At 64.7% G+C, this 56,599-nt stretch carries 53 protein-coding genes (2 of these 53 only partly in view); 18 read left to right on the top strand and 35 right to left on the bottom strand.

Translation table 11 applies throughout. From position 1 onward, the window contains the following. The 3 genes from AC5ZFO_RS19940 to AC5ZFO_RS19930 all read right to left on the bottom strand — a co-directional run. Positions 1-134 carry the beginning of an ABC transporter ATP-binding protein gene (locus tag AC5ZFO_RS19940; RefSeq protein WP_282522792.1) on the bottom strand. Its footprint begins 661 nt before the window's first position, so 134 of the gene's 795 nt are visible here — the first part of the coding sequence; the start codon lies at positions 132-134; its stop codon lies off the left edge, out of view. Positions 135-147: 13 nt separating this feature from the next. Beyond that, on the bottom strand, positions 148-1,047 hold the full coding sequence (gene ntrB, locus AC5ZFO_RS19935) for a nitrate ABC transporter permease (RefSeq protein ID WP_282522791.1): 900 nt from the start codon (positions 1,045-1,047) through the stop codon (positions 148-150). Positions 1,048-1,108: 61 nt separating this feature from the next. Continuing rightward, positions 1,109-2,419: a CmpA/NrtA family ABC transporter substrate-binding protein gene (locus AC5ZFO_RS19930; protein WP_282522790.1), complete on the bottom strand. Its 1,311-nt coding sequence runs from the start codon at positions 2,417-2,419 to the stop codon at positions 1,109-1,111. A 672-nt stretch (positions 2,420-3,091) separates the two neighbouring features. Here AC5ZFO_RS19930 and AC5ZFO_RS19925 point away from each other — a divergent pair. The 3 genes from AC5ZFO_RS19925 (at position 3,092) to AC5ZFO_RS19915 (ending at position 6,254) form a co-directional block, all read left to right on the top strand. Next, the gene (locus AC5ZFO_RS19925) at positions 3,092-3,931 is read left to right on the top strand and encodes a formate/nitrite transporter family protein (RefSeq protein WP_496122412.1); all 840 of its coding nucleotides are present in this window, start codon (positions 3,092-3,094) and stop codon (positions 3,929-3,931) included. A 55-nt stretch (positions 3,932-3,986) separates the two neighbouring features. Beyond that, positions 3,987-5,723, top strand: a complete 1,737-nt coding sequence (locus AC5ZFO_RS19920) for a bifunctional protein-serine/threonine kinase/phosphatase (RefSeq protein ID WP_282522788.1) — start codon at positions 3,987-3,989, stop codon at positions 5,721-5,723. Positions 5,724-5,957: 234 nt separating this feature from the next. Next, entirely contained in the window at positions 5,958-6,254 is a 297-nt protein-coding gene (locus AC5ZFO_RS19915; RefSeq protein WP_282522787.1) for a hypothetical protein, read from the top strand. An 86-nt stretch (positions 6,255-6,340) separates the two neighbouring features. Here AC5ZFO_RS19915 and AC5ZFO_RS19910 read toward each other — a convergent pair whose 3' ends face one another. Continuing rightward, positions 6,341-7,258, bottom strand: a complete 918-nt coding sequence (locus AC5ZFO_RS19910) for an intradiol ring-cleavage dioxygenase (RefSeq protein ID WP_282522786.1) — start codon at positions 7,256-7,258, stop codon at positions 6,341-6,343. Positions 7,259-7,419: 161 nt separating this feature from the next. On the opposite strand from AC5ZFO_RS19910, the gene AC5ZFO_RS19905 reads away from it, so the two are divergent. Further along, positions 7,420-8,694, top strand: coding sequence for a serine hydrolase domain-containing protein (locus tag AC5ZFO_RS19905; protein WP_282522785.1), 1,275 nt, complete (start codon positions 7,420-7,422; stop codon positions 8,692-8,694). A gap of 148 nt (positions 8,695-8,842) precedes the next feature. Here the strand turns inward: AC5ZFO_RS19905 and AC5ZFO_RS19900 are convergent, their stop codons facing one another. Continuing rightward, on the bottom strand, positions 8,843-9,076 hold the full coding sequence (locus AC5ZFO_RS19900; RefSeq protein ID WP_282522784.1) for a hypothetical protein: 234 nt from the start codon (positions 9,074-9,076) through the stop codon (positions 8,843-8,845). 138 nt (positions 9,077-9,214) lie between these two features. Here AC5ZFO_RS19900 and AC5ZFO_RS19895 point away from each other — a divergent pair, with 138 nt between their 5' ends. The 4 genes from AC5ZFO_RS19895 (at position 9,215) to AC5ZFO_RS19880 (ending at position 13,247) form a co-directional block, all read left to right on the top strand. Further along, positions 9,215-9,559 (top strand): DUF1236 domain-containing protein, encoded by a 345-nt coding sequence (locus AC5ZFO_RS19895; RefSeq protein WP_282522783.1) that lies wholly within the window; start codon positions 9,215-9,217, stop codon positions 9,557-9,559. A 345-nt stretch (positions 9,560-9,904) separates the two neighbouring features. After that, on the top strand, positions 9,905-11,362 hold the full coding sequence (locus AC5ZFO_RS19890; RefSeq protein WP_282522839.1) for a sensor histidine kinase: 1,458 nt from the start codon (positions 9,905-9,907) through the stop codon (positions 11,360-11,362). A 22-nt stretch (positions 11,363-11,384) separates the two neighbouring features. Then, positions 11,385-12,527, top strand: a complete 1,143-nt coding sequence (locus AC5ZFO_RS19885) for a mandelate racemase/muconate lactonizing enzyme family protein (protein ID WP_496122411.1) — start codon at positions 11,385-11,387, stop codon at positions 12,525-12,527. A gap of 69 nt (positions 12,528-12,596) precedes the next feature. After that, on the top strand, positions 12,597-13,247 hold the full coding sequence (locus tag AC5ZFO_RS19880; RefSeq protein WP_282522781.1) for an HAD family hydrolase: 651 nt from the start codon (positions 12,597-12,599) through the stop codon (positions 13,245-13,247). A 35-nt stretch (positions 13,248-13,282) separates the two neighbouring features. Here AC5ZFO_RS19880 and AC5ZFO_RS19875 read toward each other — a convergent pair whose 3' ends face one another. Both AC5ZFO_RS19875 and AC5ZFO_RS19870 read right to left on the bottom strand, forming a co-directional pair. Continuing rightward, on the bottom strand, positions 13,283-14,014 hold the full coding sequence (locus AC5ZFO_RS19875; protein ID WP_282522780.1) for a cytochrome c biogenesis CcdA family protein: 732 nt from the start codon (positions 14,012-14,014) through the stop codon (positions 13,283-13,285). Positions 14,015-14,221: 207 nt separating this feature from the next. Next, complete coding sequence (locus tag AC5ZFO_RS19870; RefSeq protein WP_282522779.1) at positions 14,222-14,488, bottom strand: hypothetical protein; 267 nt, start codon at positions 14,486-14,488, stop codon at positions 14,222-14,224. Positions 14,489-14,971: 483 nt separating this feature from the next. On the opposite strand from AC5ZFO_RS19870, the gene AC5ZFO_RS19865 reads away from it, so the two are divergent. Both AC5ZFO_RS19865 and AC5ZFO_RS19860 read left to right on the top strand, forming a co-directional pair. Beyond that, positions 14,972-16,021 (top strand): LysR family transcriptional regulator, encoded by a 1,050-nt coding sequence (locus tag AC5ZFO_RS19865; RefSeq protein WP_282522778.1) that lies wholly within the window; start codon positions 14,972-14,974, stop codon positions 16,019-16,021. A gap of 25 nt (positions 16,022-16,046) precedes the next feature. Continuing rightward, a complete protein-coding gene (locus tag AC5ZFO_RS19860) occupies positions 16,047-16,418 on the top strand; it encodes a helix-turn-helix domain-containing protein (protein WP_014497036.1) in 372 nt (123 codons plus the stop codon). 45 nt (positions 16,419-16,463) lie between these two features. On the opposite strand, the gene AC5ZFO_RS19855 is transcribed toward AC5ZFO_RS19860, so the two are convergent. Then, positions 16,464-16,592: a hypothetical protein gene (locus AC5ZFO_RS19855; RefSeq protein WP_282522777.1), complete on the bottom strand. Its 129-nt coding sequence runs from the start codon at positions 16,590-16,592 to the stop codon at positions 16,464-16,466. Positions 16,593-16,811: 219 nt separating this feature from the next. Here AC5ZFO_RS19855 and AC5ZFO_RS19850 point away from each other — a divergent pair, with 219 nt between their 5' ends. Beyond that, positions 16,812-18,161, top strand: coding sequence for a L,D-transpeptidase family protein (locus AC5ZFO_RS19850; protein ID WP_496122410.1), 1,350 nt, complete (start codon positions 16,812-16,814; stop codon positions 18,159-18,161). 198 nt (positions 18,162-18,359) lie between these two features. Continuing rightward, on the top strand, positions 18,360-19,181 hold the full coding sequence (locus tag AC5ZFO_RS19845) for an enoyl-CoA hydratase (protein ID WP_282522775.1): 822 nt from the start codon (positions 18,360-18,362) through the stop codon (positions 19,179-19,181). 119 nt (positions 19,182-19,300) lie between these two features. On the opposite strand, the gene AC5ZFO_RS19840 is transcribed toward AC5ZFO_RS19845, so the two are convergent. The 8 genes from AC5ZFO_RS19840 to AC5ZFO_RS19805 form a co-directional block, all read right to left on the bottom strand. Next, positions 19,301-20,380: an isocitrate/isopropylmalate dehydrogenase family protein gene (locus AC5ZFO_RS19840; RefSeq protein ID WP_282522774.1), complete on the bottom strand. Its 1,080-nt coding sequence runs from the start codon at positions 20,378-20,380 to the stop codon at positions 19,301-19,303. A gap of 166 nt (positions 20,381-20,546) precedes the next feature. Next, a complete protein-coding gene (locus AC5ZFO_RS19835) occupies positions 20,547-21,614 on the bottom strand; it encodes an alcohol dehydrogenase (RefSeq protein WP_282522773.1) in 1,068 nt (355 codons plus the stop codon). A 77-nt stretch (positions 21,615-21,691) separates the two neighbouring features. Further along, positions 21,692-22,663, bottom strand: coding sequence for an ABC transporter ATP-binding protein (locus tag AC5ZFO_RS19830; protein WP_282522772.1), 972 nt, complete (start codon positions 22,661-22,663; stop codon positions 21,692-21,694). Further along, the gene (locus tag AC5ZFO_RS19825; protein WP_282522771.1) at positions 22,660-23,652 is read right to left on the bottom strand and encodes an ABC transporter ATP-binding protein; all 993 of its coding nucleotides are present in this window, start codon (positions 23,650-23,652) and stop codon (positions 22,660-22,662) included. Before AC5ZFO_RS19825 ends, AC5ZFO_RS19830 begins: the two co-directional genes overlap by 4 nt. Next, on the bottom strand, positions 23,649-24,518 hold the full coding sequence (locus AC5ZFO_RS19820) for an ABC transporter permease (protein ID WP_282522770.1): 870 nt from the start codon (positions 24,516-24,518) through the stop codon (positions 23,649-23,651). Before AC5ZFO_RS19820 ends, AC5ZFO_RS19825 begins: the two co-directional genes overlap by 4 nt. Next, positions 24,505-25,455, bottom strand: coding sequence for an ABC transporter permease (locus AC5ZFO_RS19815; RefSeq protein ID WP_282522769.1), 951 nt, complete (start codon positions 25,453-25,455; stop codon positions 24,505-24,507). The genes AC5ZFO_RS19820 and AC5ZFO_RS19815 overlap by 14 nt, the downstream gene beginning before the upstream one ends. A 7-nt stretch (positions 25,456-25,462) precedes the next feature. Continuing rightward, positions 25,463-27,007: an ABC transporter substrate-binding protein gene (locus AC5ZFO_RS19810; protein ID WP_282522768.1), complete on the bottom strand. Its 1,545-nt coding sequence runs from the start codon at positions 27,005-27,007 to the stop codon at positions 25,463-25,465. Positions 27,008-27,138: 131 nt separating this feature from the next. After that, the gene (locus tag AC5ZFO_RS19805; protein WP_282522767.1) at positions 27,139-28,335 is read right to left on the bottom strand and encodes a CaiB/BaiF CoA transferase family protein; all 1,197 of its coding nucleotides are present in this window, start codon (positions 28,333-28,335) and stop codon (positions 27,139-27,141) included. A 193-nt stretch (positions 28,336-28,528) separates the two neighbouring features. Between AC5ZFO_RS19805 and glgA the strand changes: the two genes are divergently transcribed. After that, complete coding sequence (glgA, locus tag AC5ZFO_RS19800) at positions 28,529-29,944, top strand: glycogen synthase GlgA (protein WP_282522766.1); 1,416 nt, start codon at positions 28,529-28,531, stop codon at positions 29,942-29,944. Positions 29,945-30,079: 135 nt separating this feature from the next. On the opposite strand, the gene AC5ZFO_RS19795 is transcribed toward glgA, so the two are convergent. The 12 genes from AC5ZFO_RS19795 to AC5ZFO_RS19740 form a co-directional block, all read right to left on the bottom strand. Further along, positions 30,080-31,030, bottom strand: coding sequence for an oxygenase MpaB family protein (locus tag AC5ZFO_RS19795; RefSeq protein ID WP_282522838.1), 951 nt, complete (start codon positions 31,028-31,030; stop codon positions 30,080-30,082). Between the two features lie 77 nt (positions 31,031-31,107). Next, on the bottom strand, positions 31,108-32,250 hold the full coding sequence (locus AC5ZFO_RS19790) for a patatin-like phospholipase family protein (RefSeq protein WP_282522765.1): 1,143 nt from the start codon (positions 32,248-32,250) through the stop codon (positions 31,108-31,110). A 132-nt stretch (positions 32,251-32,382) separates the two neighbouring features. Beyond that, positions 32,383-32,550, bottom strand: a complete 168-nt coding sequence (ccoS, locus tag AC5ZFO_RS19785; RefSeq protein ID WP_282522764.1) for a cbb3-type cytochrome oxidase assembly protein CcoS — start codon at positions 32,548-32,550, stop codon at positions 32,383-32,385. Beyond that, positions 32,550-34,739 (bottom strand): cation-translocating P-type ATPase, encoded by a 2,190-nt coding sequence (locus AC5ZFO_RS19780; RefSeq protein ID WP_282522763.1) that lies wholly within the window; start codon positions 34,737-34,739, stop codon positions 32,550-32,552. Before AC5ZFO_RS19780 ends, ccoS begins: the two co-directional genes overlap by 1 nt. 11 nt (positions 34,740-34,750) lie before the next feature. Further along, positions 34,751-35,236: a FixH family protein gene (locus tag AC5ZFO_RS19775; RefSeq protein ID WP_282522762.1), complete on the bottom strand. Its 486-nt coding sequence runs from the start codon at positions 35,234-35,236 to the stop codon at positions 34,751-34,753. 15 nt (positions 35,237-35,251) lie between these two features. Next, positions 35,252-36,715 (bottom strand): cytochrome c oxidase accessory protein CcoG, encoded by a 1,464-nt coding sequence (gene ccoG / locus AC5ZFO_RS19770; protein ID WP_282522761.1) that lies wholly within the window; start codon positions 36,713-36,715, stop codon positions 35,252-35,254. Between the two features lie 113 nt (positions 36,716-36,828). Further along, positions 36,829-37,704: a cytochrome-c oxidase, cbb3-type subunit III gene (ccoP, locus tag AC5ZFO_RS19765; RefSeq protein WP_282522760.1), complete on the bottom strand. Its 876-nt coding sequence runs from the start codon at positions 37,702-37,704 to the stop codon at positions 36,829-36,831. A 6-nt stretch (positions 37,705-37,710) separates the two neighbouring features. Continuing rightward, positions 37,711-37,875 carry a CcoQ/FixQ family Cbb3-type cytochrome c oxidase assembly chaperone gene (locus AC5ZFO_RS19760; RefSeq protein ID WP_014497064.1) on the bottom strand — a complete coding sequence of 55 codons (165 nt, stop codon included), beginning with the start codon at positions 37,873-37,875 and terminating at the stop codon, positions 37,711-37,713. A 13-nt stretch (positions 37,876-37,888) separates the two neighbouring features. After that, positions 37,889-38,623, bottom strand: coding sequence for a cytochrome-c oxidase, cbb3-type subunit II (ccoO, locus tag AC5ZFO_RS19755; protein ID WP_282522759.1), 735 nt, complete (start codon positions 38,621-38,623; stop codon positions 37,889-37,891). Positions 38,624-38,633: 10 nt separating this feature from the next. Beyond that, on the bottom strand, positions 38,634-40,283 hold the full coding sequence (gene ccoN / locus AC5ZFO_RS19750) for a cytochrome-c oxidase, cbb3-type subunit I (protein WP_282522758.1): 1,650 nt from the start codon (positions 40,281-40,283) through the stop codon (positions 38,634-38,636). A gap of 336 nt (positions 40,284-40,619) precedes the next feature. Then, positions 40,620-41,045, bottom strand: coding sequence for a CBS domain-containing protein (locus AC5ZFO_RS19745; RefSeq protein WP_282522757.1), 426 nt, complete (start codon positions 41,043-41,045; stop codon positions 40,620-40,622). A gap of 37 nt (positions 41,046-41,082) precedes the next feature. Then, the gene (locus AC5ZFO_RS19740) at positions 41,083-41,916 is read right to left on the bottom strand and encodes a universal stress protein (protein WP_282522756.1); all 834 of its coding nucleotides are present in this window, start codon (positions 41,914-41,916) and stop codon (positions 41,083-41,085) included. Between the two features lie 208 nt (positions 41,917-42,124). Between AC5ZFO_RS19740 and fixL the strand changes: the two genes are divergently transcribed. The 4 genes from fixL to AC5ZFO_RS19720 all read left to right on the top strand — a co-directional run bounded on the left by fixL (position 42,125) and on the right by AC5ZFO_RS19720 (position 45,647). Then, entirely contained in the window at positions 42,125-43,642 is a 1,518-nt protein-coding gene (fixL, locus tag AC5ZFO_RS19735) for a sensor protein FixL (RefSeq protein ID WP_282522755.1), read from the top strand. A gap of 3 nt (positions 43,643-43,645) precedes the next feature. Then, positions 43,646-44,263, top strand: coding sequence for a response regulator FixJ (fixJ, locus tag AC5ZFO_RS19730; protein ID WP_028150099.1), 618 nt, complete (start codon positions 43,646-43,648; stop codon positions 44,261-44,263). Positions 44,264-44,321: 58 nt separating this feature from the next. Then, positions 44,322-44,744: a response regulator gene (locus AC5ZFO_RS19725; protein WP_282522754.1), complete on the top strand. Its 423-nt coding sequence runs from the start codon at positions 44,322-44,324 to the stop codon at positions 44,742-44,744. 204 nt (positions 44,745-44,948) lie between these two features. After that, positions 44,949-45,647 (top strand): helix-turn-helix domain-containing protein, encoded by a 699-nt coding sequence (locus AC5ZFO_RS19720; RefSeq protein ID WP_282522753.1) that lies wholly within the window; start codon positions 44,949-44,951, stop codon positions 45,645-45,647. Positions 45,648-45,681: 34 nt separating this feature from the next. Here the strand turns inward: AC5ZFO_RS19720 and AC5ZFO_RS19715 are convergent, their stop codons facing one another. Genes AC5ZFO_RS19715 through AC5ZFO_RS19700 form a run of 4 tightly spaced genes read right to left on the bottom strand, consistent with a single transcriptional unit; the run spans position 45,682 to position 51,602 of the window. Next, positions 45,682-46,995: an MFS transporter gene (locus AC5ZFO_RS19715; RefSeq protein ID WP_282522752.1), complete on the bottom strand. Its 1,314-nt coding sequence runs from the start codon at positions 46,993-46,995 to the stop codon at positions 45,682-45,684. Between the two features lie 23 nt (positions 46,996-47,018). Then, positions 47,019-47,552: a PRC-barrel domain-containing protein gene (locus AC5ZFO_RS19710; RefSeq protein WP_282522751.1), complete on the bottom strand. Its 534-nt coding sequence runs from the start codon at positions 47,550-47,552 to the stop codon at positions 47,019-47,021. A 22-nt stretch (positions 47,553-47,574) separates the two neighbouring features. Next, a complete protein-coding gene (locus AC5ZFO_RS19705; protein ID WP_282522750.1) occupies positions 47,575-49,779 on the bottom strand; it encodes an amylo-alpha-1,6-glucosidase in 2,205 nt (734 codons plus the stop codon). 59 nt (positions 49,780-49,838) lie between these two features. Continuing rightward, positions 49,839-51,602, bottom strand: a complete 1,764-nt coding sequence (locus tag AC5ZFO_RS19700) for an ABC transporter ATP-binding protein (RefSeq protein WP_496122409.1) — start codon at positions 51,600-51,602, stop codon at positions 49,839-49,841. A gap of 271 nt (positions 51,603-51,873) precedes the next feature. Here AC5ZFO_RS19700 and AC5ZFO_RS19695 point away from each other — a divergent pair, with 271 nt between their 5' ends. After that, positions 51,874-52,944, top strand: coding sequence for a glycosyltransferase family 4 protein (locus AC5ZFO_RS19695; protein WP_282522748.1), 1,071 nt, complete (start codon positions 51,874-51,876; stop codon positions 52,942-52,944). A 177-nt stretch (positions 52,945-53,121) separates the two neighbouring features. On the opposite strand, the gene AC5ZFO_RS19690 is transcribed toward AC5ZFO_RS19695, so the two are convergent. From AC5ZFO_RS19690 to AC5ZFO_RS19680, 3 genes are all read right to left on the bottom strand, one after another. Then, positions 53,122-55,050: an alkyl/aryl-sulfatase gene (locus tag AC5ZFO_RS19690; RefSeq protein WP_282522747.1), complete on the bottom strand. Its 1,929-nt coding sequence runs from the start codon at positions 55,048-55,050 to the stop codon at positions 53,122-53,124. Positions 55,051-55,240: 190 nt separating this feature from the next. Further along, positions 55,241-56,389, bottom strand: a complete 1,149-nt coding sequence (locus AC5ZFO_RS19685; RefSeq protein WP_496122408.1) for a diguanylate cyclase domain-containing protein — start codon at positions 56,387-56,389, stop codon at positions 55,241-55,243. Between the two features lie 117 nt (positions 56,390-56,506). Then, positions 56,507-56,599 carry the 3' end of a TRAP transporter large permease gene (locus AC5ZFO_RS19680; RefSeq protein WP_306664507.1) on the bottom strand. The gene runs 1,191 nt beyond the window's last position, so only the last 93 of its 1,284 coding nucleotides appear in the window; the start codon falls outside the window, past its right edge — the gene reads right to left on this strand; its stop codon occupies positions 56,507-56,509.

The following is a 56,599-nucleotide window of genomic DNA, read 5'->3' as shown; positions in this document are numbered from 1 at the left end:
CAGCCGGAATGGCCGATGATCGAGACGTATTCGCCCTTCTCGATCGTCAGGTTGATGTCCTTCAGCACCTCCGTGGTGGCGGCGCCGCGGGTAAAGACCTTGTCGATATGGTCGAGCTTCAGATAGGCGGTCATGTACCCTTCTCCCTCAGTTCTGCGCCGTGCCGCGGGTGACGATCTTGCCGACGCCCGCGATCAGGCGGTCGAGCACGAAGCCGACGATGCCGACATAGAACAGCGCCAGGATGATCTCGCTGATATGCGAGGAATTCCAGGCGTCCCAGATGAAGAAGCCGATGCCGACGCCGCCGATCAGCATTTCAGCTGCGATGATGGCGAGCCAGGACAGGCCGATGCCGATGCGCAGGCCGGTGAAGATGTAGGGCGCCGCCGCCGGGATCATGATCTTGCCGAAGAACTCGAGCGGGTTGAGCTGCACCACCGCGGCGACGTTGCGGTAGTCCTGCGGGATGTTGCGGATACCGACCGCGGTGTTGATGATGATCGGCCAGATCGAAGTGATGAAGATGACGAAGATCGCCGATGGCTGGCCGTCTCGGAACGCCGCGAGCGACAGCGGCAGCCAGGCCAGCGGCGGGATGGTGCGCAGCACCTGGAACAGCGGATCGAGCCCGCGCATCGCCCAGACCGACTGCCCGACCAGCACGCCGAGCGCGATGCCGGCGATGGCAGAGAGCGAGTAGCCGAGCGCGACGCGCTGGAGGCTTGCGGAGAGATGCCAGAACAGGCCCTTGTCGATGCCACCATGATCGAAAAACGGATCGAAGATCAGCTCCTTGGTGTCCTTGAACACCTTTGACGGCGGCGGTAGCGCCGAGCCGGCGCGGCGGCACACCAGCTCCCACACCAGCGTCAGCAGCGCGATCACGACCAGCGGCGGAATCACGCGCACGGCGGTCTCCCTGGCGATGCGGGCGTAAGTCTCGGCGCGCGGCGGACGCTTGAGCGTCATCGCGACGACCGGCGCGGCAGCGATTGCTGCAGGCGTCGCGGTCTCAACCTCAATCTTCGTGGCAGGCATGTTCATTGAAAATCCCTCTCCGGCTTCAAAGGACGACGCGGCCGCCTGCCGGCGGCCGCGGGCTCCATCAGACTTCGACGCGCTTGATCGCGAGCGACTTCAGATAGGCAGCCGGATTTTCGGGATCGAACACCTTGCCGTCGAAGAAGGTCTCCTTGCCGCGCGAGGTCGAGGCCGGGATATCGGCGGCCGCGACGCCCAGCGTCTTGGCCGCATCCTTCCAGAGGTCCTCGCGGTTCACCTTGGCAATCAGCGCCTTGGTGTCGAAGCCGGCTTCGTACTTGCCCCAGCGGATGTCCTCGGTGAGGAACCAGAGGTCGTGGCTTTGGAACGGATAGGACGCCTGGTCCTTCCAGAAGCGCATCTGCTGCGGCGAGTTGTCGACGACACGGCCGGTGCCGTAATCGAACTTGCCCTTCATGCGGTCGGTGATGTCCTCGACCGGGCAGTTGATCCACTGCCGCTTGGCGCAGATCACCGCGGCCTCTTCGCGGTTCTCGATCTTCTCCGCCCATTGCTGGGCTTCCATCACCGCCATCAGCAGCGCCTTCGCCGCCTTCGGATATTTGTCGACCCAGGCCGCGCGCATGCCGAACGACTTTTCGGGATGCTTGTCCCAGAGCTCGCCGGTGGTGATTGCGGTGTAGCCGATCTCCTGATGGATGAGCTGCAGGTTCCAGGGCTCGCAGACGCAGAAGCAATCCATGGTGCCAACCTTCATGTTGGCGACCATCTGCGGCGGCGGGACCACGATGGTCTCGATGTCCTTGTCGGGATCGATGCCGCCGGCGGCAAGCCAGTAACGGATCCAGAGATCATGCGTGCCGCCCGGGAAGGTCATCGCGGCCTTCACGGCCTTGCCGCCGGCCTTCTTCTTCTCCAGCGCCGTCTTGAAGGGCGCGGTGTCGATTCCGACCTTGAGGTCGGCATATTCCTTGGCGACCGAGATGCACTGACCGTTCAGGTTCAGGCGCGCCAGAATGTACATCGGCGTCGGCTGGTTGTTCTGCGTCACCTTGCCGGAGGAGATCAGGTACGGCATCGGGGTGAGGATATGCGCGCCGTCGATGCCGTTGCCTTCAGAGCCGAGCACGAGGTTGTCGCGCGTGGTGCCCCAGGAGGCCTGCTTCTGCACCTCGACGTCGGGCATGCCGTATTTGGCGAAGATGCCCTTCTCCTTGGCGACGAACAGCGGGGTTGCGTCGGTGAGCGCGATGAAGCCGAGCTTGGCGCCCTTGACCTCGGGGCCTGCATCCTGCGCGAAGGCGCCGGCGGGAAAATTCAGTTTGGCGGCGGCGAGAAGAGCAGCGGTGCTGCCGGCGGCCTTCAACAATTGACGGCGGCTCAGGCCCGAGGGCTGGCGGGTGCGCTTGGTCATAGGCAGTGTCGTCCTTTGCATCGTTGCAGAATTGATGGCGTCAGTGCGCGCGAGCGGCCCGTCCGTCCGTGACGCCAGAAAGAGGCGCGTGCGAACGCATGGCGGGGGAGACCCCCGTCTGGTGGCGTCGGCAAATCGGATGAGAAGTCTCGCGGGACGGCTTCAATGGCGTCGGCTTGAATGATTCAAGCTTCATGCCAAGCCCGCCACTCCGAAAAGCATCGAAAAATGAATGGGTTATTGATACCGCGCCAGACTGTCGCAGGCCTGCTGCGCACGCGGAACTTGCGGTTTGCTCGTTCCTTGTGCGCCGCACAAATCTTGTGCAGCCGCCCAAGCAAAAGGCCGGGCGCTCGCAAAAGTCGGATCAACGCCGCAGCATCCGTTTGATATCGCTTACCTTTTCCAACCCTCCCACACGGCACGCAACTTGCATTTTCATTGACGTCAACGAAGACTGCGGCTTGCCGCATTGGTGCAGCCTCTGGCGGCTGCATCCCGGAAGCTCAACTGCTTCGCGGCCCTCCCGGCTCAGTCCTCGTGACGCGATTCCCAAGGCTTCCAGACCTTCCATAGCCCTCGTGCGCGGCAGAGCTGCCCGCACGGCCAATGATGTTCAGCTGCGCTCTCTCGGGCGTGTCGATCTCACTTACGAAGCAAAAGGAACCATTGATGTCGTATCTCGCGCCTTCGGAATTCGTCACCAAGATGGTGGATGCGGGCGAGTCCAAGATCTTCATGTCCACCCGGGATACTGCCATCCGCGCCTTCATGGCCGGCGCCATCCTCGCACTCGGCGCATGGTTCGCCATCACCATCAACGTGAACACGGGCCAGCCGCTGATTGGCGCGCTCCTGTTTCCGGTCGGCTTCATCATGCTGTACCTGCTCGGCTTCGATCTGCTTACCGGCGTGTTCGTGCTCTCGCCGCTCGCCCTGATCGACAAGCGTCCCGGCGTCACGCTTGGCGGCGTGCTGCGCAACTGGGGCCTGGTCTTCGTCGGCAATTTCGCCGGTGCCTTCACCGTCGCCTTCATGATGGCCTTCGTAACGACGTTCGGCTTCACGCAAGACCCCGACAAGGTCGGAGCGGCCATTGGAAACATCGGCGAAGGCCGTACGCTCGGCTATGCCGCGCACGGCGCGGCCGGCATGGCGACGCTGTTCATGCGCGGCATGCTGTGCAACTGGATGGTCTCGACCGGCGTCGTCGGCGCCATGATCTCGACCTCGGTCCCCGGCAAGGTCATCGCGATGTGGATGCCCATCATGTTGTTCTTCTACATGGTGTTCGAGCATTCCGTCGTGAACATGTTCCTGTTCCCGTCGGGCCTGATGCTCCATGCCAAATTCTCGATCATGGACTATCTGATCTGGAACGAGATCCCGACCGTACTCGGCAACCTCGTCGGCGGCCTCGCCTTCACCGGCATGACCCTCTACGCCACCCACGTCATGACCAAGCCGAAGCGCCAGGCCGGCAAGGCTGCGCCGACCCGCGTCGCGGCCTGATACGTCTCGACAGAGGAGCCTCGCCCGACCAGGGTGAGGCTCCCTTCGCCTGGTGATGACGATGACCCGCGGACTCCTGATTTCGATCGGCCAGCACTCCGACAAGGGGCGCAAGCCCGTCAACCAGGATTTTCACGGCGTCCTGATTCCGGAAGAGCCGCTGCTCAGCCTGAAGGGCATCGCGGCCGTTCTCGCCGACGGCATTTCCAGCAGCACAGTGAGCCAGATCGCCAGCGAGTCGGCGGTCAAGAGCTTCCTGATGGACTATTACTGCACGTCGGAATCCTGGACGGTGAAGACCTCCGCCCGGCGCGTGCTGGACGCGACCAATTCCTGGCTGCACGCGCAGACGCGCAAGAGCCAATATGCCTATGACCGCGACAAGGGCTATGTCTGCACCCTGACCGCCATGGTCATCAAGGCGACCACCGCGCACATCTTCCACGTCGGCGACTGTCGCGTCTACCGCGTCGCCGGGAAGGCGCTCGAGCAGCTGACCGACGATCACCGCATCATCGTGTCGTCGGAGCAGACCTATCTCGGCCGTGCGCTCGGCATCAATCCTCAGCTCGAGATCGACTACCAGGCGTTCGAGATCGAGGCCGGCGACACCTTTATCCTCGCAACCGACGGTGCCTATGAATTCGTCGATCAGCGTTTCATCACCAGCGCACTCGGCGAGCACGCAGCCGAGCTCGACGGCGCGGCAAAGGCGATCGTCGAGGAAGCCTACCGGCGCGGCAGCGACGACAACATCACCGTCCAGATCCTGCGCATCGACGCGGTGCCGCAGCGCGAGCCGGCCGGTATCTTCAATCAGACGTCACAGCTGCCGCTTCCGCCGCTGCCGGAGCCGCGAGCGGTCTTCGACGGCTACAGGATTATCCGGGAAATCCACGGCAGCAGCCGCAGTCATATCTATCTCGCCGTCGATATGGAGACCGAGGCGCCGGTCGCGCTCAAGCTGCCGTCGATCGATTTGCGCGACAACGCCGCCTATCTCAAGCGCTTCCTGATGGAGGAGTGGATCGCGCGCAGGATCGACAGCCCGCACGTGCTGAAGCCGCTGTCACAGTCGCGACGGCGCAGCTACCTCTACGTCGCGACCGAATTCGTCGAAGGGCAGACGTTGAAGCAGTGGATGACCGACAATCCGCGCCCGGATCTCGAAACCGTCCGTCGGCTGGTCGAGCAGATCGCCGCGGGGCTGCGCGCCTTCCACCGCATGGAAATGCTGCATCAGGACCTCAGGCCCGATAACATCATGATCGACAAGACCGGCACCGCGAAGATCATCGACTTCGGGTCGGTCAGGGTCGCGGGCGTCGCGGAGGCGGCGCCGCGAGACGAGGCCGACGACATCCTGGGAACGGTCCAGTACACGGCGCCGGAGTATTTTCTTGGGCAAGGCGGCTCGCCGCGCTCCGACATGTTTTCGCTGGCCGTGATCTGCTACCAGATGCTGACGGGAAAGCTTCCCTATGGCACCCAGATCGCCAGGATCCGGCGCAAGGCGGACGCGCGGAGACTTCAGTATCGTCCGGCCGACGACGACCGCAACGTGCCGGCCTGGGTCGACGGCGCGCTCAGGCGCGCGCTCCATCCCGATCCCTACAATCGGCACGAGGATCTGTCCGAATTCGTCTTCGAGCTTCGCACGCCTAATTCGGCCTATCTCGACACACGGATCACGCCGCTCCTGGAGCGCAGCCCGCTGATGTTCTGGAAGCTGACCACGGCAGCGCTTGCTTGCGCGGTTGTCGTGCTGCTGGCGCTGCTGCACGGGCGATAGGGCGCAGAAGGGCGCAGACGTCCACTTCTAGCGGCCAAGTGGAACCATTATCGTTCGTCAGAGCATTGCCGCTGGTGACCCATATGCGACATCGGCCAAATAGCCCAAACATCGCGCGACTAGCTGGGTTTAAAGGTTGATTGCGGCTAGACGTTTTTGCGCTCGACTATGCCGTCGCGACGGCGTTGAATCCGCGACGCGGGCCCTTTTGTTTCAAGGAGGGAGGACCGAAAAGTGAAGACAACGATCATCGCACTTTGTGCCGCCGCTCTCATCGCCGCCGCACCAGCAGCGCTTGCGCAGGGTGTACCAGGCAAAGCACTTGGTCTGCAGCATAAGATCTCCAAGAGACATCACCCGGGCGTCTCCGGCTACGCTCCGCTGCATGAGCCGCAAACAATGGGATCGAAGAAGGGCTATCCGGGAGCTTTCGGTTACGCGCCTAATGAACCCAGTCGTTTGGACAGAAATCTCGAAGCGTCCAGACAAGCTGGTGGTGGCGGCGGCGGTGGCGGAGGGAGTGGCATGTGAACCCACGCGCTGCACGGACAGGCGGTATCCGTCCTGCTTGATCGGGACGCTCCGGGGGCGTTAAGGCCGGCTCGCCTCGCGTCTCCTCACGCCGGCTCCTCCGCCTTCACCCCCAGCGGCTTCGGCGCCATGCCGCCGCCGGGCTTGAGGTGGAATTCGTAGGTCATCAAATGCCACTGCCCGTTCGCCTTGAGGCCATCAGGCATCGCGGGATCGTTGCGCGGCTCGACCTTGGCGACGAGGTCGTCCTTGACCCCGAACACCACGTCGGAATCGAGATATTTGTCGCCGTCCATGAAGACGTGGGTGATCAGCGGCTCGTAGCCCTTGGCATTGACCAGGAAGTGCACATGCGCGGGGCGCATCGGATGGCGCTTGGTCTGCATGATCATCTCGCCGACAGGGCCATCGGTCGGAATAGGATAGCTGCACGGCAAAATGGTGCGGAAGAAGAAGCGGCCGTCGCTGTCGGTGATGAAGCGCGCCCGCGCCGAGGCGCCGACCTCGTCGTAGTTCGGTTTCTGTGAATCGTAGAAGCCGTCATCGTCGGCATGCCAGACGTCGACGGGAACGCCCGCGAGCGGCTTGCCCTTGAGGTCGGTGACGCGGCTCTGCACGAACATCCGCTCGCCGGTCTGATTGTTCGGCGAGATGTCGGTACCGTGCGCCGTCACCTTGTGCTCGCCGACATAGAACGGGCCGAGCACCGTGGTCTGGGTGGCGCCCTCGCGATCCCTGTGGTTGACCGCGTCGACCAGCATGGAGACCCCGAGCACGTCGGAGAGCAGGATGAACTCCTGCCTTGTGTCGGTGCATTTGTGGCCGGTGCGGGTCAGGAAATCGATGGCGTATTCCCATTCCTCGAAGGTGAGACCGGTCTTGCTCACGTAATCGTGCAGCGACTTCACCAATTCCTGGAGCAGGAATTTTGCCCGCGGATCAGGCGTATTGTCGAAGCTCTTGACGACGGCTTCGGTGAGTTCGGTCTCGTTGAACTGGGTCATGGTGCGTTTGCCCTGAGTTTTCTCGTTGGCCCGGATGGGCTCCTTGGAGGCGTTCCAGGGTGCAGCCTACACCAGCAGGCCCGGCCGCGTTAAGCGCAACCGGCTTGGAATGGGGCCTGCATTTCGCTATCAACTTTCCGACAAAACGCCCGGAGGAACTGATGCTCGCCCCTACCCCCGCCTCGCCCGAATCCGTCGGCATGTCGAAGGCTGCGCTCGACCGCGTCGATGCGCATCTGAAGAGCCGCTACATCGATGCCGGCCGCTTCCCGGGCACGCACCTGCTGGTCTACCGCCGCGGCAAGGTCGCCCACAGCTCGGTGCAGGGCTTTGCCGACGTCGAGCGCAAGGTGCCGGTCAAGGACGACACCATCTACCGCATCTATTCCATGACCAAGCCGCTCACCAGCGTCGCCTTCATGATGCTGGTCGAGCAAGGCCTCGTCGCGATCGACGAGCCCGTCGCCAAATACATTCCGGAATGGAAGGATCTCGGCGTGTTCGTCGCCGGCACCGCGCCGGCCTTCCTGACCCGGCCGCCGTCCCGGCCGATGCTGATCGTCGACCTGCTGCGGCACACCGCCGGCCTCACCTACGGCTTCCAGCAGCGTTCCAACGTCGATGCCGCCTATCGCACCGAAAAGATCGGCGAGGTCGAGAAAGCCGGCACGCTGCAGAGCATGATCGAGGCGCTGGCGAAAATTCCGCTGGAGTTCTCGCCGGGCGAATCCTGGAACTACTCGGTCGCGACCGACGTGATCGGCTATCTCGTCGGCAAGATCTCCGGGATTCCCTTCGAGCAGTTCCTTAAAACGCGCATCCTCGATCCGCTCGGCATGACCGACACTGATTTTCACGTGCCGGCCTCCAAGGCGCATCGCTTCGCCGCCTGCTATTCCGCCGATCCCGGTGGCGGCATGACCTTCCATGCCGGCCAGCGCCGCGAGGGCCTGACGCTCCAGGACGACCCGACCAAGAGCTCGTTCTTGTCCCCGCCCTCGTTCATCTCGGGCGGCGGCGGACTCTGCTCGACGGTCGCCGACTATCTCACCTTCTGCCGTGCGCTGCTCAATGGCGGCGAGCTGGGCGGCGTCCGCCTGCTCGGGCCGAAAACGCTGGCGCTGATGACGAGCAACCACATTCCGGGCGGACGCGCGCTGCCGGAAGTGTCGCGTTCGCTGTTCTCGGAAGCCACCTATAACGGCATCGGCTTCGGCCTCGGCTTCGCCGTGACCATGCGGCCGGCGGAGACGCTGATCGCCGGCAGCCCGGGTGAATATAATTGGGGCGGCGCGGCCACGACCTCGTTCTGGATCGACCCGGCCGAGGAGCTGATCGCCATCTTCATGACGCAGGTGCTGCCGTCGAGCGCCTATCCGCTCCGGCGCGAACTGCGCAGCATGGTCTATGCCGCGATCACCGAGAGCAATCTCTGATCTGCGTCTCAACGAAAACGGGCCCTCGCGATCGATCGCGAGGGCCCGTCATTGCTAGTGCATATGGCCGATCAGATAAATGCCGCCGCTGATCACCAGAACGGCGGGCACGGCCCACAAAATCAGAACGGGCATCGCGTCATTCTCCTCAGTTGGACGTGCAGACCTTGACGGTCTTCATGCCGCTTTCGGCCTCGGTGCGCGACTTGTAGATCGTGCCCGACGGGCTGACGACGGTCATGGATGTCTCGGTCGGCTTCTTGTCGACAACCGTGCACTTCTTCGTCTTGACGTCCTGCACGACATAGAACTCGTCGGCCGCGAACGCCGGCAGGGAAAATGCAGCAATCATCAAGGCTGCAGTCGCAAGCTTCATCTTCATTATCTTCTCCTCCAGTTGCCGGGCATTTCAGTCCGGTCGATCCGCTAACGGGAAAAAGTAGCAATTTGTTCCTGACGTCGGGGAACGGCGCCCGCGGCGGGATGTTGGTGCAGCGCTTATTCCTGTGAGGAGAACAAGATGAAGAAGCTGTTCCTGCTATCCGCCGCGGCCGTCCTGATTTCGACCGGCGCTTTCGCGCAATCCACCGTGGTGACCACCACCGGAACCGGTCACGCGGCAACGGTTCAGATCGAGCCGCAATACCGGACCAGGATCAGATCCTACGTCACCGAGCACCGCGTCCGTCCGGTCACGACGCAGGAAAAGATCATCGTCGGCGCGACGGTGCCGAGCGACGTCGAGCTAGAGGCCGTCCCGGCGGACTGGGGTCCGTCACTAACGAAGTATCGCTACGTCTACTCCGGCGAACGCGTGATGCTGGTGGATCCCGGCTCGCGCACAGTCGTTCAGGAAATCGATTGATCAGGATTGACCAGCGCGGCCGCCTTCCAAGGCGGTCGCTTCCCCTGGAGCTCACGATGACATCTCACCGAGAGGCCGGATCGCCGGGCTCAGTCTGGCAGCGGTCTATGCCATGTGTCTGCTGCTGACCGCGATCGGCATGACTTGACGCGCGGACGCCCGCGACCGCGCTGCAAAATCCCTCTCTCACGTGCCCGCCGGACGCGAAAATCGTGGCGCGGTGGAAGTCTCACCCGTATGGTCTCCCCAAAATCATAATCCGGCGCCGCTGCGCTGGAACCGGGACGCCCGCGCTTGTCAAAGCTCACTCTGCCGGTCCGGCTCGCTCTTCTGGTCACGGGAACGATGTTGCCGCTGATCGTCTTTGCGGTCGGTATTGCCTATTCCAACTACCGCCAGGACCGCAGCGACGCGACACGACGCGTGCTGGAGACGGTGCGAAGCATGCGCCTCGTGCTCGATTCCGAAGTGCAGCGAATGACCGGCGGCTTGCAGGTGCTGGCGCTCAGCAACGCCCTGCAAAGCGGCGACTTCGACGACTTCCGCCGGCTGGCAACCGGGTTCATCAGCCAATATGGCGAGGACAGCGTCCTGCTGGTGGCGGATGGGAGCGGGCACCAGCTGTTTTCGACCGTCACGCGTGAAACGACAAACCTGCCGCCCCGCAACAATCGCGAGATCGTCGAGCGGGTATTTGCGAGCAAGTCGCCGCAATATTCCGACCTGTTCACCGGCTCGACCAAGAACCGGCCGATCGTGACCGTCGAGGTTCCCGTGCTGCGCAACGATGAGGTCGTCTACGCGCTCTCCTTCAGCCCGCCGATCGCGACATTCCAGAAACTGGTCGAGCAGCAGCGGCCGAACGATCAGTGGACGGTGTCGCTGCTGGACACCAAGGGTCGCGTGTTCGCGCGCGCGCCCAATCCGGCCGAGACGTTCGGCAAGCAGGCCTCCGGCGCACTGAACGATGCGATGGCCCGAGCGCCGGAGGCGACCCTCTCCAGCGTTTCTCTCGACGGCGTCGCGCTGTCCTCGGCCTATACGAGGTCGCGGCTGACCGGCTGGACGGTCGTGGCCGGTGTCGCCGAGAGCTCGCTGATCGCCCCGCTCTGGCGCGACATCGCGATCACCAGCCTGATCGGCGGCATCCTGCTGCTGACCGGCCTGACCTTCGCGGTGCGGATGGCGACCACGATCGCGCGCGGCGAGATGCTGCACAATCTGCTGATCGAGGAGCTCAACCATCGCGTCAAGAACACGCTGGCCTTGATGCAGGCGATCGCGGTGCAGACCTTCCGAAGTTCAAGCCGGGACGAGCGGACCAAGTTCGAGGGACGGCTCGGTGCGCTCGCCGAGGCGCATAATCTCCTGAGCCAGGAGAAATGGGCAGGATCGGAGCTGAGGGATGTGATCGCGCGCGTGCTCCAGCCGTTCCTGCTGAGCAATCCCGATCGCATCCGCATGGCCGGCCCCGCCGTACCGCTGTCGCCGCGGCTCGCCGTGGTGCTGTCGATGATCGTGCACGAGATCGCCACCAACGCCGCGAAATACGGCGCGCTGTCGAACGAGACCGGCCGGGTCACGCTGGACTGGGAGGTCATCGCCGACACGCCGAAGTCGCGGCTGCGGCTGATCTGGAGCGAGATCGGCGGACCGCCGGTGACGGAGCCGGTGCAGCGCGGTTTCGGCTCGCGCCTGATCGAGCGCAGCGCGCGCGACCAGCTCGGCGGCGAGGCAACCGTCGACTTCCTGCCGCACGGCGTCGTCTGCACGGTGATGTGCGTGCTGGACGAGGCGCGGTGAACGGATTGAAGGAACATCGGCGATGAAGATCACCAAGGTGCGCACGCACATCCTCGAAGCAAAGCTCTCGCAGCCCTTCGCCTATTCGCGCGCCTGGTACGACACGCGCACCGCGATGCTGGTCGAGATCGAGACGGATGACGGCCTGACCGGCTGGGGCGAATGCTACGGGCCGGCGCGGATGACGGCGGCGGTGGTGCAGAGCATCGCGCCCTGGCTGATCGGCGAGGATCCACTGCGCACCGACGTGCTGTGGCAAATGGTCTACGCCCGCTTGCGCGATCACGGCCAGAAGGGCGTCGTGATCCAGGGCCTGAGCGGCATCGACATCGCGTTGTGGGACATCAGGGGCAAGCATTTCGGCGTGCCCGCGCATCAGCTTCTCGGCGGTGCGGCGCGCAAGGACATTGCGGCCTATGCGACCGGGCTGTACCGGCGCAAATCAGGCGATCCGCTCAAATACCTGCCGGAGGAAGCGGCCGGTTATGCCGCGGAGGGTTTCCGCGCAGTGAAGCTGAAGGTCGGCTTCGGCATTGCCGAGGATGCCGCGGTCACGCGCGCGGTGCGCGAGGCGATCGGCCCTGATGTCGCGCTGATGGTCGATGCGAACCACGCCTTTGACGCAGTGGCGGCGATCCGGCTCGGCCGCATGATCGAACGCTACGACATCGGCTGGTTCGAGGAGCCGGTGCCGCCGGAGGACGTCGCGGGATATCGTGCGGTGCGCTCCGCGCTGACGATTCCCATCGCCGGCGGCGAGTGCGAGTTCACGCGCTTCGGCTTCCGCGACCTGTTCGCATCGCATGCGCTGGACATCGCCCAGCCCGACACCTGCGCGGCAGGTGGCCTCTCCGAATGCAAGAAGATCGCCGACATGAGCGAGGCGTTCGGCATCCGCTACAATCCGCATGTCTGGGGCACCGGGATTGCGATCGCGGCCTCGCTGCAACTTCTCGCCGTGCTGCCTTTGCACACGCCGACCTCGCTTGCGCCGATCGAGCCGATGCTGGAATTCGACCGCACCGAACATCCGATCCGGCAGACGATCCTGAAGGAGCCGATCGAGCACACGAAGGGTGTCGTGCGCGTTCCCGACGGACCGGGACTGGGCATCGAGATTGATCGTGAGGCGCTCGCGCGCTTCGCGGTGAGTCAAGGCGTGTAGTCAAAAATCGCCGTGGTCCCGGATATAGCGAGAGGTCCCGATGAATGATGTGTCTGGAGCATCGCAAGGATGACAAGTCCCGAGCTCGTTATTTTCGATTCGGACGGCGTTCTGGTCGATAGTGAAATCATTGCGCTGACCGTCTTGGTCCGAACGGCATCTGAGGAGGGCATCGCGATCAGCCTGGAAGACGCCATACGTTCTTTCCGAGGGGTAAAGATGGCGGATTGCGTGCGCGAAATCGAGCACCGGTTAGGCCGCAGCGTCCGAGACACATTCATCGCCGACATTCGACGAGCCACCGCACTGGCGTTTGACGCCGAACTGAAGCCTGTCGAAGGAATCCATGCGGCGTTGGCTGAGATTGCCGTTCCGGTTTGCGTGGCGTCTAACGGACCCATGTCGAAGCTCACGCATGCACTCGGATTGACGAAACTGCTGGAGCGCTTCGAAGGACGCATCTTTAGCGCGTACGAGGTGGGTTCGTGGAAGCCGGACCCCGGCCTGTTTCTGCATGCGGCGCAAACGCTGGGCGCTCACCCCTCACGCTGCGTCGTCGTTGAGGACTCGTTGTCCGGAATTCGCGCAGCAAAGGCCGCGGGCATGAGAGTCCTCGGTTTTACCGGGGGTGATTCCGGAGTTGAGCGAGAGCTGGCAGCCGTCTGCGACGAGGTCTTTCATCGTATGAGCGAGCTTCCGGTGTTGTTGCGGATGGAATGATCCGCTCTGTTCCGGGCCTCGCCGTTCCGCTCACCCTACCCGATTGTCTGCAGCGCCGGAAACGTCTCCAGCAGCCAGATGCTGACATTCGAGACCGCACCGGTGAGGAAGCCGATGCCGGTGATCACCATCAGGACGCCCATGGCGCGCTCGACATTGACGAGCTGGCCCTTCATGCGCGCGAACAGTTTCGAGAACTGCTCGATCATCAGGGCGGCGATCAGGAAGGGAATGCCGAGGCCGGCCGAATAGACTGCGAGCAGGCCCGCCCCCTTCGTCATCGTCGCCTCCGCCGCGGCGATCGAGAGGATCGCGGCAAGGATCGGGCCGATGCACGGCGTCCAGCCGAAGGCAAAAGCGAGGCCCATCACATAGGCGCCCCAGAGACCGACGGGCTTAGGCGCGGTCAGGCGCCCCTCGCGCATCAACAGGCCGATCCGGGTCAGTCCCAGGAAATGCAGGCCCATGATGATGATGACGATGCCGGCGAGGATCGACAGCTCGGCCGACCAGGCACGGATCAGCCCGCCGATCAGCGAGGCGCTGGCGCCGAGCGCCACGAACACCGTGGAGAAACCGAGCACGAACAAGAGCGCCGACATCATGATGGCGCGCTTGGACGCCGAGGCCGGCTCCTCGTTCTCGACATGCTCGATCGTGGCGCCCGTGAGATAGATCAGATAGGGCGGAACCAGGGGCAGAACGCAGGGAGAGAGGAAGCTGACGAGGCCGGCAATCAGGGCCGCCGGGATCGAGACATTTTGCATGATGCAGTCGGAGCCATCTCAGGCTCTTTGGCCGCGCGCCGGGAATGCGCGCGGGCGGGAGCCGAACCGGCTCTGGTGTAGCCGATGCCGGGGAATGCGCACAACAGAGGCGCACGAAACCAGGCTCCTCCCGATGCCGTCTGCGATCACAGATGCGGCATCGGGACGCGCACAAACCTCGCCAAAAAGCGAGACTCGGCGGCGCGGCTACTTCACCACGCGGAGCAGCGGACGCCGGGGCTGGTCCTGCGTCTGCTTGGAGGGGGGCTGCGGTTCGCTTCCAGCGCTCCGCAGCATTTCGTCGCACAGCGCCTTGAGATCGGCACTGTCAATTCCTTTGAGCTTCATCCGCACGTCGAGGATGACGATAGACAGCAGCTCGGCCGACTCGCGGTTATTGCTCTCGTTGAGAACCTTGCGGCACCCCTCAAGCGTTTCCAGCACCGACTGCAACTGTTCGTCTGAATGCGACACCGGCGTTCTTTCCGTTAGTTCGGCCTGCGAGACGTGTTTGTGGAAATCCCCTCGGCCCCCATGGGATACCGAGAATAACACGAGGCGCCGACGCCTCCGAACATGATTTCAGTATGATTTTGCCTGGAAACCGTGGTTCCAGCGAACATCAACCCGCTGCGCGGGACGCCATTATCGTGGTGGCCGGGAGTCGAACGTGCGGCGCTGTATGATCGATCCATTCCGCACGGCGACAGCTCGCGCGCGAGGACTTCCGTGACGGAAAGCGCCGACAATCCTGCAGCCATTTCAGGGCTCGCAACGGAACTCACGCCACACCCCTCATTCGAACGGTGGTCCGTCCGATTCGATTTTCAGCCTTGGTAGCACTCGGATACCACCCGCGAGGCGGTAACGATGGCGTTCAAAAGTCGCCGTACCCCAACCCGCAGTGGTTGTGGTTTGCGCCCAATTCTGCCAGTTTAGCAACCCGAAGGGACTTGTATGCACTCCTTGGCGGAAAGGGGCGTTCCACTGGAGGAACGCCCAAAGATCAACATCAGCGGCCTCTCCGATTGGGATGCGGCCCGCATATTCTTGGAAGTCGTTCGATGCGGCAGTTTTCGCTCGGCGTCTGAACGTCTGTCGCTGTCGATCAACGCCGTTCGCCGCCGGATTGATGATTTCGAGCGCCAGACCGGCACCACCCTGTTCACCCGCGACGTCCACGGCACGCATCTGACCGATGAAGGTGCACTGGTGGTCTCCGCCGTCGAGCGCATGGAGGCGGCGGCCTTCGACGTGCTGCGCACCAGCGATTCGACGGCCAACGCCCTGTCCGGAGAAGTTCGCGTGGCCGTCACCGAGGGTCTCGGGACATTCTGGCTCGCCCCGCGGCTGGTCGAATTCCAGCAGGCCTATCCGAAGATCCTGGTCGACCTGCATTGCGCGATGCGCTCGGCCGACGTCTCGCGTCACGAGGCCGACGTCGCCATCCATCTGTCGCGTCCCTCCGCGCTCGACGTCAAGCTGGTGCGGCTCGGCCGCATGCACCTGATGTTCTGGGCTTCGGAAAAATACCTTGAGAAACACGGCACGCCGCGCTCGGCGCTCGAATTGATCAAGCACCGCCTGGTGTTGCAATTCGCCGACCAGCTTGCCGCCAAGGAGACCTTCGAGAGCTTCTTCCCAGGCGTTCCGGAACGTGACCTTCTGGTCATGAAGACCAACGTCTCGAGCGCCAATTATTGGGCGGTCGCGAATGGCGCCGGCATCGGCGTATTCCCGAGCTACGCCATTGCGCTTGGCGGGAAGTTGATTCCACTGGAGGTCGAGCTGAACAGGCCGCTGGATATCTGGTTGTCTTACCACCCTGGTAGCGGCCGGATTCCACGCGTTCGGCACATGATTGACTGGCTGATCGAAGCTTTCAATCCGGCGCGATTCCCGTGGTTTAAGGAAGAGTTCGTGCATCCGCATGAATTCAAGGACGTGTATATGGGCGAACCCCTGACCCAGCTCTTCGGGGGATTTTCAACCGAAGAACAAAGGTGAGAGTATGAAAACAGCGGCGAAAAGGATGAAGCAGCGCAGTGCCGGCAAGCCGGACATTGAGCTTGGCAAGCGGATCCGTCTGCGGCGCGTCGAGATGAAGATCTCGCAGGCCGAACTCGGTGAGAAGCTCGGCGTGAGCTTCCAGCAGGTCCAGAAATACGAGAAGGGCGTCAATCGCGTCGGCGCGGCTCGGCTTCAGCAGATCGCCACCGCCCTCGATGTGCCCGTGACCTTCTTCTATGACGGCGACAACAAGGCGCGCGAAGTCGAGAGCCTGCTGTTCCTCGATTCGGCCTTCAGCCTCCGCCTGCTGCGCGCCTACAGCAAGATCAAGGACCAGACGGTCCAGCGTCAGCTCGTCTCGCTGATGGAATCGATCGCAGCGAACGAGGCCTGAGCCGACCGGGCTCTGGCCTTTACGGCCGATGTTCAATCCGCCGCGTCACGGGGGCGCGGCCGGATTGAACGAGACCCAGTCCGCGCGCTCGCGCGCGGCTCTCTTTTCGGGGCGGCCAAGCCGCCCTTTTTTTGCGGATTTCTTGCTGCGGGTTTCCTGCAATTTGCCCGCCATTCGTCGCGGATTTCGCGAACCCATCCCGCCCCTGGCGCGACCCAATCGAGACGCCCCGCCTCAAGCGCGCGGGCTTTCGACAGCCGTGCTTAATGGGACCTCAACTCCGGGGCTCTAGCTTCCCGCCGATTTTTGCGAATCGGCGCACGCGGCGCGGTGAGCAGGAATGGCCAATGCGAGCGCCCGTCCGGGCCTCGTCCTCGTGGGGAAATGGGACACATGTCGAAACGCCATGCGATGATCGTTGCCGTCGGCGTGCTCGCGAGCGCTTCCGCGCTGGCGCAAACCGAAACCACGGGACAGGCAGGCCCCAGGCCGGCAGCGGCGGCCGGTACGGTGCCGGCAGCGGCGAACCCGGCCCATGCCGCCGCGCCGAAGGCTGCCGCGCCCGCTTCGACGGCGGAGAGCCGCTCCGCCGCGGCGCTCGCGCTGACGCACGAGCCAACTTATGACGAGGGCTCGGCCCAGCGCATCAAGGATGCCGCGCTCAGCTACTCCGATCTTGCCGTGCGCGGCGGCTGGCCGACGATCCCGGCGGATGCCAAATTCGGGGCCGGCGTCCAGGGCGCCAATGACGATCTCTTGCGCAAGCGACTAATCCTCTCCGGCGATCTCGCTGCCGACAAGACGAGCGGCGCCTTCGACCAGGATCTCGCCGACGCCGTGAAACGCTTCCAGGCCCGTCATGGCTTGGCGCCGACCGGCACCATGACGCCGCGCACGATCGCAGCGATGAACGTCTCCGTGCAGAAGCGCATCCGGCAGCTGGAGGCTTCGCTGCAGCGGCTCGAGAACATGAATTTCGACTTCGGCCAGCGCTATGTCGTGGTCAACATTCCCGCCGCCTTTGCCGAAGCGGTCGAGAACGATGTGGTGGTGCGGCGCTATCGCGTCATCGTCGGCAAGACCGAAAAGCCCTCGCCGACGCTGACGGCCCAGATCACCAGCGTCGTGCTCAATCCGACCTGGACGGTGCCGTCCTCGATCGCCAAGACCGAGATCTCGGCGCATATGCGCAAGGATCCGACCTATCTGTCGCGCATGCACATGGAGGTGCTCGACGCCCACGACAATCCAATTGATCCGCACGCGGTCGACTGGTCGGGCACGCACACGCCGAACTTCACCGTGCGCCAGCACAACGGCACCTTCAACGCGCTCGGCGCGGTAAAGATCGACATGCCGAACGCCTATTCGGTCTATATGCACGACACCAACCAGCGCAACCTGTTCAGCGACGACTACCGCTTCGATTCCCACGGCTGCTCGCGCGTCGACAATGTGCGCGATCTCGCCGCCTGGCTGCTAAAGGACCAGCCGAAATGGAGCCGCGCCGCGATCGATGCGGAGATTGCGAGCGGTCAGCACCTCGAGGTCGCCATGGCGAAGAAGGTGCCGGTGGCCTGGATCTACCTCACGGCATGGATGACCAAGGACCAGACCGTCCAGTTCCGCAACGACGTCTATAATCAGGACGAGCAGTTGCTGGAGGCCACCGCCGAAGAGGCGGCGTTCTTCAGCAATGCCGGCAGCCATCCCCTGACCGCGCACATGCACGTAATGCAGTAGAGCATGATCCGGACCCGGAGGGCCGCGTCAGCGCAAAGCGTGCAGCGGTTTTCCGAAAAGCTCATGCTCAAGGAATAACCGCTTCTCGCGCCATGCAATCGCGGCACAGGCGGATGCAAACCCGCGTCCCTCGTCGCGGTTGACCCGGGCCGCGCCCCGGCCGCACATTGCGCCCGGCCTACGACAAGCGAGCGCGCAATGCCTGACATGTCCAGCACGACCGAAACACCCCTTGCCGACGGCAGGATCCTCAAGCAGGTCGTCGACGGCGTCGGCGTGATCACCTTCAACAATCCCGACAAGCGCAACGCGATGTCGCTGGAGATGTGGGAGGGATTTGGCGAGGCGCTGACGAGCCTGCGCGATGACGAGACGGTGCGCGTCGTGATCCTGCGCGGCGCCGGCGGCAAGGCATTCGTCTCCGGTGCCGACATCAGCCAGTTCGAGAAGTCCCGCCACAACGCGGCGGCGTCCGAGGAATATGCCAAGCGCAGCGCCGCCCAGCGCGCGCTGCTCGCCGACTATCCCAAGCCGACCATCGCCTGCATCGAGGGCTTTTGCCTCGGCGGCGGCATGCAGGTCGCGATGCTCGCCGACATCCGCCTCGCCGCGCATGGCAGTCAGTTCGGCATTCCCGCGGCAAAACTCGGCATCGCCTACGGCTATGACGGCTTGAAGCATCTGGTGTCGCTGGTCGGTCCGTCCTGGGCACGGCTTCTGATGTACACGGGCATGCGGATCGATTCCGCCGAGGCGCTGCGCATTGGCCTCGTCGAGCGCTTGTTCCCGATCGACGAGTTGTGGGGAGAGACGATGACGATCGCGCAGACCATCTCAGAGAACGCCCCGCTCGCGATCAAGGCCGCCAAGATCACCATCGCGCAGGTGTTGAAGGACGAGAACCAGCGCGACCTGGAGGCGATCAAGGCGATCGGTCACGCCTGCATGGACAGCGCGGATTTTCGCGAGGGCCGGCAAGCCTTCATGGAAAAGCGCAAGCCGCAGTTCCAGGGGAAGTAGTCTCCGTCATTGCGACGAGCCCTTGCGACGAAGCAATCCAGAATCTCTCCGCGGAGGGACCCTGGATTGCTTCGTTGCGCTCGCAATGACGAAGCGGAGAGAAGCAAGGAACGCAGCGCCTACAGCGCCGCCAGCACCGCCTTGGTGATGTCAGCCGTGCCGTTGCTGCCACCGAACTCCATCGGGTTGATGCCGCCGGCGTAGATCTGATCGACCGCACGCTCGATCTGCTCGCCGGCCTCCGCCGCGCTCTCGACGCCGTGCTTGTCGGCGAGCCAGTCCAGCATCATCGCCGCCGACAGGATCATGCCGGTGGGATTGGCCTTGCCCTGCCCCATGATATCGGGTGCGGTGCCGTGGCACGGCTGGAACACGGCGTATTTATCGCCGATGTCGGCCGATGGCGCCATGCCGAGGCCACCGATCAGGCTCGCGGTGATGTCGGAGACGATGTCGCCGAACATGTTCTCCATCACCATCACATCGAAATCCCAAGGACGCTTCACCAGCATCGCCGAGCAGGCATCGACATAGAGCCGGTCGGTCTTCACGTTCGGATGCTTCTTTTCGATCTCGTCGAAGATACCGCGGAAGAACGCAAAGGCCTTGAACACGTTCGCCTTGTCGACGCAAGTCAGCATCCCCGGCTTGCCGCGCGCCTTGCGGCGCTCGGCGAGGCGAAACGAGAACTCGAACAGGCGTTCGGAAGTCTTGCGCGTGATCACCATGGTCTCGCGGGCATCCTCATGGGTGACAACGCCCTTGCCCATCGAGGCGAACAAGCCTTCGGTGGATTCGCGGATCACGACGAGATCGATGCCGCGCTGGTCGGCGCCGACGATCGGGCTGGGCACGCCCGGAATGAGCCGCGCCGGGCGCACGCCGGCATAGAGATCGAAGATGAACCGCAGCTCGATCTGTGGCGCGATCTCGGTGTTGTCAGGGTAGCGCACCGACGGCAGGCCACAGGCGCCGAGCAGGATCGCGTCGGCCTCCTCGCAGAGCTTGATGGTGGTATCCGGCATCGACTTGCCGGTCGCGAGATAGTTGTTGGCGCCGGCGGGCGCCTCGGTGAAGCGGAAGCTCAGGCCGGACTTCGCCTCGATCTTGCGCAGGACTTCGATGGCCGGCGCCATGACTTCGGGACCGATGCCGTCACCGGCGAGCACGGCTATGTGGAAGGCGTTGTTTGCGGACATGGGGCTTCTCTGCGTGAAGAAAGGTGTGGCTCGTCATTGCGAGGAACGAAGCGACGAAGCAATCCAGACTGTGTCCGCGGAGGGATTTCTGGATTGCTTCGCTTCCGCCTTCGCTCTTCGAGCTACGGCGGACAAGTCGCTCGCAATGACGACGGAGAGAGTGAGACTACGGCGTCAGCACCGTGCGCCCGACCACGGCGCCCTGCTGCAATTGCACCAGTGCGTCATTGGCCTTGTTGAGCGGCTGGCGCGTCACCGGGATCGGAGGTACGTTTCTCGCGCGGACGAGATCGAGCAGCTCCTGCGTCTCGCGCAGATTGCCGACATAGCTGCCCTGGATCGTCACCGCCTTGATCGGGATCAGCGGCAGCGCCCAGGTCGCGCCGCCGCCGAACAGGCCGACGATGACGAGCTTGCCGCCCTTGGTCAGGCAGTCGAAACCGAGTTGCGTCGTCGCGGCATTGCCGACGAGATCAATCACAGCGCGGATCGGCCCGCCCGCCTTTTTGGCAAGCTGCTCCAGCGCATCCGGCGCCTTGGGATCGACGGTCGCGAGCGCGCCGGCCTTTTCCGCGGCCTCGCGCTTCCTGGCGTCGATGTCGACCATGATCGCGCCCTTGCCGCCCATTGCCTTCAGCAGCGACAGCGCCATCAGGCCGAGACCGCCGGCGCCGAACATCACGATCGGCGTGTCAAAATGCTGCTCGACCTTCTTCAGCGCGCTGTAGGTGGTGACGCCAGAGCAGGCATAGGGCGCTGCCGAGGCGGGATCGAGCCCCTTCAGGTTGAGCAGATAGCGGGGATGAGGCACCAGCATGTGGTCGGAGTAGCCGCCGTCGCAATAGACGCCGAGCGAGCGCGGCGTCAGGCACATGTTCTCGTCACCGGCCAGGCACGTGGCGCACTTGCCGCAGCCGATCCAGGGATAGACGAGGCCGACATCGCCGAGCCTGAGATCGCCCTGGTCGGTCGGCTTCACGTCGGGGCCGAAGGCTGCGATTTCGCCGACCGTCTCATGGCCCATGGTCAGCGGCAGATTGATGCCGCGATCCTTCAGCGACAGCGGCTTGCGACCGTGGCCGAGATCGTAGCCGCCTTCCCAGATGTGGAGGTCGCTGTGGCAGACGCCGGCGGCCTTCACCTTGATCAGCACCTGCGTGCCCGACGGCTGCGGCGTGGCCTCGTCGAACTCCTGCAGCGGCGCCTTGAAATCGGCAACCTTGAAACTCTTCATTGGAATCCTCCCGGCATGCTTGTCGTTCTCGGCCTCACCATGCCATGGCCGGCGACGCCAGACAAACCGGTCTTAGTTCAGGCCAGCGGATGGTGGCAAGCGGCGAACTGGCCGGGTGCGACTTCGCGCAACTCCGGTATCTCCGCGCTGCATCGCTGATCGGCCCGCGGGCAGCGGGTGCGGAAGCGGCAGCCGGACGGCGGCGCAATCGGCGATGGCGGCTCGCCGGTCGCCACACTCTCGACGGGACGCACGTCCGGATCGGGCACCGGGATCGCCTGCAACAGCAGGTCCGTGTAGGGATGTGCGGGCTTCGCGAACAATTGCTCCGACGGCCCGACCTCGCAGAGGCGGCCGAGATACATCACCGCGACGCGGTCGCTGACCGCTTTCACCACCGCGAGATCATGCGCGATGAACAGCAGCGTCAGGCCGAAGCGTGTTTTCATCTCCTCCAGCAGATTGAGGATCTGCGCGCGGATGGAGACATCCAGCGCCGAAACCGGCTCGTCGCAGACGATGAATTCGGGGTTGAGCACCAGCGATCGCGCGATGCAGATGCGCTGGCACTGGCCGCCGGAGAATTCATGCGGCAGACGGCCCGCCACGATATCGGGGTCGAGCCCGACCGCGGACAGCACCTCGTGAACGCGCCGCTTGCGCTCGGCGGCATCCTTGACGCCGGCGATGATGAGCGGCTCGGCGACGATGTCGCCGATGCGACGGCGTGGGTTGAGCGAGGCGATCGGATCCTGGAAGATGAGCTGCACACGGCGGCGCATCTTGCGCAGCGCCTCGCCTTCCATCGCGGTGAGGTCCTCGCCGTCGAACAGCACGCGGCCGGACTTGGCGCGACGCAATTGCAGCACCGCGCGCCCCAGCGTCGACTTGCCGCAGCCGGATTCGCCGACCAGCCCCAGCGTCTCGCCGCGCGCGACCTGGAGGCTGACGCCGGAGACCGCGTGCACCGTCTTGTTGCCGAGACCATATTCGACGACGAGATTGTCGACGTTCAGGAGCGGCTCAGCGGGCATGGCAAGCTGCATCATGCGCCAATCCCCTCCGTCATCTGGATCGGATGGAAGCAGGCATAGAGATGATCAGGCATCTCGGCGCCCTTCAATTCGGGCTTGGCCTCGTGACAGCGCCCTGCGGCATAGCGGCAGCGCGGCGCGAAGGAGCATCCTTTCAGTGGCCGCGTGGGATCGGGCGGACGGCCGGAGATGGCGGGCAGCGGCGTATGCGGCGCGGTGTCCAGCTTCGGGATCGCCGCCAGCAGCGCCTCGGTGTAGGGCATGTGCATGCGCTTGAACAATTCCTGCGTCGGCGCGCGCTCGACCACCCTGCCCGCATACATTACGGCGACCTCGTCGGCGCGGCCGGCGACGACGCCGAGGTCGTGGGTGATGATGATCATCGCCATGTGGCGGCGGCGCTGCTCGCGCGCCAGCAGATCGAGGATCTGCGCCTGGATCGTGACGTCGAGCGCCGTGGTCGGCTCGTCCGCAATCAGGAGCTTCGGCTCGCAGGACAGCGCGATCGCAATCGCGATGCGTTGGCGCATGCCGCCAGAACATTGATGCGGATATTGCGTGAGCCGCTGCTCCGGCGCCGGAATGCCGACGGCGGCGAGCAGCTCGATGCTGCGCTTCCGCGCCGCCGGCGCGTCGAGCTCGAGATGCTCCTGGATCGTCTCCATCAGCTGGGTGCCGATGGTCAGCACCGGGTTGAGCGAGGTCATCGGGTCCTGGAACACGACCGCGAGGTCACGCCCGCGCAGGCTCCGCAGACGCTCCGAGTCGAGCCGCACCAGGTCCTGGCCGTCGAACATCACGCGCCCGGTCAGCTTCGCCTTCTTCGGCAAGAGCTGAAGCACCGCGCGCGACAGCATGGTCTTGCCGCAGCCGGATTCGCCGACGATGCCGAGCGTGCGGCCCGCCTCCAGCGACAAATCGACATGATCCACGGCGCGCAAATTGCCGCGCGGGGTCGGCAGTTCGACCGCCACGTCCTCGATGGTCAGAAGCGGCGCGCTCACAGCGCCCCCTGACGCGGGTCGGTCAGGGCCCGCAAGGTGTCGCCGACCAGGTTGAAGGCCAGCACGGTCAAGAACAGCGCGGTTGCCGGCAGGAAGGCCAGCCGCGGCGCGACGTCGAGGCTGTCGCGCCCCTCGCCGATCATGCTGCCCCAGCTCGCCATCGGCGGCGGCACGCCGAGCCCGAGGAAGGACAGCGCGCCCTCGACCACGATGGTGACGGCAACGCCGAGCAGGAAGAAGGCCAGCAGCGGCAGGATCACGTTCGGCAGCAGCTCGCGCAGCAGGATGCGCGCATGGCTGGCGCCGAGCGCCTCGGCCGCGATCACGAACTCGCGCCGCGCCAGCGTCAACGTGGCCGCGCGCGCCACCCGCATGAAGGCGGGAATGCCGAGCACGCCGAGGATCAGGGTGAGATTGGGAATGGACTGGCCGAGATAGGCGGTCACCGCGAGCGCGAAGATCAGCGGCGGAAACGCCAGCAGCACGTCCATGCTGCCGACCACCAGCGTCTCGAACCGGCCGCGGAAATAGCCGGCGAGGAGACCAAGCGCGCCACCGAGCGCAAGGCCGATCATCGGCGCGATCAGCCCCACCGTCAGCGAGACGCGCGCGCCAAAGATCAAGCGGGCGAATTCGTCGCGGCCGAGCCCGTCGGTGCCGAGCCAGTGTTCCCCGGAGAACGCGGCACGGCGCTCCAGCATGTCCATGTCTACAGGGTTCTGCAGCGGCAGCACCGGCGCGAGGATCGCGAGCGTCAGGACAATCGCGAGCCAGGCGCTCGCGAACCAGAACAACAGGCCGAGCCTGCGGCCGCGGCGGACGGGCGCGGACGCCTCGTCCTGGATGGAGAGCTCAAGCGTGGCCATGGCGGATCCTGGGATCGAGCACGGCATAGAGCATGTCGACGATGAAATTCACGATGACGAAACCCGAGGCGACCAGCAGCACCACGCCCTGGAGGATGACGAGGTCGCGGGTGTAGATCGCGCCAACCAGCAGGCGGCCGATGCCCGGCAGCGCGAAGATCGATTCCACGATCAGCGTGCCGCCGAGCAGGCGGCCGATGTTGATGCCCGTGACCGTCACCAGGGTCAGCGACGATGGCTTGAGCGCATGCACGAACAGGATGCGCGCGGGCTTGAGGCCTTTTGCTTTCGCGAGCGCAATGTAGTCCTCCTGCAGGGTCGCGATCATGTCGGAGCGCAGCACCCGCATGATTCCAGGCCATTCCGCCAGCGCCAGCGTCAGCGCCGGCAGCACGAAGAAGCGTAAATTGGCCAGCGGCTCCTCGGTGAACGGCACATAGCCGGTCGCCGGCAGCCAGCGCAGCTCGACCGCGAACAGATAGATCAGCAGGATCGCCATCAGGAAGGACGGCATCGACAGCATGGCGAACGCACTGCCGGTCATGAAGCGGTCGAAGGCGCCACCGGCGCGCGCGGCGCAGGCGATCGCGAGCGGCACGCCGATCAGGAGCCCGATGAATTCGGCCATCAGCATCAGCTCGAGCGAGACCGGAATGCGCTCGGCCACCGCCTGCAACACCGTCTGCCCGGTGCGGAAGGAGCGGCCGAGATCGCCCTGCAGGACGTGACCGAGCCAGCTCAGGTAACGCCACCACAGCGGCTGGTCGAGCCCCATGTCACGGCGCAACGCCGCGACATTCTCCGGCGTCGCCTGATCGCCGAGGATGACATAGGCGAGGTCGCCCGGCAGCAGCGAGGCGATCAGGAAGGTGAGCAGCGAGACGGCGAGCAGCACCGGCAGGATGGCAAGGAGCCGCCGCGCGACGAAGTTCAGCATCGCGTGGTCATTCCAGCCAGGTGGTCGAGACGTCGATCACGCCGTTGTACATTTTCGGAAAGCCCTTCAGCTTGGCGCTCGACAGCGCGTAATAGGTGTTCTGGAAGGTCCAGAACCAAACGGCCTCCTTGTTGATCAGGCGGCTGATCGCGCAATAGTCCTCGATACGCGCGGCGGGATCGGCGGTGACGCGGGAGTGGTCGAGCAACCGGTCGAGCTCCGGATCGGCGAAGTTGGCCAGCGCCAGCGGGCTGCCGCTGCGGAAGTTCGCATACATCTGCGGATCCGGATCGGCGAGGTCGACGATGCGCCAGGGTATGAGCTGGAACTGACGCATGAAGGCGCGCGGCGGAATGGTGGCCTGGTCGACCTGCTCGATCTCCATGTTGGCGCCGGCGCGCTTCCAGAATTGCTGGAGCACCTGGCCGATCATGCGGCCGCGAGGCGTCGCGGTCACCAGCGTCTTGAACTCGACCGGCTTGCCATAGTCCTTGATCAGTGCCTTGGCCTTCTCGACGTCGAACGGCAGCGCGCCGTCGTCCTTGCACTTGACCCAGGAGCCGTCGCCGTAGGGATTGGTCGCGGGCCGGCTCAGGCCGTTGCTAATTGCCTGCGACATCTTCGGACGGTCGATCGCCATCACCAGGGCCTGCCGCACGCGGACGTCGTCGAACGGCGCCACCTTGGTGTTGAAGGCATAGACCGCGGCGCCCGAGCCCTTGTAGGTGTGCACGGTGAGCTTGGAGTCCTTCTGCGCCTTCATGATGTTGTCGGCGTCGTTCTCGTCGTCCCAGATGATGTCGGCCTCGCCCGATTGCAGCGAGGCGAAACGCGACTGCGCGTCGGGCAGCGGCTTCAGAATGATACGGTCTAGATAGGGACGGCCCTTGTTCCAGTAGTCCGGATTCTTCTCCAGAACCATGCGGTCGCCGGCGGTCCATGATTTCAGGATGTAGGGACCGGTGCCGACGGGATTGCGATTGTAGTCGTCGCCCTTGGTCTTCCAGGCCGTCGGCGAATGCACCGCATTGTTCTGGCTCTGGATGGTGATCACCGACGGCAGATTCACCGAAGGGTCGGTGAGCTTGTAGACGACGGTGTATTCGTCGGGCGCCAGCACTTCCTTGACGTTGGTGATGTAGAAGGCGCAGCGGCACTTGTTGGCCGGGTCCTTCTGCCGGTCGAAATTCTCCTTGAACGCCTGTGCATTGAATGGCGTGCCGTCGTGGAATTTCACGCCCTCGCGCAGCTTGAAGGTCCAGCTCATGTAGTCGTCGGAATGGGTCCAGGATACTGCCAGCTTTGGCGCGGCCTCGCCCTTCTCGTCGAGCGTGGTGAGCGTATCGAAGATCGCAGCCGCGGCGGTGAAGGTCGAGGTGTCGTAGACCCCGACCTTGAGCGGATCGAAGCCGGGAATATCCAGCTCCTGACCGACGGTGATGCTGCCGCCCGCCTTCTGCGCCTGCGCCGGCCCAGCCGGCGGAAGGAGAGTAAATGCCGCAACAAGGAAAATCGGCGCATGCTTGCGCGCCGCGGCAGCAAGGTTCGTCATGGTTCCTCCCGGGATCCCTCGTCCGATGTTTCGGATCGTTGAATGACTCGGCGGCGAGCTTGGCGATAAATGCTCGCCACGGCAAGAGGAACACGCGAGAGATCAAACGCTGTAGTGGTGCTGCGATGCGCTCAGTTTGTCGCAGCCGTTTTGCCTGACGGAATTGGAGCATCGTCGGCGAGGCCGATCTCCTCGCGCAATTCGTCCGTGTGCTCGCCAAGCACGGCCATGGTCTTGGCAGGCGCCGTATCGGCGCCCGACATCCGGAACGGCAGATTGAGCACCTGGAACGAGCCACCCTCGTCCTCCACGGACGAGAGCGCCAGCCGGTGCGCGAGTTGCGGATCGGCCAGCGCCTCGGACACCGTGCGATAGGCCGAGGCCGGCACACCGGCCGCGCCAAGCGCGACAAGGCACGCGTCGGTCGTGAGCGGCCGCGACCAGGCCTCGACGCCGTCCATCATGTCGACCCAGTTCTCGCGCCGCGCGGCGTAGGCGGAGAAGCGCGGATCGGAAATCCATTCCGGGCGGCCGATCACACCCATCAGGCACTGAAACGTCTTCTCGCTCGCGACCGTGATCATGACATAGCCATTGGCCGTCTCGGTCGGCCCGAACATCGGGCGCGGCGGCGGCTTCACCGCGAATTGCGAGCTCTGCAGCTCGATCACCGTCAAGGTCAGCATCGATTCCAACATCGAGACGTCGATGTGCTGGCCCTGCCCGGTCATGGTGCGCTGATAGAGCGCCGATGCAATCGCGCCAAAACCGTAGGTGCCGGTGACGACGTCGGCATGGTAGATGCCGCAATAATCCGGCCGGCTGCGGCCGGGCTGGTAGGCGAGATGCGCCATGTCGTAGCCGGAGGCCGCATGGATCACCGGCGCATAGGCCGGCAGCTCGGCCGAGGGGCCGGTCTGGCCGTAGCCGGAGATCGAGCAATAGATCAGCTTGGGATTGACCGGACGCAGGCTGTCGTAGTCGAGCCGCAGCCGGTGCATCACACCCGGGCGAAAGTTCTCGACCAGGATATCGGCGGTCGCGGCCAGCCGGCGCACCGCCTCCTTACCCTCCTCGGACTTGAGATCGAGCACGACGCTTTTCTTGCCGACGTTGAGCTGGCCGAATACGGTGCTGCACCCCTTGCGCAGCGGCGGCCGGGTGCGCATCGTCTCGCCCCCGTCGGTCTCGATCTTGATGACCTCGGCGCCCATGTCGGCAAGCATCCGCGCACAATGGGGACCGGCGATGGTGGTCGAAAAATCCAGGACCCTGAGGCCCGCGAAGGCCTTTGTCGTCGTCCGCTCATGCTTATCTGCTAACGGCATGCCTGCTTACGCCCCCTCGGTCTCTTAGGAACTATCGAAGTTCTTTCTTGTTGGTGCGCCGACCCTAGAGGGCGGCGGGTGAGTAGGAAAGTCTTTACCGAACGGACGCGTCTCGCGGGCGGCTTGGGAATTCCAGGACAACTGGACCCGTTCTTGCATAGCAGCAAGCGGGATCGGATGAGGGCAGCTGTTCTTGAGGGTCTTGTTCGTCACAACCGAGATGGACGATTTCGTCCGCGTTGGCGGACTCGGCGCCGTTTCCGCTGCACTTCCCAGGGCGCTTCGCCCTCTTGCCGATATCCGGGTCATGTTGCCCGGCTACCGCGACATCATCGAACAACTCACGCATATTCAGATCGTTGGCCGCTGCCCGGCGTTTGCGGAGATGCCGGCCTGCTCGCTCGGCCGTGCTGCGACCAAGGACGGGCTGCCGGTCTATGTGCTGTTGTGCTCACAACTCTACGACCGGCCCGGCAATCCCTATGGCGACGAGTCCGGGCACGACTGGCCGGACAACGACATCCGCTTTGCGCGCTTTGCCTCGGCAGCTGCTGAGCTGGCCATGGGCAAGCTGGACAAGAATTGGGCAGCAGACCTGATCCATGCCAACGACTGGCAGGCCTCGCTCGTGCCGGCCTACCTCGCCTGGCGCGGCGCCAAGCTGCCGTCGATCCTGACCATCCACAACCTCGCCTATCAGGGCCTCTTCCCGAAGGACTCGCTGCGGCGGATCGGCGTCCCCGAGAGCTCCTTCCATATCGACGGCGTCGAGTTCTACGACCAGCTCTCCTTCCTCAAGGCCGGGCTGGTCTATGCCTCGCACCTCACCACCGTCAGCGGCACCTATGCACGCGAGATCACGACGGAGGAATTCGGCTGCGGCCTCGAAGGCCTGCTTCGCGTCCGCTCCGACGCGGCCGAGCTCACCGGCATCCTCAACGGCATCGACGAGAGCTGGGACCCGCGCTCCTGCTCCCAGCTCGCCCAGCAATTCGGCGCCGGCGACTGGGTCGGCAAGAAGGCCAATGCGGATTACGTGCGCAAGCAATTCGGGCTCGCGGTGTCGCGCGGCCCGATGTTCGCGATCGTGGCACGCCTCGTGCACCAGAAGGGTATCGACCTCGTGCTGTCGGCCGCCGACGAGATCATCGATGCCGGCGGGCAGATCGTGGTCACCGGCTCCGGCGAGCCGGCGCTCGAGCAGGCGCTGATCGACGCGCATCGCCGCCGTCCCGACGCGATCGGGGTTACGATCGGCTTCAACGAGGCCCAGGCGCGGCGCATCTTCGCGGGCAGCGATTTCACATTGATGCCGTCGCGCTTCGAACCTTGCGGCCTCAGCCAGATGTACGCCCAGCGCTTCGGCTCGCTGCCGATCGGTCACCAGACCGGCGGCCTCGCCGAGACCATCACCGACGGCGAGACCGGCTTTCTGTTCTCGCAGCCCTCGCGCGCGTCCTTCCTCGGCGGCGTCCGCCGCGCCTTCTCGACCTTCATGGCGCAAGACCAGCTCGACTCCATGCGTCGCAGCGCGATGGGACGATCGTTCTCCTGGAGCATCTCGGCCGGCAGCTACAGCGCGCTGTATCGGAGGCTGGCCTCGGTGTGAGGCTGGAGCGCTTCCTCACACTCCGTCATTGCGAGCGCAGCGAAGCAATCCAGACTGCCTCCGCGGCGGCAGCCTGGATTGCTTCGTCGCAAGGGCTCCTCGCAATGACGGCGGTTGTGGCAGCAGCTGGGAACCTCATCCCTTCCCGCGCACGTCCATTTGCGGCCGACCGATCCAGGCGCGATTGAGACACCGGGTCATCCAGTCGGGCTTCGGCTCGCCCCGCAGCCGCGCCTGCGCTTCCTGGTAGGGACCGACATAGCGCAGCCGGTCCGGCAATCTCGGATAGACGCGGCCGATCCACTTCAGCGCGTTGTCGGCTGCCCTCTTGTCGCGCTCGTCGAGTACAAACCCGAAGCCCGCTCGCAGGCGCTCCGGCAACATCCTCGCGGTGAGCGCGCGATACCATCGCGGTGGCCGCAGCCACGGACGAGCGCCGCCAAGGATCTGCGCGGCGATCTCGCGCGCCGCCGGGCTGACGGTCAGCGTCTCCGACTGCGCCATCGCCGCGGTGTAGGCCGCAAAGCCGGACCAGTCCGCGGGCAAATCGTCCGCCGTCAATCCGAACAAGGCGCCGAACATCCGGCTCTCGCTCCAGTAGCGCTCGCGCTCCTCCGCCGAGAGCGGCGGCAGGACCAGGTCATGCGCCATCACCGCGGTCTCGACCAGCGTCGCATGAACCCAGCGCAGCGACGGAATGTCGTTGGCGCAGTAGCGCGAGCCTGCCGCGAACGGACCGACAGTCTCGGGCATCTCGCCGACGATCATGCTGTGGCGCCGATGCAATTGCCGGGACGACAACTGCGCCCGGTCGAGCGAGCCGAACACCATCGCAAAGACGATATCGAAGGTGCGATGGAAGCGGCCGATCGGATCGGCGAGGGTCCGCGAATGCTCCGCGATAGCGGCAGCGACCCAGGGATGCGCCAGTTGCAACAACAGCGCACGGCCGGCGCCGAGAAAGATGACGGCCTCCCGGTCGATCCGCCATGTCACCGTGTCAGGACCGAACACGCCGGCAACCGGTCCCGCCGCGTCAGCGCGGACCTGATCGAGGGCCAATTCCAGATCGTTCCCGGATACCAACTGCAAGGCCTCTCAAAGGCGGGCGACAACCGACAATCCGCAGGGCCTGTGGCAATTCGATGAAAGCGGACGCGGCCCTACTCCGCCGCCATCGGCATCTCGTCCATATGCTCGTGCAGCACCACGCCGGCGAGCGGATCGAATTCACCGATCCACGGCTTTCGCGCTAGCACCGATTTCGTGTGAGCATAGCCAGCATGCCAGCGCCGCGTAATGCCTGACGGACTGAAGTCGATATCCTTGGTATGGGTCTCGCGCTCGAGCTGCGGCGCCAGCAGCCGCACCACATGCATGCGGGTCGGACAGCCGTAGCTCATCAATTCCCTCACCGCGGCATCGTTGCGCTCGCTCTCGGGCAATCGCGCGGCAAGCTGGTTGATGACGTGGCGCAGGCGATGGGCCTGCTGCTGTCGCACGATCTGGCTCGCGATGCGGCTGGAGTACTGCACGTCCTTATGGCGGTTCAAGACCTCCGCCATCGTGGTCGGCTCGGCGCCGACGGGATTCCACAGATGCACGGAGAAGATCAGCGAATCCCTGCGTGGATTGTCGTCGAATACGGCCTCCGTCGGCGTGTTCGACAGGATGCCGCCGTCCCAATAGAGCTCGCCATCGATGCGCACCGCCGGGAAGGCCGGCGGCAGCGCGCCCGAAGCCATCACATGCTTCACCGTCAGTTCGCCGTCGCGGCTGTCGAAATAGCGCATTTCGCTGGTGCCGACATGAGCCGCACCGACCGTCAGTCGCGGCGCGCAGCGATTGGCCAGATCGAAATCGACCAGCTCGCTCAGCGTCTTCTCCAGCGGCGCGGTCGAATAGAAGCCGGCGTGATCGGCGCCGAGCGGATAGGAATCCCCGGCATGGGCCAGCGCATTGGGGCGGAAGAAACCTGGAATGCCGTGGGTCACGGTCGACCAATAGGCCAGCTTCTCGTTGAAGTCGGGAAACGCGCCACCGAGAGCCCAGACCTGATTCTGCTCCATCCGCTTCCAGAACTCCTTCAGGCGCGCGAGCCTGTTCTCCGGTGCGTTGCCGGCGATCAGGCTCCCGTTGATCGCGCCGATCGAGGTGCCGATGACCCAGTCCGGCTCGATCCCGGCCTCGTGCAGGGCCTGGTAGACGCCCGCCTGATAGGAGCCGAGCGCACCGCCGCCTTGCAGCACCAGCACGACCTGTCCCGGCAGATCGTCAGGCCCGCACACTCCGACATTTTTCTGCATGCTCGTCACACTCCTGCTCCGGAGAGCCTGCCCCGTCGCTTCTACGCAAAATCCTCCGGCATTGTTACGCCCGGCGACCGCCGGCCGTCCAGCGACCATGTCCGGAAAGGGCAGCGCGGAACCAATGGAGCGTTAACGCTTGGCCGGGGCGTCCTGCGGCGGCTCGTCGTCGGCGATGGCGCGCCAAGCCGCGCCGTCGAGATCGTCATACTGGCCGCTCCGCAGCGACCAGAGGAAGGCGAAGAGGCCGGCAAGACCGAGCATCAGTGCCAACGGGACCAGGATCACCAGGATTTCCATCACACGATCTCCCGTGACGCATTGCGCGCCCGCAGCGAATTCAGCATGACCAGGATCGACGACCCGCTCATGGCCGCCGCCGCAATCAGGGGCGTCACGATGCCGCTGATCGCCACCGGCACGGCGAGGACGTTATAGCCGATCGCCAGCCAGAGGTTCTGCCGCATCAGGTGCAGCGCCTTGCGCGCGGAGTCGATCGCGGCGACGACAGGTGCCAGCGGCCGGCCGAGGAAGACCAGATCGGCGGTCGCCTGGCTGAGATGCGCGGCCGAGATCGGCGACATCGAGACATGGGCCGCCGCCAGCGAGGGCGCGTCATTCATGCCGTCGCCGACCATCAGCACTTTGGCGCCGCGCTGCTTCAGTTCCTCGATCCGTGCGATCTTGTCGGCCGGCGTGACGCCGGCGCGCCACTCGGCGATGCCCAGCGCATGCGCCGCCGCGATCACCGCGGGCTCACGGTCGCCGGAGAGGATCTCGATGCCGACATTGCGCGCCTTCAGCGCCGCGATCACGGCCTGCGCGTCCGGCCGCAGGCCCTGACGAACCGAGAGGATGACTTTTTCAGTCCCTTTACTGAAAGCTACGATGGAGGCTTCGGGATCGAGCGTGGCCCCGCCGACCAGCGCTTCGGCGCCGCAGAAGGACGGACGGCCAAGACGGATCTCGACGCCGTCCACCACAGCCCGCACGCCCTGCCCGGCCTCCTCGACCGCACCAACGATCGGCGACCTTGCGCCGGCGGCCTGCGCGACTGCGGCGGCGACCGGGTGATGGCTCGACAGCGCGAGACGGCCGGCGAGTTCGAAGACGTTGGGGGGGATGTCGGCCGCATTCATCACTTCGAGATCGGGCAGCGTCAGTGTGCCGGTCTTGTCGAAGATGACGTGGTCGGCCTCGGCCAGCCGCTCGATGGCGTCGCCTGAATTAAGCAGCACGCCAGCTTTGAACATGGCACCCGAGGCCACCGTCTGCACGGTCGGGATCGCGAGCCCGAGCGCGCAGGGACAGGTGATGATCAGCACGGCCACGCCAGTCACGACCGCATCGTGCCAGCCCGCACCCGCGATGACCCAGCCCAAAATGGTGATCAGCGCGGTCGCATGCACCACCGGCGCGTAGAGCCGCGAGGCGCGATCTGCGAGCCGCATGTAGCGCGAGCGCGCCTGCAGCGCGTTGTCGAGGAGCCGCGTGATCTCGGCGAGCAGCGTCGCCTCCGACGCAGCCGAGACCCGCACCCGCAGCGTGCCGGAGATGTTCATGGAGCCCGCATAGACCGCCGTGCCCCGCTCCGCCGTGACATAGAGCGTCTCGCCGGTGATCAGGCTCTGATCGATCTCGGAACGCCCCTCGATCACCGTGCCGTCGACGGCGCAACGCTCGCCGGGCCGGAGCAGCACGATGTCGCCGGGATGGATCGCCGCGACCGGGACCTGCGAAATCTCGTCGGGACCGACGAATTTTGCGGCCGTCTCTGCTTTCAAGGCGGCGAGATTGCCGGCGACCGCGCGGGTCCGCCGCCGCATGTTCTGGTCGAGGACGCGACCGACCAGGAGAAACGTGAGCAGCATGATCGCCGCGTCGAAATAGGCGTGCTCGGCGTGATGGATGGTCTCGACCACGGACATGCCGAGCGCAAGGCACACCCCGATCGAGATCGGCACGTCCATGTTGGTGGTCTTGGCCGACAGCGCGCGCCAGGCCGAGCGGAAGAACGGCTGGCCGGCATAGGCCGCCGCCGGTAGCGCGATCAGCGCCGACAGCCAATGAAAGAAGTCGCGCTGCTCCGGCAGCATGTCCGAGACGTTGCCCGACCAGACCGGGATCGACAGCATCATCACGTTCATGGTGGCGAACGCGGCGACGCCGAGACAGCGCAGCAGGAAGCGCGATTCCGCCACTTCCGTCGCTTCCGCGCTCTCGGTCTCGTAAGGATAGGCCTTGTAGCCGAGTTCCGCGAGCCGATCGATGAAGCTGATAGGGTCGAGCGTGCCCTGCTTCCATTCCAACGCGACGCGGCGGTCGGTGAGATTCACACGCGCCAGCGTGACGTCGGGGATGGCGGAGAGGCCGCGCTCGATCTTGGCCATGCAGCCGGCGCAGTGAACCCCCTCGACCGCGAGATCGATGTGCTTGATACCCTCGCCCGCGATCCGGACGTAATGCGAAAAATCCCGCGTGACATGCATGACGGATTCCCTCAGTTCAGGATCACGCGGTTGCGCGACATGAACACGCGTGTTCCGCGCGCCTCGCCTTCGATCACGAGATCCCACTGCCCCGGCGCGACCGAGGTGGCATTGCCGCGATAGATGCCGATGCCGGCCTCCGAGAGTGTGACCTGGAGATCGGCGCGCTTGTCGGTCGGCCGCTCCAGGCGGCCGCCGAATTTCAACCCGCTCATCGGCTGGCCCTTCGCATCGCGGGCGTCGACCTGGAGCGTGGCGGCGCCATCGGCGCGGCGCTCGATATGGGCGCTGACCTGCCATTTGCGCGCAGCCTGGTCCTGCGCTGCCGAGATCTCGCGGTCATAGGTGAGGCCTGCGGCATAGGGGCTGTCGACGTCGGTGCCGGGCAGCGTCGCGATCGCGAGCTTCATCATGGTCACGTTGACACCGATCACGAGCCCGAAGAAGGCGACCAGCATCAGGAACACTTTTGTTCCGGTCAGCGGCTTGGTGGCCATGGCGGTCTCCTGATCCTAGGGCGAGACGAAATTGTCGGTGGCGGTGGCGACCTCGCCGAGCCCGATGTCGGTGACGTGGAAACGAACGGGAACCGACTTCTCCGGATTGCTCTCCGCCGGTGCGGTGACCAGCAGGCGCAGCTCGCTGGTGGAGTCACGCGGGATCACGATCATCGGCCGGTCGGGCGTCACGGAATCGATGCCGACGACATGCGTGGTCAGGTTGGCCGGACCGTTGGCGTCGATCGCGATGACGCGGTCGTAGCCGCTCTTGTTCAGCAGCCGAACCGTATAGGCATTGCGGATCGAGCCGTCGCTGAGCTTGACCGCGACGGGATTACGGTCGTGCAACACGTTGACGTCGAGCAGGCTGCGGGTCGCGAGCGTGTAGATCATGATGCCGCCGACCGCCGCGATGATCGCGCTGTAGGCGACGGTGCGGGCCCGGACGATGCGGTAGACCGGCGCCTTGCCTTCCTGGCGGCGCTGGATGTTGATGTCGTTGTCGTAGCCGATCAGCCGCTTCGGCCGGCCGATCTTGGTCATGACGTTGTCGCAGGCATCGATGCAGAGCCCGCACTGGATGCATTCGAGCTGCGGCCCGTTGCGGATGTCGATGCCGGTCGGGCAGACCGCGACGCATTGATAGCAGTCGACGCAGTCGCCGACATGCTCGCCAAGCGCGCGCAGCTCGATCGCCTTCTTCACCGAGGTGCGCTTCTCGCCGCGGTCGTAGCGGTAGGTGACGTTGAGCGCCCATTCGTCGGTGAGCGCGGCCTGGATGCGCGGCCACGGGCACATATAGGTGCAGACCTGCTCGCGCATGTAGCCGGCGAGCACATAGGTCGTCGCCGTCAGGATGCCGATCCAGATATAGGCGATCATCGGCGCCTGGAAGGTGAGGAGCTCCTTCACCAGCGTCGGCGCGTCGTTGAAATAGAGCACCCAGGCGCCGCCGGTCCACCAGGCGATCAGAAGCCAGATCGAATGCTTGAGTGCGATCTCGGAGACGCGCTTCAGCGTCAGGCCGGACGACTTGTCTTTCTTCATCCGCTCGCGGCGATCGCCTTCGACGAACCTCTCGACGGCGTAGAACAGATCGGTCCACACCGTCTGCGGGCAGAGATAGCCGCACCAGATTCGGCCGCCGACCGAGTTCATCAGGAACAGCGCCACCGCGGCGACGATCAGCAGTCCGGTGAAGTAGTAGACCTCCTGCGGCCACAGCTCGATGAAGAAGAAGTAGAAGCGGCTGTTGGGAAGATCGATCAGCACCGCCTGGCTGGGAGCGCCGAGGCCGCGGTTCCAGCGCACGAACGGCAGGAAGTAGTAGACGCCGAGGCAGAACGCCATCAGGCCCCATTTGATCCGGCGGAACGTGCCGGAGACGCTCTGGGGATACACCTTCTTCTGGGCTACGTAGAGCGGCCCGTCGTCATCGTTCGATGTGAGGTCGTTCGGGTTCGCGGTCTTGTTCATCGCCAGGAAGCTTCTCGAAAAGGTGCGATTAAACCTAGACCCGACGCGAGCGCGTCAGTTGATCCAGCGCAAGCGGGGGCACTTTATGTTCGCCCCCACATGTCGCGAGCAGGCTATTTTCCGCCGCCCAGCGAGTGGACGTAGACCGCCATCGCCTTGATGGTGGCGGGGTCGAGCCGTCCTTCCCAGGCCGGCATCACGCCGGCGCGGCCCTGGCTGATGGTGTCGATCAGGCTCGCTTCGTCCGAGCCGTAGAGCCAGATCTTGTCGGTCAGGTTCGGGGCGCCCATCTCCGGGTTGCCCTTGCCGCCGTCCCCGTGGCAGGCGACGCAATTCTCCGCAAAAATCTTCTCGCCCTTGGCGGCATCAAAGCCGTTGCGGGTCGAGAGGCCCGACAGCGACCGCACGTAATTGGCGACCGTGACGATCTCGTCGCCCTTCAGCACGCCGTCCTTGCCGAAGGCGAGCATCTGCCCTTCATGCGCCTTGGCATGGCCGGAGCGCGCGCCGAACCGGATGGTCTGCATGATCTGGTCGAGCGTGCCGCCCCACAGCCAGTCGTCGTCGTTCAGGTTCGGAAAGCCCTTGGCGCCGGCGCCGCCCGAGCCGTGGCACGGCGCGCAATTGTCGCCGAACACGGTCTTGCCCTTGGCCCGCGCCAGCGCCAGCAAGGCCGGGTCCTTCTCGATGTCGGCGAGCGAAGCCGCGCCCAACGCCGCCATCTTGTCACCCCGGATCTTCTCGAGGTTGGCGAGCTCGACCGCGACGTCGGCGCGCGATGAATAGCCGAACAGGCCGGTGGTATTGCTGGAGATCAGCGGCCAGGCCGGATAGACGATCCAGTAGCCGATCGCCCAGACGATGGTGAGGTAGAATGAGATCACCCACCAGCGCGGCAGCGGCGTGTTGAGCTCCTTGATGCCGTCCCACTCATGTCCGGTCGTGGACTTGCCGGTGACGGAATCGATGTCGCCATGATGATCGGTCATGATCTCTTACTCCTCCCGCAACGGCAGGCGTGCCGCTTCGTCGAAAGCGGCCTTGTTGCGGGGCCATAATGCGTAGGCGATGATCGCGAGAAAGATCGCGACGAAGACCGGCGTCCAGATCGTGGTCACGAGACCAGACGCGAGATTGTCGAGTGTCAGGATGGCTTTCATCGTTGATGCCTTCTCAGCGAAGATTGGCTTTCTCGTTGTAGAGCTTGAAGTCGACCAGCGTGCCCAGCATCTGCAGATACGCGATCAGCGCATCCATCTCGGTCGGCGTGCCGGCCTTGCCGTCGAAATTGCGCACGACGGCCTTGGCGTAACGCTTGGTGAAGGCATCGCTTCCGGCATTGTCCGGATCGGCCTGGGCTTTCAGATCGGCGCCCGCGTTGGCGATCTGGTCGTCGGTGTAGGGCGTGCCGACGGCCTTGAGCGTCTTCATGTGGTCGGCGATCGTATCGGGATCGACCTCGGTCTGGCTCAGGAACGGATAGCCCGGCATCACCGACTGCGGCACGATCGCGCGCGGGTTGGTCAGATGGGTGACGTGCCAGTCGTCGGAATATTTGGCGCCGACGCGGGCGAGATCGGGACCGGTGCGCTTCGAGCCCCACTGGAACGGGTGGTCGTACATGCTCTCGGCGGCGAGCGAGAAGTGGCCGTAGCGCTCGACCTCGTCGCGCAAGGGGCGGATCATCTGCGAATGGCAGAGATAGCAGCCTTCGCGGACATAGACGTTGCGGCCCGCGAGCTCCAGCGGCGTGTAGGGCCTGACGCCGTCGACCGCCTCGATCGTGCTCTTGAGGTAGAACAGCGGCGTGATCTCGACGAGACCACCGATCGCGATCACCAGCAGAATGCCGACGATCAGGACGATCGAGTTCTTTTCGAAGATTTGGTGGCGTGTCCAGAACGACATGGAAGGCTCCTCATTCCGCCGGCTGAAGCGCGACGGGCATCTGGACTTCCTGTTCGCCGACGCGAACGGTCATCCAGAGATTGTAGGCCATGATCAGCGCGCCGATCAGGAACAGCCCACCGCCGGCGGCGCGGATGATGTAGAACGGATGCATCGCCTCGACGCTCTCGATGAAGGAATATTCGAGGAAGCCGAGCGAGGTGTAGGCGCGCCACATCAGGCCCTGCAGGATGCCGGACACCCACATCGCCGAGATGTAGAGAACGATCCCCAGCGTCGCGATCCAGAAGTGCCAGTTGACGAGCTTCAGGCTGTAGAGGCCCTTGCGATTCCACACCCACGGCACCATGCAGTAGAGCGCGCCGAAGGAGACGAAGCCGACCCAGCCGAGCGCGCCGGAATGCACGTGGCCGATGGTCCAGTCGGTGTAGTGGCTGAGCGAGTTCACCACCTTGATCGACATCATCGGGCCTTCGAAGGTCGACATGCCGTAGAAGGCGACGGAGACCACGAGCATGCGCAGCACGGGATCGGTGCGGAGCTTGTCCCAGGCGCCGGACAGCGTCATCAGGCCGTTGATCATGCCGCCCCAGGAGGGCATCCACAGCATGATCGAGAAGGTCATGCCGAGCGTCTGCGTCCAGTCGGGCAGCGCCGTGTAGTGCAGATGGTGCGGGCCGGCCCAGATGTAGAGGAAGATCAGCGCCCAGAAGTGGATGATCGACAGCCGGTAGGAATAGATCGGCCGCTCCGCGCGCTTCGGGATGAAGTAGTACATGATGGCGAGGAAGCCGGCGGTCAGGAAGAAGCCGACCGCGTTGTGGCCGTACCACCACTGGAACATGGCGTCCTGGATGCCACCCCAGGCGACGTAGGATTTTGAGCCGAACACCGAGACCGGCAGCGCGGGATTGTTGCCGAGATGCAGGACCGCGATCGTCACGATGAAGGCGAGATAGAACCAGTTCGCGACGAAGATGTGCGGCTCCTTGCGCTTGATGATCGTGGCAAGGAACACCAGCAGATAGGCGACCCAGACGATGGTGAGCCAGAGGTCGGCATACCATTCCGGCTCGGCATATTCCTTCGACTGGGTGACACCGAGCAGATAGCCGGTGCCGGCGATCAGGATGAAGAAGTTGTAGCCGATCACGACGAACCAGGGCGCGAGATCGCCCGCAAGGCGCACGCGGCAGGACTTCTGCACGACATAGAGCGACGTGCCGATCAGCACGTTGCCGCCGAAGGCGAAGATCACCGCGGAGGTGTGCAGCGGACGCAGCCGGCCGAAGCTGGTCCAGGGCAGATCGAAGTTCAGCGCGGGCCACGCCAGCTGCGAGGCGATGATGAGGCCGACGAGGAAGCCGGCAATGCCCCAGAACATCGCCATGACCGCGGTGAACTTGACCGGGCCCATGTTGTAGTTGGGGCGGCCGTTGATCTCCGCGGGCGGCAACTCCGCCGGGCGGTCGAAGTAGCGGTTGACGATGCCAAAGACCACAGCCACGCTCGCCGCCGCGCTGAGCGCGGCGTGGAAAGCGAACGGCGCGTCGAGCGCCTTGGCCGCGGCGATCACGCAGAGGAAGGCGGTGACCGCGAACACGACAGCCAGGCCGCTTTCACCTGCTGTCATCGATTTGGAGATGGAGGGCTGGGGCATCGCGGATTCTCTCTCGAAAGAACACGCCGCCAGAAACCACATTCACCCTCGCGGGGAATTGATTGAAATCAAGGTGTGCGTTTGAGTTCTAACTATCGGGCGGCCATTTTCCGGGAGGGGCCGTATTTCTGCGGAGCCGCCAGTTAAAGTGCCCTCTCCCCTTGCGGGAGAGGGCAGCGCGGACAGTGCGGCAGACTCACTAGGGTGAGGGGTATGCCTCTCCGAGTTCAGAATCGTAGGGTGGGCAAAGGCGCACTTGCGCCGTGCCCACGCTCTATTCAACACCGCGACTGAATGGTGGGCACGCTTCGCTTTGCCCACCCTACAAGAAAGGAGTCACTCCCTTGCCGTCGCCTTGAGCGCCTTGATGACGTCCTCGCGGGCGATGATTCCGACCAGCTTCTCGGCGCCGTCGAGCACGATGATGCTCCTGATGCGGTGCTCGACCATGACCTGGAGCACGCGCGTCAGCCGCGTGTCGGGGCTGACATAGATGAACTCGGGCGTCATGACGTCGCCGATCCTGCGGCTCATCAGGTCGTGATAGCGCGGCAGCATCTGGTTCGGCGAGAACGCGAAGCATTTCAGGATGTCGAACTTGGTGACGATGCCGACCACCTGCCCGTCGTCCTCGACCGGATAGGAGTTGAAATCATCACGCTCGAACATCTCGCTGAGCGCGAGCAGGTCGTGGTCGCGCCGCACCGTCGTGACGTTGCGCGTCATGTAGCTGTCGACGATCTCTTCAAGAAATTTATACACAGCGCGTCCTCCGATTTTCGTTTTGGCCCGCCCGCCGTCAGTGCGACAGCAGCACGCTGCGGGCGGATTGCGTGACCAGATATTCGGTGACGCCGCCGAGGATCAGCTCGCGAAAGCGCGAATGCCCATAGGCGCCCGCCACGATCAGGCCGGCGCCGAGGTCGCCAGCGACCTGCTCCAACTGCGCGGCAGCGGTTGCGTTCCGCACGACCTCCGAGACGCGTGCGCTCGCGGTGACGCCGTGACGGGCGAGCCAGGCGGCAACGTCGGTGACGCCGGCCATCACCGCCGAACGGTCGTCATCGCGCTCCGGGATTTCGACGATGGTGACGTCCCTCGCCTTGCGCAGCATCGGCAGCGCATCCGCTACCGCGCGCCGCGCCTCCGGCGTGTCCTTCCAGGCCACCAGCACGCTGCGCAGATCGAGCCAGTTGACCTTGTCGGGAACGACGAGAAGCGGGCGGCCGGCCTGCATCACCAGGTCCTTGGGGCTCGCGAGCGCGAACGCATCGGAGAAGGCCGGGCTGTGGCCGCCGCTGACGATGATATCGGCACATCGTGCCTGCGCCAGCACAAAACGGGTCGGAAAATCCATGGCGCCGCGCCACTCCACGCGGCCGCCGCGCGCTTTGGTGGCGGCGCGGAACTGCGCCTCCAGATCAGCAAGGCGCTTCCTGATGGAGGCTTCCTCCTGATCGATCAGGCTCTGGGCTTCAGCGCCGTCGGTGAAATAGAGCGGCGGCGCGAATTGCCCTGCGGCAACCCCGATAATGGCCGCCTCGAATCGCTCGGCGAGCTCACCCGCGACCTGAAGGCGCGCCTCGTTGGACTGATCGAGCGCCAGACTGACCATCACGGTCGCGTAAGTCATTGGGATTCTCCGCACAGGCAATGAACTGACGCGAAATCTAGCCTCGCCGTGACGAGGCAGGATGAGGTAGATCAAATCGCCGGATGCGGCCTTGAGCGAAATCCGCCAATGGAATCAGACATCCGAACTTGCCTCGGGCCGGTCCATGGGCGAAATTGCGGTCATGTTCGCGGCACTACGCCCGCCGCGTGAAGATGGGAGTCATCGATTGTCGCCGACCCGCGTAACGCATCCGCCAGACGACAGTCGCGGCGAGCATTTCCGGGTCCGGATCGAGGGATTCGGCGTCGGCACCTGGGATCTCGACCTCACCACGCGCGAACTGGAGTGGTCGGAAACCGCGAGGATGCTGCTCGGCATCGAGCGGGGCCAGCCGGCGAGCTACGACCTCTTCCTGTCGCGCCTCGAGCCCGGCGACCGCGCGCGCGTCGAGAACGCGATCAAGCAGGTCTCCGAGCATGGCGGCGGCTTCGACGTCTCCTTCAGGATTTCCGCCAATTCCGGCCGCGGCAAATGGATCAGGGCCCGCGCCGGCTTGATCCGGGACGATTCCGGCTGCGCCCGCCATCTCAGCGGCATCTTCCTCGACATCGACGAGGAGAAGCAGGTCGAGGAAGCCCTGCGCACGCGCGAGACCCACCTCCGCTCGATCCTTCACACCATTCCCGACGCCATGATCGTCATCGACGGCCGCGGCATCATGCAACTGTTCAGCACCGCCGCCGAGCGCCTGTTCGGCTGGTCCGAGCAGGAGGCGATCGGCCAGAACGTCAGCATCCTGATGCCGGAGCCCGACCGCACCCGCCACGACAGCTACATCGCGCGCTATCGCAGCACCAACGACCCGCACATCATCGGCATCGGCCGCATCGTGACCGGCAAGCGCCGCGACGGCACGACCTTTCCGATGCACCTCTCGATCGGCGAGATGCAGTCCGGCGGCGAGCCCTATTTCACCGGCTTCGTCCGCGACCTCACCGAGCACCAGCAGACCCAGGCGCGGCTCCAGGAATTGCAGTCCGAGCTCGTCCACGTGTCGCGGCTGACCGCGATGGGCGAGATGGCCTCGGCGCTTGCCCACGAGATCAACCAGCCGCTGGCGGCGATCAGCAATTACATGAAGGGGTCGCGGCGGCTGCTGGCCGGCAGCACCGATCCCAACACGCCAAAGATCGAAAGTGCGATGGATCGCGCCGCGGAGCAGGCCTTGCGCGCCGGCCAGATCATCCGCCGCCTGCGCGACTTCGTCTCCCGCGGCGAGTCCGAGAAGCGGGTCGAGAGCCTGTCCAAGCTGATCGAGGAAGCCGGCGCGCTCGGACTTGCCGGCGCGCGCGAGCAGAACGTGCAGCTCCGCTTCAGCCTCAATCCCGACGCCGATCTCGTGCTCGCCGACCGCGTACAGATCCAGCAGGTGCTGGTCAATCTGTTCCGCAACGCGCTGGAAGCGATGGCGCAATCGCCTCAGCGCGAGCTCGTAGTCGCCAACACCCGCGTCGGTGACGACATGATCGAGGTCGAGGTGTCCGACACTGGCTCCGGCTTCCAGGGCGACGTCATTCCCAACCTGTTCCAGACTTTCTTCACCACCAAGGAAACCGGCATGGGCGTGGGACTCTCCATCAGCCGCTCGATCATCGAGGCTCACGGCGGACGCATGTGGGCCGAGAGCAACCCATCAGGCGGCGCGACATTCCGCTTCACTCTCCCGGCAGCCGATGAGAATTGATCCATGACGACCAAGGGACATGTCTACGTCATCGATGACGACGAGGCGATGCGGGACTCGCTGAACTTCCTGCTGGATTCCTCCGGCTTCGGCGTCACCCTGTTTGACGATGCGCAAGCCTTCCTCGATGTCCTGCCCGGCCTCGCCTTCGGCTGCGTCGTCTCGGACGTGCGCATGCCTGGAATCGACGGGATCGAGCTGTTGAAGCGGATGAAGGCGCAGCAGAGCCCGTTCCCGATCCTGATCATGACCGGTCATGGCGACGTGCCGCTCGCGGTCGAGGCGATGAAGTTGGGGGCGGTCGACTTTCTCGAGAAACCATTCGAGGACGACCGCCTCACCACCATGATCGAGACGGCGATCCGCCAGGCCGAGCCGGCGGCGAAGAACGAGGCGATCTCGCAGGACATCGCCGCCCGCGTCGCCTCCCTCAGCCCGCGCGAGCGCCAGGTGATGGAAGGGCTGATCGCGGGCCTCTCCAACAAGCTGATCGCCCGTGAATACGACATCAGCCCCCGCACCATCGAGGTCTACCGGGCCAACGTCATGACCAAGATGCAGGCCAACAGCCTCTCGGAGCTGGTCCGGCTGGCGATGCGCGCCGGGATGCTGAAGGATTGAGGCAAATCGGATTGAGGCAGGTCAAAATCATTCTGCCGGGCCGTGCTAGCCAGATGGGATGATCGAGATCGGCTCGCACCATCAGCGGCTTCCAATGACGTCATCCGCAAAGCCCACCGTCTACGTGGTCGACGATGATGCCGCTGTGCTGGGATCCCTGCAATTCCTGCTGGAAACCGACGGCTTTGCCGTGCGGACCTTCAGGAATGCCACGGCCCTGCTGAATGCCAGCGGCGCGCAGGGGGCGGACTGCTACGTGATCGACTACAAGATGCCCGACATCAACGGCATCGAGCTGGCCGGCCGATTGCGCCAGTCCGACGAGGGCACGCCCGTGATCCTGATCACCGGCTATCCCGACGGGAATATCTCGGCCCGGGCGGCAGCCGCAGGCGTCAAGGACGTGATTTTGAAGCCGCTTCTCGACGAAACCCTGGTCAAGTCCATCCGCCACGCCATCCAGGGCGGCCGCGGCAACTAGGGATGTTTCGTAGCCCGGATGGAGCGCAGCGCAATCCGGGATGACAAGCCACAGCGGCCCCGGATTTCGCTTCGCTCCATCCGGGCTACGCGTTCCCGTGACCTAAGGGATTCTACGTAAGGGCCCCCCCTTAAGATATCTCGCGAAATTTTCGAAGCGCGCGAACCCGCGTACCAAAGCGTCATCACAACGGAGATGGCGCAGATGCTGACCGAGACCCTCAACACCCAGGCGATCAACACGCAAGTTCGTGGCAAGATTGCTCCTGCCCATCCCGTCTCCGACCAGTTCGGCGCGATCGCCGGCCAAGTCGGCCTCGTCGCCACGGAGTTCTCCTACCGCAAGGACGAGGAAATCTACGGCGAGGACGAGCCGGCCGAATATGTCTACCAGGTCATCACCGGCGCGGTGCGCAGCTACAAGCTGCTCTCCGACGGCCGCCGCCAGATCGGCTCCTTCCATCTCCCCGGTGACGTGTTCGGCCTTGAATCCGGTCCCAGCCACCGCCTCGCCGCTGAAGCCATCATCGACACAACCGTGCGCCTGGTGAAGCGCGCGAGCCTGGAGAAGGCCGCCGGCACCGACGTGCAGGTCGCCCGCAAGCTCTGGGCCATGACCGCCGGCGAACTACGTCACGCCGAAGACCACATGCTGCTGCTGGGACGCAAGACTGCGATGGAGCGCGTCGCAACCTTCCTGCTCGAGATGGACCGCCGCCTTGCGGTAGCCGGCATGATGGCACTGCCGATGTGCCGCCGCGACATCGGCGACTATCTCGGCCTGACGCTGGAGACCGTGTCGCGCGCGCTGTCGCAGCTTCACGCCCAAGGCATTTTGGGATTTTCCGGCGCCCGCCAGATCGTGCTGCGCAACCGTCAGCGCCTGCACAATCTCGACGCCTGATCGCTTTTCCCTCCCCACGCACTTGGCCGGCTGTTCAGCCGGCCATTTTCTTTGGCGCGATCATGCCGGTGCGCCGGGTTTCCGGCATCACGAAGAGGATCAGCAAAAGCCCGGTCGCGGCGACGCCGGACAGCCCGATGAAGGCGGTGGCATTGCCGAACTTGTCGCTGACATAGCCGCCAAGCGCCGTGCTCAAGGACGCCCCGATGCCGGTCGCGGTCCCGACAATGCCTTGCGCCAGATTGAAATGGCCACTGCCGAAGGCGACGTCAGCCACGATCAGCGGGATCATCACCGCAAACACCGCCGCCGTGATGCCGTCGAACACCTGCACCGCGACCAGCAGATAAGGATCGCGCACGGTCGCAAACAGAAGGCCCCGGATCGTCAGCGCGGCGAACCCGATCAACAACAACGGCCGCCTGCCCCAGAGCTGCGCCTTGCGCCCGACCGTCGGTGACAACAGCGCAACAATCGCCTGTGGCACGACGATGCAGAAGGCGACGAGCACCGTCGCCCACTGGCTCGACCGCGCCGTCACCGCGCTCGCCATCAGCGGCATCATCGCGGCGTTCGCCAATTGCAGCAGCAGTACGCTCAGCGCGAAGACGATCAGCGGGCGCTGCCGGATCAGGTGCCAGATATTGGTGTCGCCTGGAACCGGCGCCTCGCGCGGCATCTCGCCGTGACAGCGCGCGATGTCCACTTCCTCCTCGCGGATGCGCGACAGCGCGATCAGGGTCGGAATCGCCAGCAGGAAGGTGACCAGGAACACAGAGCGGCTCGACAGGAGATAGCCGGCCGTGCCCATCACGGCGGCGGCGACGCCGTTGCCGAGGGACGCAAAGCGCGCATTGCGGCCGAGCCGTTCGCCGATCGCAAGCGGACCGACGAGGCCGAGGCTGATCGCCGCGATCGCCGGCCCCAGCACGCAGCTCGCCGCCGCATGCAGCGTGGCCGCAGCCACCACCACAGGGAAGATCGGCATCGCCGCATAGGCGAGCGCGCAAAAGCCGATGGTCGCGATCGCGAGGGCTGCGACCAGCCGCTCGGACTTCGCGGCATCGATGATCGCGCCACCCGGCATCTGCCCGATCAGCGCGACGATGCCGCCGATCGACAGCACGAGGCCGATCTCGACCTGGGTCCATTTCTGCGTCGTGAGGTAGACCGCGATGAAGGGGCCGAACCCGGTCTGCACGTCGGCGAGGAAGAAGATGAACCAGTCGAGGCCGCGCAGGCTCTGGCGCGACGGCGCCGGAAGGCCTGCAGGCGGCGGCGCGGCAACGTTGTACCGTTCAACGCGGCTATCGCGATCTGCGTGGTTCGGCTTCCTCGACAACAGCACCGGCGGCCATTCCTCCCCGTGCCTCACTGAATCGCTTGCAGCGGCTGCAGGCTGCCGGACGCGCCGAGCACCACCATCGGCGTGTCTTCCTTGTATTCCGGCGCGGCTGCGACCTGCGCCTTGGTCAATTCCAGCGTGATGCTGTCCTTCTTGTTGGCAATCTTGCCGAACCGCATCGCGTTCCAGTCCACCACGATCTTGCGGCTGCCGACGCCGAGGAAGCCGCCGAAATCGATCACGGCGGCGCGCACATGGCCGGTGCGGTCGACGATGATGTCGACAATGCGGCCCATGTCCTCGTCGGCTGCGCTGCGCACGTCACGGCCGAGCACGCCATGGGCGTCACTCGCACCGATGATGGTCACGGACGGCGGCGGCGCGGCGTCCTTCGGCGTGACCGGCACGGTGGAAGCCGGCGGCTGCACCGTGGCCGGCGCGTTCGCTTCGCTGGGGGGCGTCGTTGGGCCCGCGGGCGGTTCCTCCGCGGCACGCGATGCGGCGACTGTCAATCCCGCGACGATCGCCACGCTCAGAACCAACCATCCGGCGATACGCATGAACCCTCCTCCCGGCACGCCGCTAGCGTGCCAGCACGATCGAGACCTGGATCTGGCCGCGCGTGCGCAAGACCTCGAGCGCGACGTCGTCGCCGTGACGGCTGACGCGCAGATCCACGCTGGAATTGCCCAGGCGCAGATCGCGCAGGATCACCTCGTTCAGGAACGCCGGCAGATGCGGATTGCGCAGGCGAATCTCGCCGCGCGCGACGTCGAACTCGATGCCGAGCGCGGCCTCCAGCAGCGTGAATGGCGTCGCGCTGGCCCAGGCCTGCGGCGCGCAGGCGACCGGATAGAGCGTCGGGCCCCGCCGCTTCTCGCGCCGGAAGCCGCAGAACAATTCGGGCAGCCGCCGCAGGTCCATGTAGGTCGCCGCGTCGAACAGGCCCTTGAAGACATGCGCCACCGAATGCTTGAGCCCGTAGCGCGCGAGCCCGAGCGCGATCAGCGCATTGTCGTGCGGCCAGATCGAGCCGTCATGATAGGACATCGGATTGTAGCGCACCTCGCCGACAGCGACCGTGCGGATGCCCCAGCCCGAGAAGAAGTGTGGCGCCATCAGATCGGCGGCGACGAGACGTGCGCGGTCCTCGCGGATCATGCCGCTGAACAGCACCTGCCCGGCATTGGATGTCCGCACCTTGCAGGGCCGCTTCCTGCCGTCGAGCGCGAGCGCATAGGTGCCGAGTTCCTCGCACCAGAATGCCTTCTCGAACCGCTCGGCCAGCGCCTTGGCCTCGGCCTCGAGCTTTTTGGCGAGGTCCGGCTTGCCGAGCCGCAACGCGCAACGTGCGGCGAGCTGCTTGGCGGCAAAGACGTAACCCTGCACCTCGGCAAGGGCGAGATTGCCTTCCGCAAGCTGGCCATCGGCATGGAAGATCGCGTCATACGAGTCCTTCCAGCCCTGGTTGGCGAGGCCCTTTTCGGTGGCGCGCTGGTATTCGACGAAGCCGTCTTTGTCGGGGTCGCCGGGGCCGTCGATCCAGGCCAGCCCCGCCTCGATCGCCGGCCACAGCTCGGTCAATGTCTTCTCGTCGCCGGTGCGCTCGAAATAGCTTCCGGCGAGCAGCACGAACAAAGCGGTTGAATCCACGCTGCCGTAATATTGCGCGAACGGCACCTCGCGGAGCGCAGCCATCTCGCCGCCACGCATCTCGTGCAGGATTTTTCCAGGCGCCGCATCGTTCAGCGGATCGACCGCCTCTGCCTGAAAATGCGCGAGCCGCCGCAGCACGCCCTTCGCGACCCGCGGATCGATCCAGAGCATCTGGAGCGCGGTGATCAGGCCGTCGCGGCCGAACGTCGTCGAGTACCAGGGAATGCCGGCATAGGGGTAACGCCCCTGCGGCGTCTCCGTCATCAGCATGTTGAGGTCGGCCATGGCCTGGCACAGCACCTCGTTGAAGATGTTGTTCGACGTCTCGATGCTGGCCATGCCCGTCGTCGACTGGCGCATCTCGCGGCGATGGGCGAGCAGGCCCCTGAAAAAGCGCGCGGGCTTCTCCGCGATCGGCCGATTGCAGGACACCGCCACGAACAGGGATTTCGACTGATGCGGGTCCAGGTCGAGCTGCCAGGTCGCGGCATTCACCGACAGCCGCGTCGGACGCGGGTCGAAATGCAGGCCGGTGGTACGCTGGGCATCGTCAAGGCCGCGATAGTGGAACAGCACGTCGGTCGGCCCGAGCAACTTGCTGGTGCCGGTCCCGCGGTGCGGGCGCCGCTCGCCACGCACCTCGAACAGGTCGGCAAAATCGTTGTCGAACAGCAGCGTCAGCTCCAGGCTGGCGCGACGGTCGCCATGGTTCTGCACGCCGATGCGCTGATAGGCCGTGCCGCGCCACAGGAAGATCGTGCGCACGATGTGCAGCAGGTCCTTCTGCAGCACGATGCGGCCCTGCCGATAGATATCGGGATTGGTGAGATCGACGGTCAGGGCCGAATTGTCGTCGCGCAGATTCGAGCCGAGCAGCAACGGCTGGAGATCGTCGAGCACGAGCTCCAGCCGCGCCAGATAGCGCGTGTCGCAGTTGAACAGGCCGTCCGGCCCGCCGGCGGAAGCGCCGATGTCGCCATGGCTGTCCAGCACGATGAAGGTGTCGTCGTGCTTCAGCGACCGACGGGGCCGCGCGGCGGGCCCCGTCATCGGAATGTAGAACGCCTGCTCCGCGACGGCCTCCTCCGTCTGCGATGCCGAGACGATCTGGGTTACGGCTTCGGCTGCCATGAGCTGCTCCCCTGCGGCCAGTTTTTCGAACGCGACCAACGCAAACGCAACTGTTGGACTTACGCGGCGAACTTCGCCAGCCGGCTCATCTCCTGCGTCACCAGCTCACGGTAGGGGCCGTGGCCCTGCATCAGGCGGTCGGGCGCGCCGTCCTCGATGATCTTGCCATTCTTCAGCACCAGGACGCGATCGAAATTTCGCAGCGTCGCCAGCCGGTGCGCGATCGCGATCACGGTGCGGCCGCGCATCAGGCGCGACAGCGCCTCGCGGATCGCCTCCTCGGATTCGCTGTCGAGCGCGGCGGTCGCTTCGTCCAGCAGCAGGATCGGCGCGTCCTTCAGGAAGGCCCGCGCGATCGCGATGCGCTGGCGCTGGCCGCCGGACATCTTGACACCGCGGTCGCCGACCATCGTGTCGAGACCTTCCGGCAGGCTGTCGATGAAATCGCAGCGCGCCGCGATCGCCGCGCGCAGCACCTCGTCGTCGGTCGCGTTCGGACGGCCGTAGCGGATGTTCTCGCGGATGGAGCGGTGGAATAGCGAGATATCCTGCGGCACGACCGAGATGGCCTCACGCAGGCTCAGCTGGGTCACCTTGGAAATATCCTGCCCGTCGATGGTCACGCTGCCTTCATCGACATCGTAGAACCGCTGCAGCAACGTGAACAGGGTGGATTTCCCCCCGCCCGACTGGCCGACCAGACCGACGCGCTGGCCGGGCTGAAGCCGCAGGCTGAACCGTTCAAAGATCTTCTCGCCGCCGGGATAGCCGAAGGTGACGTTGTTGTACGCGATCGCGGCGCCGCTCTTCATCAGCGGCTCAGCCTCGGGATGATCGCGCAATTCATGCGGCACGAGCAAGGTCGCGATCGCCTCGGTCAGGCGCGCGACGTGCTGGGTGACATCGACCAGCGCCACCGCGAGGTCGCGCGTCGCGTTGAGAATGGAGAGGCCGAGCGTACAGACCAGCACGACATCGCCGGTGGTCGCCTCGCCCTGCTGCCAGAGCGTGATCGCCCAGGCCATCAGCGCCACCGTCAGGACCACCGTCACACCGGCATGCGTGAGCCGCAGCTTTTCCAGATAACGCAGGCTACGGCCACGCGCGGTCAGTTCCCGGTTCACCGTCGCGTCGAAGCGCTCATGCTCATGACCGATGCCGCAGAAGGCGCGGACCAGCGGCATGTTGCTGATGACGTCGATCATCTCGCCGTCGACGACGGCAGCCTTGTCGGCGAAGTCGTCATGCAGCGGCTTGCCGGCTGCAGCCAGATGGAACATCGCTATCACCATACCGCCCGCGACCACGATCAGGCCGAGTGCCATATAGGGACTGACGGTTCCAATCAGACCGATGGCCGCAAGTGTGGCGATGCACGGCGGCAACACATTCCAGACGAACATGTTCTCGACCGTGAACACCGCGTTCGAGGTCGCGGTGATACGGCTCGTGAGCATGCCCGGCATGCGATCCGAGAAATAGCTCGGCGCGTGTCCGGTCAGATGACGAAATATGTCACGACGCAAATCGCCCGTGACACGAACGAAGGTGAAGCTCGCGGTCCAGCTCGCGATCCGCCACAGGAAATTGTCGGCCGCAATCAGCGACATGAGTAAAATGAATGCCAGCCATACGCTGCCACCGTGCGAAGTTCCCGCGGACAGGCTGTCGACCAGGGATTTGACGCCGTATTGCGTGCCCACAGAACAGGCAACGGCTGCAACAACAGCGGTCAGGATCACGAGATGCGATGCCGGCCGTCGCCGCAGATAGCGCAAGACAAAGGCAAATGGCCTGCGCGCGTAACCAGAAAGATGATCCATGTGACTGCGACCCCGTCGTATTGATTTCGATTTTTCTATTAGCGGATTGAACATCGACCGCTTCGCCTCGGTTCCGGGCCAGGCCATCACGACATGCGGATGCGGACGATGTGAGAAGAGGAGATGGCAGCATCGCGGCCGACTGAAGTGTGTCGAAGAAGTAACGTTCGTTGAAGGAACTTCGCAATTGCGAGAACGTTCCCTCGACTGGCATGCCGGTGGCGAGACACGGCGGGGGTTTAACTTCCATGATCACAGAGGAGATGGCGAGATGCGCATCGCGCAGGTAGCTCCGTTGACGGAGGCTGTTCCACCCAAGCTGTATGGCGGTACCGAGCGGGTGGTGCACTGGTTGACGGAGGAATTGGTTGCCCTTGGACACGATGTGACCCTGTTCGCCAGCGGTGACTCGCAGACGTCGGCGAAGCTGGACGCATTATGGCCGCGGGCGCTTCGTCTCGACGGTTCCGTGCGCGATCCCAACGCGCTGCATATGGTGCTCCTGGAGCGCGTGCGGCAAAAATGTGACGACGAGGAGTTCGATTTCCTCCACTTCCATCTCGATTACTATCCGTGGTCCCTGTTCCACCGGCAGCCGACCCCGTTCCTGACCACGCTGCACGGCCGGCTCGACCTGCCGGAGCATCAGCCTGTGTTCAACACCTTCTCCGAGATGCCTGTCATCTCGATCTCGAACGCACAACGCAGGCCGGTGCCGCAGGCGAATTGGGTGACGACCATCCACCACGGCCTGCCGGAGAACTTGCTGACGCCGAAGCCGGCGAAGCAGGAATATCTCGCCGTGCTCGGCCGCATCGCGCCCGAGAAGGGTGTCGACCGCGCCATCAAGATCGCGATGCATTGCGGCATCCCGCTGAAGATCGCGGCCAAGGTCGATCGCGCCGACCAGGACTATTACGACGAGCTGATCAAGCCGATGATCCATAACAATCCGCTGGTCGACTTCATCGGCGAGATCAGTGACCACGAGAAATCGGACTTCCTGAGCGGCGCGCTCGGCCTCCTGCTGCCGATCGACTGGCCGGAGCCATTCGGCCTCGTGATGATCGAAGCCATGGCCTGCGGCACGCCGGTCGTCGCGTTCAATCGCGGCTCGGTGCCCGAGATCATCGACGAGGGCCTCACCGGCTTCGTGGTCGAGGACATCATCAGCGCCGCCGGCGTCGTCAAGCGCCTGCCGCAACTCGATCGCGCGGCGATCCGCAAGCAGTTCGAGACGCGCTTCACGGCGCGGCGGATGGCGCTGGATTATCTCGCGGCCTATCGCAGCCTGACGGAAGCGCAGGCGCCGCGGATCAAGCTGGTCAGCAGCGCGGAGTAAGGGCCGCTTTCACCTCACGATACACTGTCATGCCCCGGCTTGACCGGGGCATCCAGTACTCCGCGGCTTCTCGGCTCAAGCACTGCGGTCTCTTGAATACTGGATCGCCCGGTCAAGCCGGGCGATGACAGCGAGGGTGCGGAGGGCGATGCCAGCGAGAACGAGGCGAGCGGCGCCTTACGTCACCACTGCTCTCTTCGGCTCCACGATCTCGAACATCCTTGGAAACTCGTCCATCAGGCCCATCAGCTCGGCAAGCCGCATCGGGTTGCCCGTGAGCTTGATCTTGCCGGCGGCGACCGCTTCCGGAAAGCTCGTCAGTTTCGCGATGACTTCATCGAGCGTTGCGCGCGCGAGCGTGAAGCTCGCGTCCGCATTCTCCGCCTGCACGCCTTCGGTATAGGTCAGCGCAGAGTTTTCCAAATTGAGCGCGAATATCTCGCCGGTATCGGAAAAGCTCCAGTTCAGCACGATGTGCTTGCCCTCGGCCTTGGGGCCGTTGAGCCGAATGCCGAGCACGTCCCAGAGCTGCTCGGTGCGTAGCGCCGCCAGCGTCTCGCGCGGCATCGGCGGACGCGGTGGGGTCTTGGGCATGCCCTGACGCAGCTCCTGCGCGCCGAACAGATAGGCGTTGCGCCAGGTCGAGCTCTCGGCGGCGTAACCGAGCTGCTCGAGCGTATCCGCGAGCAACGCACGCGCCGCTTCATTCTCCGGCTCCGCGAAGACGAGATGCCCGAGCGCCTGCGCGACAAAGCGAAACTCGCCTTTGTCGAAGTCCTTGCGTGCGCGCGCGAGGATGGCCTCAGCGCCACCCATGTACTCGACATACTTCTTGCCGGACTCGACCGGCGGCAGCGGATCGAGATTGACCGGATTGGCATCGTACCAGCCGAGATATTTCTGGTAAATCGCCTTCACGTTATGCCGGATATGGCCGTAATAGCCGCGGCCATGCCAGGCGCCCTCCAGGCTCTTCGGCAACTGGATCGTCTCGGCGATCTCGGCGGCGGTGAGGCCGTGGTTCATCAGGCGGATGGTCTGGTCATGCGCGAACTTGTAGAGATCGCGCTGCTGCCGGATCATCGTGCCGATGCGCTCGCGGCCCCACACCGGCCAGTGATGCTGCCCGCACATCGCCTCCGCCTTGCCGTCCCAGAGCCGCAAGGCCTCATTGAGGTACTTCGACCAGGCCAGCGCATCGCGCACATCGGCGCCGCGGAACGGCAGCAGATTGTGGAAATTGTGGGTGCAGTTCTCCGCGAGGTTCAACAGTCTGTAACGCGGGATGAAGAAGTGCATCTCCGCCGGAGCTTCGCTGTTCGGCGCCATCTGGAATTCGAATTCGACGCCGTCGATCACGCGCCTGTCGCCGGTCGCCATGATCAGATCGGTCGGCCGCATCAGCGCGACCGATCCCGCCGCCATCGACTTGCCGAGGCCGCAATCGACCTGCCCTCGCGCCCCCTTGGCGAGGAACGGGCCGAACTGGTACTGCGCCCGGCGCAGCATCGCCGGCCCCGCGATGATGTTCTCGGAGACGGCGTGCTCCATGAACAGGCTCGGCGCGATGATGGGCACGCGCCCGGTCGCCAGCGCATCCTCCTCCAGCACACCGCGCGCGCCACCCCAATGGTCGGTATGGGTGTGGGTGAAAATGACGGCGGCGACCGGCTTCTGGCCACGATGCCTGTAATAGAGATCGAGCGCGGCACGTGCGCCCTCGATCGACGTCAGCGTGTCCACGACGATGACGCCGCTGTCGCCCTCGATCAGCGTCATGTTGGCGATGTCGAGCCCGCGCACCTGGTAGACGCCGGGCACGACCTCGAACAGCCCGTGCTGCATGTTGAGCCGCGACTGCCGCCACAGGCTCGGATTGACGGTCGGCGGCGCCTGCTCGGACGACAGGAAACCGTAGGGCTTCAGGCTCCAGACCATCCGCCCCTGCGGGTTGGTGATCTCCGCGTTCTCGATCGTGCCGAGGAAGCCGCGCGCGGCATCGTCGAAATCCCGCGTGTCGGAAAACGGCAGCGCATTCAGCATCGCCGTTTGCTGCGCGATGACGGAGGGTGTTGCGTCCTTCGGCTCGCTGCTGATTTCGGTCATGTTTGTTTCCTCCCGGCTCGTTGCGGTCATCTAACCGCATCTCGCGCGTGATTGCCATCGCTGGTGGAGGAGGAATGCGTAGCCCGGAAGGAGCGAAGCGCAATCCGGGAATCGTGCCATAATCGAGCCGGCCCCGGATTGCGCTTCGCTCCATCCGGGCTACGACTCCGCTCGCAAGAGGGTGCACCGTCTACGCGGCGAGCCCTTTGGTGGAAGGTACGATCTTATCCGCCATCCGCAACTCCCGCGCCAGCACATAGCCGCCGCGTTCCTGCTTGGCCCGATAAAGCGCCTTGTCGGAGCGCGACAGCAGCGCCTCCGCGGTGCGCCCATCGTCCGGCGCGACGGCGACCCCGATGCTGACGCCGAGCTCGATCATTTGTCCATCGATATCATAGGCCGCGCTGATCGACTGCACGATGCGCTGCGCCATCGCTTCCGCATCAGCCGCCGCGCGCTGCACCAGGACGAACTCGTCGCCGCCCATCCGGACCACGAGGTCATCCTGCGCGGCGAGCACCTTAAGCCGCCCGGCGACCTGCTTCAGCAATGCGTCACCGACGGGATGGCCGAACCGGTCGTTCGCCTCCTTGAAGCGGTCGAGATCGAGCGTATGGACGGCAATCATCCCGGCCGCCAGCATCTGCGGCAGGTCCGTGGCCAGCACCGAACGATTGGACACGCCGGTCATCGGGTCCAAGCGCGACAGCTGCTCGAACTGCCGCTTCAGCGTGATCTGGTTGATCGAGGCGTTGAAGCTCAGCCGCACCATCTCGAAACTGGCGGCTACATACATCAGGATGAGGAGCCCGAGCCCGACGTGGCGCAGATCGGGCTGCATGAAGGTCACGATCGCAGCAGGCGCTGCGATTGCGACGAGATCGAGCAGCGCCGCGACCGGACGCAGCGCCAGCCGCGCCACCACGCCGGCGCCAAAGCCGAAGCCGATGCCGATCGCCATCACGGAGCAGAGCGCATCACCCAGCACGATGCTGCGCGCGGCAAAGACGCCAAGCACGAGCGCCGTTACAACGGTGCCGGCTATGTAACGCCGCTCCCAGATCACGGCCTCGGCCCGAGCGAACTGCGGTGGACGCGCGAGGCGACGCCGGAATGCGACAATTTCGAACAGACGGACGATGGCCACCACGACACCAGCGACCGTCAGGGCCGCCGTCACCTTATCACCGGTCTCATAGGTCGTGATCGCGCCGACCATCGCCAGGCAGGCGGCCGCAAGAATGTTGGGCACCGTCGTGCCGTGAAGGCCCGTGATGACTTCCATATAGACGGCGTCGGAAATCGACGCCCGTCCGGATTCCATTCTGTTGAAGAACATGCCAGCCCCACCCGCTGACATGGTTCTACCGCAAATCCGTAAAATCGGTTCCCAGCGCAGCGATGGCATTTGAGCGTGCGGGTTTACCGCGCGTTAGCCATGTCTGGCCGAGATAGGCTAGTGCATCCCGAGCACCCGCGGCAGCCACAGCGTCAAATCGGGCCAGTAGGTCACGATCACGAGGAAGCCGAGCATGGTGATCAACCACGG

Source organism: Bradyrhizobium sp. Unk1, from assembly GCF_059512345.1.
The sequence above is the reverse complement of the archived record's forward strand: the minus strand, read 5'-3'. Positions and strand labels throughout refer to the sequence as shown.

Excerpts from the sequence above, each read along its gene's own strand:
- ntrB (WP_282522791.1), bottom strand. The coding sequence starts at position 1,047 with ATGAACATGCCTGCCACGAAGATTGAGGTTGAGACCGCGACGCCTGCA.
- AC5ZFO_RS19930 (WP_282522790.1), bottom strand. The coding sequence starts at position 2,419 with ATGACCAAGCGCACCCGCCAGCCCTCGGGCCTGAGCCGCCGTCAATTG.
- AC5ZFO_RS19925 (WP_496122412.1), top strand. The coding sequence starts at position 3,092 with ATGTCGTATCTCGCGCCTTCGGAATTCGTCACCAAGATGGTGGATGCG.
- AC5ZFO_RS19920 (WP_282522788.1), top strand. The coding sequence starts at position 3,987 with ATGACGATGACCCGCGGACTCCTGATTTCGATCGGCCAGCACTCCGAC.
- AC5ZFO_RS19910 (WP_282522786.1), bottom strand. The coding sequence starts at position 7,258 with ATGACCCAGTTCAACGAGACCGAACTCACCGAAGCCGTCGTCAAGAGC.
- AC5ZFO_RS19905 (WP_282522785.1), top strand. The coding sequence starts at position 7,420 with ATGCTCGCCCCTACCCCCGCCTCGCCCGAATCCGTCGGCATGTCGAAG.
- AC5ZFO_RS19900 (WP_282522784.1), bottom strand. The coding sequence starts at position 9,076 with ATGAAGATGAAGCTTGCGACTGCAGCCTTGATGATTGCTGCATTTTCC.
- AC5ZFO_RS19895 (WP_282522783.1), top strand. The coding sequence starts at position 9,215 with ATGAAGAAGCTGTTCCTGCTATCCGCCGCGGCCGTCCTGATTTCGACC.
- AC5ZFO_RS19890 (WP_282522839.1), top strand. The coding sequence starts at position 9,905 with ATGTTGCCGCTGATCGTCTTTGCGGTCGGTATTGCCTATTCCAACTAC.
- AC5ZFO_RS19885 (WP_496122411.1), top strand. The coding sequence starts at position 11,385 with ATGAAGATCACCAAGGTGCGCACGCACATCCTCGAAGCAAAGCTCTCG.
- AC5ZFO_RS19880 (WP_282522781.1), top strand. The coding sequence starts at position 12,597 with ATGACAAGTCCCGAGCTCGTTATTTTCGATTCGGACGGCGTTCTGGTC.
- AC5ZFO_RS19875 (WP_282522780.1), bottom strand. The coding sequence starts at position 14,014 with ATGCAAAATGTCTCGATCCCGGCGGCCCTGATTGCCGGCCTCGTCAGC.
- AC5ZFO_RS19865 (WP_282522778.1), top strand. The coding sequence starts at position 14,972 with ATGCACTCCTTGGCGGAAAGGGGCGTTCCACTGGAGGAACGCCCAAAG.
- AC5ZFO_RS19860 (WP_014497036.1), top strand. The coding sequence starts at position 16,047 with ATGAAGCAGCGCAGTGCCGGCAAGCCGGACATTGAGCTTGGCAAGCGG.
- AC5ZFO_RS19855 (WP_282522777.1), bottom strand. The coding sequence starts at position 16,592 with ATGGCGGGCAAATTGCAGGAAACCCGCAGCAAGAAATCCGCAAAAAAA.
- AC5ZFO_RS19850 (WP_496122410.1), top strand. The coding sequence starts at position 16,812 with ATGTCGAAACGCCATGCGATGATCGTTGCCGTCGGCGTGCTCGCGAGC.
- AC5ZFO_RS19845 (WP_282522775.1), top strand. The coding sequence starts at position 18,360 with ATGCCTGACATGTCCAGCACGACCGAAACACCCCTTGCCGACGGCAGG.
- AC5ZFO_RS19840 (WP_282522774.1), bottom strand. The coding sequence starts at position 20,380 with ATGTCCGCAAACAACGCCTTCCACATAGCCGTGCTCGCCGGTGACGGC.
- AC5ZFO_RS19835 (WP_282522773.1), bottom strand. The coding sequence starts at position 21,614 with ATGAAGAGTTTCAAGGTTGCCGATTTCAAGGCGCCGCTGCAGGAGTTC.
- AC5ZFO_RS19830 (WP_282522772.1), bottom strand. The coding sequence starts at position 22,663 with ATGATGCAGCTTGCCATGCCCGCTGAGCCGCTCCTGAACGTCGACAAT.
- AC5ZFO_RS19820 (WP_282522770.1), bottom strand. The coding sequence starts at position 24,518 with ATGGCCACGCTTGAGCTCTCCATCCAGGACGAGGCGTCCGCGCCCGTC.
- AC5ZFO_RS19815 (WP_282522769.1), bottom strand. The coding sequence starts at position 25,455 with ATGCTGAACTTCGTCGCGCGGCGGCTCCTTGCCATCCTGCCGGTGCTG.
- AC5ZFO_RS19810 (WP_282522768.1), bottom strand. The coding sequence starts at position 27,007 with ATGACGAACCTTGCTGCCGCGGCGCGCAAGCATGCGCCGATTTTCCTT.
- AC5ZFO_RS19805 (WP_282522767.1), bottom strand. The coding sequence starts at position 28,335 with ATGCCGTTAGCAGATAAGCATGAGCGGACGACGACAAAGGCCTTCGCG.
- AC5ZFO_RS19790 (WP_282522765.1), bottom strand. The coding sequence starts at position 32,250 with ATGCAGAAAAATGTCGGAGTGTGCGGGCCTGACGATCTGCCGGGACAG.
- ccoS (WP_282522764.1), bottom strand. The coding sequence starts at position 32,550 with ATGGAAATCCTGGTGATCCTGGTCCCGTTGGCACTGATGCTCGGTCTT.
- AC5ZFO_RS19780 (WP_282522763.1), bottom strand. The coding sequence starts at position 34,739 with ATGCATGTCACGCGGGATTTTTCGCATTACGTCCGGATCGCGGGCGAG.
- AC5ZFO_RS19775 (WP_282522762.1), bottom strand. The coding sequence starts at position 35,236 with ATGGCCACCAAGCCGCTGACCGGAACAAAAGTGTTCCTGATGCTGGTC.
- ccoG (WP_282522761.1), bottom strand. The coding sequence starts at position 36,715 with ATGAACAAGACCGCGAACCCGAACGACCTCACATCGAACGATGACGAC.
- ccoP (WP_282522760.1), bottom strand. The coding sequence starts at position 37,704 with ATGACCGATCATCATGGCGACATCGATTCCGTCACCGGCAAGTCCACG.
- AC5ZFO_RS19760 (WP_014497064.1), bottom strand. The coding sequence starts at position 37,875 with ATGAAAGCCATCCTGACACTCGACAATCTCGCGTCTGGTCTCGTGACC.
- ccoO (WP_282522759.1), bottom strand. The coding sequence starts at position 38,623 with ATGTCGTTCTGGACACGCCACCAAATCTTCGAAAAGAACTCGATCGTC.
- ccoN (WP_282522758.1), bottom strand. The coding sequence starts at position 40,283 with ATGCCCCAGCCCTCCATCTCCAAATCGATGACAGCAGGTGAAAGCGGC.
- AC5ZFO_RS19740 (WP_282522756.1), bottom strand. The coding sequence starts at position 41,916 with ATGACTTACGCGACCGTGATGGTCAGTCTGGCGCTCGATCAGTCCAAC.
- fixJ (WP_028150099.1), top strand. The coding sequence starts at position 43,646 with ATGACGACCAAGGGACATGTCTACGTCATCGATGACGACGAGGCGATG.
- AC5ZFO_RS19725 (WP_282522754.1), top strand. The coding sequence starts at position 44,322 with ATGATCGAGATCGGCTCGCACCATCAGCGGCTTCCAATGACGTCATCC.
- AC5ZFO_RS19720 (WP_282522753.1), top strand. The coding sequence starts at position 44,949 with ATGCTGACCGAGACCCTCAACACCCAGGCGATCAACACGCAAGTTCGT.
- AC5ZFO_RS19710 (WP_282522751.1), bottom strand. The coding sequence starts at position 47,552 with ATGCGTATCGCCGGATGGTTGGTTCTGAGCGTGGCGATCGTCGCGGGA.
- AC5ZFO_RS19705 (WP_282522750.1), bottom strand. The coding sequence starts at position 49,779 with ATGGCAGCCGAAGCCGTAACCCAGATCGTCTCGGCATCGCAGACGGAG.
- AC5ZFO_RS19700 (WP_496122409.1), bottom strand. The coding sequence starts at position 51,602 with ATGGATCATCTTTCTGGTTACGCGCGCAGGCCATTTGCCTTTGTCTTG.
- AC5ZFO_RS19695 (WP_282522748.1), top strand. The coding sequence starts at position 51,874 with ATGCGCATCGCGCAGGTAGCTCCGTTGACGGAGGCTGTTCCACCCAAG.
- AC5ZFO_RS19690 (WP_282522747.1), bottom strand. The coding sequence starts at position 55,050 with ATGACCGAAATCAGCAGCGAGCCGAAGGACGCAACACCCTCCGTCATC.
- AC5ZFO_RS19685 (WP_496122408.1), bottom strand. The coding sequence starts at position 56,389 with ATGTTCTTCAACAGAATGGAATCCGGACGGGCGTCGATTTCCGACGCC.